This is a genomic window from Rhodopseudomonas sp. RCAM05734, assembly GCF_052658035.1.
On record NZ_CP199742.1, the window covers coordinates 2,777,077 to 2,833,150 of the forward strand.

A 56,074-nucleotide genomic window follows, 5' to 3' on the forward strand; every position below is an offset into this window, starting at 1 on the left:
GGTGCCGAACCCGGACGTCGTCGGCCGCGAACAGATCCTCAAGGTCCATGTCCGCAAGGTGCCGCTGGCGCCGGATATCAACCTCAAGACCATCGCACGCGGCACCCCGGGTTTCTCCGGCGCCGACCTGATGAACCTGGTCAACGAAGCCGCTCTCACCGCCGCGCGCCGCAACAAGCGCATGGTGACCCAGAGCGAGTTCGAAGAGGCCAAGGACAAGGTGATGATGGGCGCCGAGCGCAAGTCGCTGGTCATGACCGAGGAAGAGAAGATGCTGACGGCCTATCACGAGGGCGGTCACGCCATCGTCGGCCTCAACGTCATCGCCACCGACCCGATCCACAAGGCGACCATCATTCCGCGCGGCCGTGCGCTGGGCATGGTGATGCAGTTGCCGGAACGCGACAAGCTGTCGATGTCGCTGGAGCAGATGACCTCGCGCCTCGCCATTATGATGGGCGGCCGGGTTGCCGAAGAGCTGATCTTCGGTCGCAACAAGGTGACGTCCGGTGCGTCGTCCGACATCGAGCAGGCCACGCGCCTCGCCCGCATGATGGTGACGCGCTGGGGCCTGTCGGAAGAACTCGGCACTGTGTCGTACGGCGAGAACCAGGACGAAGTGTTCCTCGGCATGTCGGTGTCGCGCACCCAGAATGCTTCCGAGGCCACCGTGCAGAAGATCGACAGCGAGATCCGCCGTCTGGTCGAGGAGGGCTACAACGAGGCCACCAAGATCCTGACCGAGAAGCGTGCCGATCTCGAAGCCCTCGCCAAGGGCCTGCTCGAGTTCGAGACGCTGTCGGGCGACGAGATTACGGATCTGCTGAATGGCAAGAAGCCGAACCGCGAGTCGGTGCTCGAGCCGACCGGCCCGCGCACCTCGGCAGTGCCGCCCGCCGGCAAGCCGCGCCCGCGTCCGGATACCGGTCTCGAGCCGCAGCCGCAGGCCTGAGCCTGCTGCATCGAGGATTGCAAAACGCGGCCGCGAGGCCGCGTTTTTTGTGGTTGGATCTCGTGCCCCGGATGCGATGCGATGCCAGGCGAAGCGACAGCATCGCCGCCAGTATCGCTTCGCTGATCCGGGGCCATTCCAATCGACGGTGTTCGTGACGGTCCCGGATCTGCGCAGCAGCATGCGATGCTGCGCATCCGCGCGAAGCTTTGCTTCGCTAGGCTGCAGCGCGTCCGGGACACGCATCTTGGCGCTTTCGCGCTGATCATATTCGAATGTCAAACAGCCAAGTGCTCTCGTTCTCGCGGCGCCCACCCAAGGCGTCCGAGGTGTGAGCAGATCTCCCCTCCAGACATGAGGGGAGCGGCGCGCCTGCGGGCGCGCCACCGCGGGGTTTATGGCTGAGGGACCGTTCTTCCGGGGCAGCTTCCGGCGGGCTTTCCCCGCCTTGTCACTGTCCACGTCCAGCCGGCAAAGAGCGGCAGAGCCCCGTAGTGGGCCCGGACGGTGACCTCAAGCCTCCCGGGGCGTGCTTGCGAGGCACACGCGCGGGACACCGCATCCGGCTCCACTCTCAAGACGCCTCATGACAGCGCCCCTCGTTGAGCAGGATGGGGAGACTATAGGTGACAATAGGACTATAGTCAATAGTGAGGTTGAGGAAATCTTGTCACGCTGGGCCGCGCAGCGGACTCTGCACACCCGGCTGCTTGCGCGATATCAATACCACCGCGCCGATGACCACCTAGGGTCACGACGACCAACTTCGGAGCGCGCCATGGATCGCAGGACTCTTCTCATCGGCGGCGGCGTGGCGGGCGGCGTGGTCGCGGCTGGCGTCGGCGGTCTGATACTTGAGACACGGCAGGATATCGGCGAATGGCGTGCTGCCGCCGCGGCCTTGCGCCGGCCGCTCGACGGCAGGCTGCGCGGTCGCAACGCGCTGACCGAGTTGGTGCGCGCCGCGACGCTCGCCGCCAACAGCCACAACACCCAGGCCTGGCGCTTCGCGATCGGCGAGGCGACGATCGCCGTGCTGCCGGACTTTGCGCGGCGCACGCCGGTGGTCGATCCCGACGACCATCATCTCTATGCCAGCCTCGGCGCGGCGGTGGAGAACATCGTGCAGGCGGCGCCGGTGTTCGGACTCGTGGCGACGCCGCGATTCGATTCACAGGGCGACGAGCGCGTGGTCATCGACCTCAGCGACGGCGACACCGTCACCACGCCGATGGCCGCGGCGATCATGACGCGGCAATGCAGCCGCGCCTTGTATGACGGCCGTGCGGTTGCCGCGGATGCGCTGCGGGCGCTGGCCGCGGCCGGCAACGGCGAGGGCGTGAAGCTGCTGCTGTTGACCGAGCGGCCGGCCATCGATGCCGTGGCGGGCCTGATCATCGATGGCAATAGCCGGCAGTTGAACGACCCGGTATTCATGGCCGAGCTGAAACACTGGCTACGCTTTAGCTATGCCGAGGCGCTGCGCACGGCAGACGGGCTGTTCGTGGCGGCGTCCGGCAATCCGGCACTGCCGACGCCGGTCGGCCGAATGCTGTTCGACGTGGTGATGTCCGCCGACTCCGAGAACAAAAAATGTCGCGACCAGATCGCCAGTTCGGCGGGCCTCGCCATCTTCGTCTCGGCGCGGGACGACGGGGCGCATTGGCTGGCGAGCGGGCGCGCCTATCAGCGCTTCGCCCTGCAGGCCACCGCGCTCGGCATCAGCCACGCGTTCCTCAACCAGGCGGTCGAGGTCGCGTCGGTGCGGCAGCGGCTTGCGGGGCTGCTGGCGTCCGGCGCGCGGCCCGACCTGATCGTCCGCTTCGGCTATGGGCCGCCGATGCCGCCGTCGTTGCGCCGGCCGGTCACGGAGATGCTGGCCTGACTGGTATCAATTCTGGCGCGGGTCTTGCTTTTCAAAAGTATCAGGTCGATCCTCCGGCAGCGCAGGAGATTCCGATGTCAGCCCATTCGAACCCGTCGCCCGTCATTGTCATCCCAGGCGCCGATCCCCGGCTCTACAATCACGATCTGGCGCCGGTGGCGCCCGCCGGGCGGACCTGGGGCGTGTTCAGCATCTTCGCCATGTGGATGTCCGATGTGCATTCGGTCGGCGGCTACACCTTTGCGGCCAGCCTGTTCTTCCTCGGCCTTACCGGCTGGGAAGTGCTAGTCGCCATGGTGGTTGGTATCACCGCGGTTTATTTCCTGATGAACCTGATCGGGCGGCCGTCGCTCAAATACGGCACGCCGTTTCCGGTGGTGGCACGGATGTCGTTCGGCGTCATGGGCGCCAACATCGCTGCCGGCCTGCGCGGCATTGTCGGCATCGTCTGGTACGGCGTGCAGACCTATTTCGCTTCCAAGGCGGTGCAGGCTCTGGTGCTGGCGTTCTATCCCGCTGCCGAGATCTGGACCCATGGCAGTTTTGTCGGCCTGTCGCCGCTGGGCTGGGGCAGCTTCCTGTTCATGTGGCTGTTCCAGCTGCTGATCTTTCTCAACGGCATGGAGACGATCAGGAAGTTCATCGATTTCTGCGGACCCGTCGTCTACATCGTGATGTTCGCGCTGGCGATCTGGATTCTGGCACAGACCGGCACGTCCAGCCTGTCGCTGCAGCTCAGCCCGCGCGTCGAGGGGTCGGCCATCGGCCACATGGCCAATGCCGCGATGCTGATCGTGGCGTATTTCGCGGCGCTGCTGCTGAACTTCGGCGACTTCTCGCGCTTCGCCCGCGACGAAAGGTCGATGAAGGTCGGCAACTTCCTCGGGCTGCCGGTGAACTTCATCGTGTTCGCGATCATCACGGTGATCGTCACCGCCGGCACGGTCAACGTGTTCGGCGAGGCGATCATGGATCCCGTGGCCATCGTCGAGCGGATCGGTAATCCCTGGGTGGTGGCGCTCGGCTCGGTCACCTTCATCGTGGCGACCATGGGCATCAACATCGTCGCCAATTTCGTGTCGCCGGCCTACGACATTTCCAACCTCTATCCGGAGAAGATCGACTTCAAGCTCGGCGGCCTGATCACCTCGATCCTGTCGGTGCTGGTGTGCCCATGGATCTTCGTCTCCAGCCCGCAGGCCATCACCATCTTCGTCAGCATTTTCGGCGCGGCGCTGGGGCCGATGTTCGGCATCATGATCGCCGACTATTATCTGGTGAAGAAGCAGCAGGTGGTGCTGGCCGACCTCTATACGATGTCGCCGAACGGCTCGCTGTATTTCGCGAGCGGCTGGAACGTCCGGGCACTGCAGGCGCTGGCCGGCTCCGCGGTGGTGTCGATCGGCCTGGCGCTGCTCGGCGCCTACAAGGTGGTGCCGAATATCGGCGACTGGGGCTGGCTGATCGGCGCGACGCTGGCGGCGGCGCTGTATATGGCGCTGATGCGGGGCCGGGCAGTGGTGCCAGCGCCCGGGCTGGCCCGGCCTTAAGTTTTCCGCAACGCCGCGATGGCATTCTGCCGGCGCGCATGAGGCGCGCTGGGGAGTGCGCATGGCCGCGCCGCTGACGATGTCGACGCCGAGGGACCGCCCCGCGATCCCCGCGGTGCTGCTCAATGTCTGCTTCGTGCTGGCGGTGCTCAACGTCGTGTTCTTCCCGGCCTTCTACGGCCGCGGCTGGATCTTCGACGACCAGGGCCTCGGTATGCCCACCGATTTCGTCAATGTCTGGTCGGCCGGCAGGCTGGCATTGGACGGCCATCCGGCGCTGGCCTGGGACTGGGGCGTTCAGAAGCAGTTGCAGGTGGCGGTGCTCGGCCAGAGCTATGAGGGCAACTTCGCCTGGCACTATCCGCCGCCGTTCCTGTTCGTCGCCGAACTGCTGGCGCTGCTGCCCTATGGCCTCGCTTTTGTCAGTTGGCCGCTTGTCAGTCTCATTCCCTATCTCGCGGCGATGCGCGCCATTGTCGGGCGGCCGTTCGGTCTCTTGCTGGCGCTGGCGTTCCCGGTGGTGATGACCAACACGCTGGTCGGGCAGAACGGTTTCCTCACGGCATCGCTGATCGGCGGCATGCTGGTGCTGCTGCCGACACGGCCGATTCTCGCCGGCATCTGCCTCGGGCTGCTCAGCTACAAACCGCAATACGGCCTGCTGTTCCCGCTGGTGCTGATCGCCACCGCGCAATGGCGCACCTTCGTCAGCGCCGGCGTCACCGTGGTCGCGCTGGTTCTGGTGTCATGGCTCGCCTTCGGCAGCGACAGCCGGCAGGCCTTCTTCAAGTGGATGCCAATGTTCTCGCAGGCCTTCCTCACCGAGGGCCGGGCGCCTTGGGGCAAGATGCAGAGCATCTTTGCGCTGGTGCGCTATTTCGGCGGCAGCGAGCCGCTCGGCTGGACATTCCAGTGGGTCATGACCGCGACGGTGGCGGCAACGCTGGTAGTGCTGTGGCGCAGCCGCGTGCGCTATGAACTCAAGGCCGCGGCGCTGGCCACCGGCACCCTGCTGGTGACGCCCTATCTGTTTCTCTACGACGTCATGGTGCTGGCCATCGCCGTGGCGTTCCTGATGCGCGTCGGCCTTGCCGAAGGTTTTGCCCGCCATGAGCTGCCGGTGCTGGGCCTCGCAGCGGTGCTGCTGATGATCTATCCGCTGCTCGGCGCGCCCACCGGCTTCGGCGCCACGCTGCTGGTGGCCGGCCTGATTGCGGCGCGCTGCGGGGCGTGGCGGAAGCGCGCCGCGCAACCGGCAGGGCAGCCCTCGGCACTGATCATGACGTCGGCGCATCCGCAATGAACACGGTGCGTCGGGTGCTGTCGTCATCGCCCCATGCGCGTTCGAGATCCGACAGCGGCACAGGGGTGGACCGGATCTGAAAGCCGGCCTGCACGGTGGCGCGAAGCAGCGCGTCGATGGCGTGAAGCATGCGATCGAGGGGGACGCTACCGATGCCGCTGCCCATCAGCGTGATGGCCGAGGAACGCAATACTGCAGCCGGCAGGGTGATGTCCGTGCCGCTGGCGGCGCCGACCTGGACGAAACGGATGGGCACGGCATCCCGTCCGGCCCTGGCGCCTGCGATCAGGAGGCGCTCGGCGCTGCGACCCCACAGATAGTCGATCACCACATCGACGCCTGCGGCGAACTGCTCCTTGATGACGTTTTCCGTATTCGCTTCGTCGTCCCCGAGCGGAATGATCACATCGGCTCCAAGCGCCGGCAGCGCTTCCAGGGCTTCGGAATTGCGGCCGGTGGCGATGACCTGCCGGGCGCCGAGATGTTTTGCGATCTGCACGGCGAGGCGACCCGCAGTGCCGGTCGCGCCGTTGACCAGCACGGTTTCGCCGGCCTGCAATGCTGCGCGCTCCGTATAGGCGACCACGACGACATGCCGGGATTGGCGATCGCCGCGGCGGTCACGTCGTCAAGATCGTCGGGCAGGGCGATGCATTGCGCCGACGACACCACGGTTCGCTCGGCCATGCTGCCGTTGGGGGCTTTCGGCAGAACGAAATAAACCCGGCGCCCATCGTCAGTCCGTCCGACGCCGTCGACGCCGACCACGAACGGAAATTCCCCGGAGGAGCTGTAGTGCCGGCCGGAGGCCCAGCTCTTGACCAACTGACTGATGGCGGCGGCGCTCACCGCGATGCGGCTCTCGCCTGCAGCCGGCTGCGGCTCGCTGAAGTCACCATAGACCGGCCGTTCGCCATGCCTGGAGACGATCACTGCTTTCATGTGGTTTCCCTTCCAGTCTCAGTAAATGCGTGTATTATGCACATATTAGGAGGAGTGCGATGGCGTCAAGAAAAAATGTGCAAAATACACATATAAGTGAGCGGCTTCGGCAGATTCACAGCGCGGTGCTGGATATCGTCAGCGTGATGAACCGGCCGCAACGCGACGAGGCGCTGATCCGGGAGGCGGGCATCCCGCTCGATCGTGCGCTGTTTCCGCTGCTGGTCCTGATCGAAAGGTTCGGACCGATTGGCGTGGTCGACCTGTCTGACCGGGTCGGGCGCGACTACACTACGGTCAGCCGCCAGGTGGCGAAGCTTGAAAGCCTCGATCTGGTGGAACGCCGCGAAAGCGTTGCGGACCGCCGGGTGCGCGAGGCGGTGGCGACCGCGAAGGGCAAGGCGATGACCGGCCTTGTCGACGCCGCACGCGAGCGGATCGGTCGCGGCATCTTCGCGACTTGGGAGACGCAGGAGCTGGACGAGCTGGTGCGCCTGATGCGAAAGTTTGCCGATGCGGTCTCGCAAGAGCCGTCCGCGGGATCCTAGGCCCCGCGTCTATGCCAGCCGGCAGTCGATGGCGAAGCGGACCAGTTCCGCGGAATTGCGCACGCCGAGCTTCTGACGCATCAGCGACGACGTATTGGCGATGGTCTTGTAGGACGCGTGCACCAGCCAGGCGATCTCGGTCAGGCTCTTGCCGGCGGCAAGCAGGCGCAGGATCTCGATCTCGCGTGCCGACAGCTTGCCGAGCGGCCCGCCGGCGAGGCCGGGTCCGGCGAAGGCGATGCTGCTGGCGGTGGCGCGGGTCAGGAACACGCCGCCTTGGCCGACCACGCGAATGGCCTCGATGAGATCGTCCGGCTCGCCGGATTTGGACACATAGCCCTTGGCGCCGGCTTCGATGGCGCGCGCGGCGAACACGGGATCGTCGTTCATGCTGAACATGATGATGCGCGCACCCGCGGCGCGCGCCAGAATGCGGCGCGCCAACTCGAATCCGGACACGCCCGGCAGGTTGATGTCGAGCACACAGATGTCCGGTTGCTCGGCGACGAAGGCGGCCTCGCCGCTCTCGGCGTCGTTGGCCTCAACCACCTCGATGTCGGGATCGCCAGCGAATAGCGCACGGCAGCCGGAGGCGACGATCGGGTGGTCATCGACAATCAGCACGCGCATCAACTGCTCCGGGTCGTATCTCGCCGGCAACTTATTGTAACATCAATTAAGGGTTGCCGGTTTTGCATGTCAACGTTCCCTGATTGTGCAGTGCGGCAACGAGGGAGCGGAACGATGTGGCAAAGGCTGTCATTGCGGGCGCGGCTGAACATGCTGCTGGCGCTGGTGTTGGTGCTCGGGCTGGCGGTCAACGTGGCGCGGCTGGTGCTCGACGCAGCGCCGCGGGTGCAGGCCGAGGACCAGAGCGTGGTGCGGCTGGCGCGCGAATTCATCCAGACGCTGGTGGCGGGCCTCAACGATACGCCGGATCCCGAAGCGAAGCTGGCGGACATCCTCGCCGACCTCAGCCGGCTGCGCCATGTCAGCATCACCCGCGAAGGCGGCGCGCTGATCGCCGCAGCATCAAGGGACCTGCCACCGCCGGCGGGCTCCGCCACGCAGGCCGCCGCGCCGCCGGCGTGGTTTGTGCAACTGGTGCATCCCGAGCAGAGCATGGTGCGTGTGCCGGTGACGGCCAACGGGCGTTCGCTGGGCACGCTGGTGGTGGCGTCGCATCCCACCGACGAGATCGCCGAGATCTGGGACGGCATCGTGACGCAGATCGAGGTCGGCTCGGCCATCGCCGCCATCCTGCTGCTGATCACCATGACGGTCGTCGGCCGCGCGCTTCAGCCGATCCAGGGGCTTGGAGCGGCGATGGCCGGCATCGAAGCGGGTCGCTACGACACGCGGGTGCTGCCGTTGGGCCCGCCGGAACTCGCCGATATCGGCGACCGGCTCAATCATCTGGCGGCGGCGCTCGGTGGGGCCGTGGAGGACAAACGGCGACTGGCAGCGCGGATCGTCTCGCTGCAGGACGTCGAGCGCAAGGAAATCGCCAGGGAACTGCACGACGAGTTCGGCCCCACTCTGTTTGCATTGCGTGCGCATGGCAGCGCGCTGACGCGGGTGGCCGATGCGCCGCAGCCGGACATCGCCGCGCTGCGCCGCCATGGCGGCGCCATGCTGGAACAGGTCAATGCGCTGCAGCAGTCCAACCGCCGGGTGCTGGCCCGGCTGCGGCCGGCGGGGCTGAGCGAATTGGGCCTAAGCGAGGCGCTGGCAGCGCTGGCACGGCTGTGGCGCGAGGCCCATCCCGGTGTCGCCGTCGAAATCGCACTGTCGCCGGCGCTCGATATCACCGACGAAGCGGTCGAGCTGACCGTCTATCGCGTGGTGCAGGAGGCACTGACCAATGTGTTCCGTCATGCCGGCGCGACCCGCGTTGTCGTTTCGATTGCACCGCTGCACGAGGCCGGCGGCACAGCGGCGCTGGTGCGGGTGGAAGACAACGGCGCCGGCTTGCCATCGGATCACCGGCTCGGCCTCGGCCTCACCGGGATGCGCGAGCGCGTGCTGGCGCTGGGCGGCAGCATGACGGTGAATTCGACGGAGCAGGGCGTGACGGTGGAGGCGATGGTGCCGACGGCATCTCTTCACCCTGCGGTGGCCGGGTGAAGACAGCGAAGCGATGGGTGGGGGCGCGAGCTGGGCAGTCGATCGCGCCCCCTCACCCACGGCTCTCCCTTGCCGGGGAGAGCGGGCACGCTGCCGTGGGAGCAGCAGCGTGCCGAGAGAATTCAGCGGGGCAGTTTTCCCATCGTCACAGCTTCACCCTGATGCCGCCGAACACCGCCAGCGGTGCACCCGGCACTTCGGTGCGCTGGTCGGTGAAGGTGATCGGCAGCCCCGCCTTGGCGGTGCCGGACGATTCGAAATAGGTGCCGAACAGCGCGTACTTGCTGTCGAACAGGTTGTTGACCACCGCGAACAGCGTCACGTTCTTCGTCACCTCGTAGGAGGTGTGGAGATTGACCACCGCATAGGATGGCAGCATCTGGTTCTGGTTGGCGTCGTCGCCGACGTAGTAGCGGCGACCCACGGCGACGATGTCGGCGCCGACCTTCCACTGCGGCGTCACCAGATATTCCGCGCCGACCTTGAACTGGTGCTGGGGAATGCCGGGGATGCGGTTGCCGGAGGTGACGAAGATATTGCCGTTTGCGTCCGCGGAGGGATTGTTGGGCGAGGCCAGCGTGCCGTTGAAGCGATAGGTGGCGTCGATGAAGCTGTAGCCGGCATAGACCAGCCACTGGCTCGACCTGTATTCGGCCGAGAGCTCGACGCCCTGGCGGCGGGTGCGCGGGACGTTCTGGTAGTAGCCGCGGCCCTGGATGGTGCTCGCCAGCGTGATGATGTCGTCGTCGCTGTCGGTACGGAACAGGCCGGCCTTCCACTCGAAGATGCCGCCCGCCAGTGCGCTGTTGCCGCGCAGTCCGAGCTCATAGGTGTGGCCGACCACCTGCTTGAGCGGCGGATCGGAGACCAGGAAGTTCTCCAGCAGGCATGGCTTGTCGGGATTGGAGCAACCGAGCTCGAGCGGCGTCGGCGCGCGGTTGGATTCCGAGTACCCGCCATAGGCGGTCATCCACGGCGCAATCTTGTAGGTGAGGCCGACCACGGGATTGAGGCGCGAGAACCGCGCATCGGTGTTGAGGTCGGGACTGGTGCCGAGCATGTCGCGCAACGAAATGTCGGCGATGTTGTAGCGGGCGCCTGCGGTGGCCGCGAGCGCATCGGTGATGTCGAAGGTGTCGGTGGCGTAGATGCCGTAATAGGTATTGCGGGTGTTGATGCTCACCGGCGTGTAGCCGACATTGCCGAGCGTGTGGATCACCGAGCCGTTGCCGGGGATCGTCGGATTGAGCCCGACCGTGAGGTCCGGATAGATGTAGCCAAGCGTCGAGGTGGCGTCGAACGCCGTCTTGCCGCGATCGATGCTGCCGCCGACCACAAAATGATTTCCGTGGCCGAACAGCTTGTCATCGTTGGTGGCCTGCAGCGAGCCGCCAAAAGTATCGGAGCTGGTCTTGGTCCGATCGATGCTGCCATAGGGCACTGGCGCGCAGGTATTGCCTGAGCCGGGCGGACAGGGAATCGGCTGGTTGTTCTGGTCGAGGATCACAAACTGGTTGCGGAAGGCGAGGGCGGCGGCGCCGGTGAACGGTACAGGCCGCGGGAAGCCGTCGTCTTGCAGGCACAAACGACCGGCATAGGATGACGAATTGCTGCAGCGCTCGACATTGCCGTCGTTGCCGTCGACATGGTCCTGGCGGAAGAAGCGGCCGTAGAGGTTGCCCTGCACGGTCCACGAGTCGGTGACCGCGACTTTGCCGTTCATGCCGATCATGGCCATCTTGTTGTCGGTGGTCTGCGGCGTGGTGTAGATCGAGCTCCAGTTGCGGGCGAGCATTTCCACCGGGGTCGCTGCGGCAACACCGAATGAACTGGTGGAGACGCCGCCGAACAGATGGAACTCGGCGCGATCGTCACGCCAGCCGACGTCGCCATAGAAGCGGCCGAGCTTCGCTGGTGACTTCTGCCGCCAGCCGTCGTCGGTCAGGCCCTGCGCGGCAAAGTAGCTGCTCCAGTTGCCGTTCTGCGCGCCATACTGCACGCCGCCCTGGCCGCGACCGTAGGAGCCACCCTGGCCCTCGGCCTCGAAGCCCTGATAGGTGAAGCCGTTCTTCATCTGCAGGCTGACGGCGCCGCCCAGCGCATTGAGGCCGAACACCGGGTTGTTGGTGAAGACGTCGGCGCGCGAGATCGCATTGGTGGGGATCAGGTCCCAGTTCACCGTGTCGCCGAAGGATCTCGTTGATGCGCATGCCGTTCATGTAAACGGCGAGGCCCTGCGGCGTGCCCTGCAGCGGCGAGGCCGAGAAGCCGCGATAGCTGACGGCCTGCTGGGCGCTGTTGCCGTTGGGATCCGACAGAGTGACGCCGGGAATGCGCTGGAACAGGGTGTCGGTGATGTTCTGCGAATAGCTGCGCTGGAAATCCTCTGATGTGACCGACGACGTCAGCGACGGGATCTTGTCCTTGTCGATGCCGGTTCCCTGAAGCGGGGTATTGGAGATCACGTCGATGGTCGGCAGCGTCTGCTGCGCCTGTGACGATGCGGGCCATAGCAGGCCGATTGACGCAATGGTGGCCCCCGCCAGCCGTGTGAGAGTCGGATTCGCCCCGTTATGCGTGCGACACGCAGAAAAATAACGTCCCATCCCCGCCCTGCCTTTTTGCTTGGTCAGTTGGACAAAGACTGCGAGAGAGCCGCCGTTTTCGCAAACAAAAATACCGCTGCCGATGCGGGAAACTTTTCCGGCGCGATCGGGAAAATGTCCCGACCGGCTCTCGCATATTGTGGTGCGATGTCGGATGACGTCACCAAACTGTCGTCCCGCGGAGATCGGAAAGCTGCGGCGGCTGTCAGCAAGTGTTTGATGTGGATCAAGAACGGCCAGAGCCGATGATCTATGATGGCAATCAGGCGCCGACCCTGATGCCGGCAAATCCCCCCATCATCGAATGAGCCCCTCATGTCCGCCAATGGCAGCGACACGGGACACGTGCGCCGTCGGCGCATGGAAGTCTTCGCATTTCTATTTCTCACCGTGGTGCTGATGCCGGCGCTCGCGGTGGCGACAGTTGGCGGCTACGGGCTCTCGGTCTGGATTTTTCAGATGATCGTCGGGCCGCCCGGCCCGCCGGCCGCCCACTAGCAGTCGTTAACAGCAAGGAATATGTCCGTGCAAAAGCAGCAAACTGTTATCGATCGCCGCTCCCTGATGAGGGGGCGCCTTCTTAACCCGGACCGCGTCATCGCCCCGCCCGGCGGCGAGATTGCCAGCATTCTGGTGCAGGCGCGACCGGAGCATCTTGCAACCGTCGAGGCCGCCATCCTCGCTCTGGCCGGCTGCGAAATTCACGGCCGCGATCCCAAGGGCAAGCTGGTGGTGGTGATCGATGTCCCCGACGCGGGCGCGATCGGGTCGACCCTCAACACCATCGCGCTGCTGCCGGACGTCTACTCGGCCTCGCTCGTGTTTCACGCCATCGATGCCGCCTAGGCGTTGGAGAGAATTGTCATGACCGCACCGAAACTCGACCGTCGCCAGGTTCTCAAGCTCGAGGCCGCCGCCATGGCGGCGATGGCCGGCGGCATGGCAGCGCCGGCGCTGGCCGCCAACCTCACCACCGAGCGGTCGCAAAGCGAATTGAAATGGGACAAGGCGCCGTGCCGCTTCTGCGGCACCGGCTGCAGCGTCATGGTGGCCACCAAGGAAAACCGCGTGGTCGCCACCCATGGCGACATCAAGTCCGAGGTCAACCGCGGCCTCAACTGCGTCAAGGGCTACTTCCTGTCCAAGATCATGTACGGCCATGACCGGCTGACCCAGCCGATGCTGCGCAAGACTAATGGCAAGTACGACAAGAACGGCGAGTTCACGCCGGTGTCGTGGGACGAAGCCTTCGACGTGATGGCGGAGAAGTTCAAGGCGGCGCTGAAGAAGCGCGGCCCCAGCGGTGTTGGCATGTTCGGCTCCGGCCAGTGGACGATCTGGGAAGGCTACGCCGCGTTGAAGCTGATGAAGGCCGGCTTCCGCTCCAACAATCTCGATCCCAATGCGCGCCACTGCATGGCCTCCGCCGCGGTCGGCTTCATGCGCACCTTCGGCATCGACGAGCCGATGGGCTGCTACGACGATATCGAGGCCGCCGACGCCTTCGTGCTGTGGGGCTCCAACATGGCGGAGATGCATCCGATCCTGTGGACCCGGGTGGCCGACCGCCGTCTCAGCGCGCCGCATGTCAAGGTCGCTGTGCTGTCGACATTCGAGCATCGCTCGTTCGATCTCGCCGACATCGGCATGGTGTTCAAGCCGCACACCGATCTCTATCTGCTCAACGCCATCGCCAACCACATCGTCAAGACCGGCCGCGTCAACAAGGATTTCGTCGACAAACACACGCTGTTCAAGCGCGGCCAGACCGATATCGGCTACGGCCTGCGGCCCGAACATCCGCTCGAGAAGAAGGCCACCGGCCGCACCAAGGCCAATGACTCCACCGACATGAGCTATGACGATTACGTCAAGTTCGTTTCGGACTTCACGCTGGAGAAGGCCGCCGAAATGTCCGGCGTGCCGCTGAACCGGCTGCAGGCGATGGCCGAGCTCTACGCCGACCCCAAGGTCAAGGTGGTCAGCTTCTGGACCATGGGCTTCAACCAGCACACCCGCGGCGTCTGGTGCAACAACCTGATCTACAACATCCACCTCTTGACCGGAAAGATCTCCGAGCCCGGCAACAGCCCGTTCTCGCTGACCGGCCAGCCCTCGGCGTGCGGTACCGCGCGCGAGGTCGGCACCTTCTCGCACCGTCTGCCCGCCGACATGGTGGTGACCAACAAGGCGCATCGCGACAAGACCGAGCAGATCTGGAAGCTGCCGGAAGGCACCATCCCCGACAAACCCGGCTATCACGCCGTGCTGCAGAACCGCATGCTCAAGGACGGGCTGCTCAACGCCTACTGGGTGCAGGTCAACAACAACCTGCAGGCCGGCGCCAACTCCAACGAAGAGACGTATCAGGGTTATCGCAATCCGGAGAACTTCATCGTCGTGTCCGACGCCTATCCGTCGGTCACGGCCATGGCCGCCGACCTGATCCTGCCCACCGCCATGTGGGTGGAGAAAGAGGGCGCCTACGGCAATGCCGAGCGGCGCACCCACTTCTGGCACCAGCCGGTGTCGGCACCGGGCGAGTCGAAATCCGATCTGTGGCAGCCGATGGAGTTTTCCAAGCGCTTCAAGATCGAGGAAGTCTGGCCGGAGGAGTTGATCGCCAAGAAGCCGGAAGTTCGCGGCAAGACCATGTACGACGTGCTGTACAAGAACGGCCAGGTCGATGCATTCCCGGTTACCGACATCGAGGCCGGCTACCTCAACGACGAATCCAAGGCGTTCGGCTTCTACGTCCACAAGGGCCTGTTCGAGGAATATGCCAGCTTCGGTCGCGGTCATGGCCACGACCTGGCGCCGTTCGACACCTATCATCAGGTGCGGGGGCTGCGCTGGCCGGTGGTCAACGGCCAGGAAACGCGGTGGCGGTTCCGCGAGGGGCTCGACCCCTACGTCAAGCAAGGCAAGGACATCGAGTTCTACGGTTTCCCCGATGGCCGCGCGCGGATCTTCGCGCTGCCCTATGAGCCGCCGGCGGAATCCCCCGATGCCGACTATCCGTTCTGGCTGTCGACCGGCCGCGTGCTCGAGCACTGGCATTCCGGCACCATGACGCGGCGCGTGCCCGAACTCTACAAGGCGTTCCCGGAGGCTGTCTGCTTCATGCATCCAGACGACGCGCTGGAAGCCAAGCTACGGCGCGGCGACGAGATCAAGCTGTCGTCGCGGCGCGGCTTCATCCGCACCCGGGTCGAGACCCGCGGTCGCAACAAGCCGCCGCGCGGAGTGGTGTTCGTGCCGTGGTTCGACGAAGCGCAGCCGATCAACAAGGTGACGCTGGACGCCACCGATCCGATCTCGCTGCAGACCGACTACAAGAAATGCGCGGTGCGCATCGAGCGGGTGCAAAGCACATGATCGGAAAACCTGTATTCCTGGCGCTGGCGATCATCCTCGCCGCCGCCTCGACGTCGCTGGTCGCGCAGACCGTCAGTTCCGGGCTGCGCGGGTCCACGCCGCTCAACGAGGAGGGGGCAGCGCCGCCGCTGCTGCCGCTGCGCAACTCGGCGGACAAGGAAGTGCGCAACTATCCCGAACAGCCGCCGGTGATCCCGCACACCACCGAGGGTTACCAGATCGACCTCAACGGCAACAAGTGCCTGTCGTGCCACGCCCGCGCGCGAATCGGCGAGTCGCAGGCGCCGATGGTCAGCATCACCCACTTCATGGATCGCGATGGCCAGTTCCTGGCCTCGGTGTCGCCGCGCCGCTTCTTCTGCACCGAATGCCACGTGCCACAGAGCACGGCAAAGCCGCCGATCGTCAATGATTTCGTCGATATCGATTCGCTGCTGCTGCAGAAGAGCGCCGCGCCCGGGGGCAAGCGATGACCGATATCACCCCGCCGCGCCGCGCATGGCCGGCACGGACCTGGGGGTTCGTGATCGATCTGTGGAACGTGCTGCGACGGCCGAGTTCGGTGTTCGGGCTCGGCGTGCTGGTGCTCGCCGGCTTCGTTGCCGGCGTGATCTTCTGGGGCGGCTTCAACACCGCGCTGGAAATCACCAACACCGAAAAATTCTGCACCGGCTGCCACGAGATGCGCGACAACGTGTTCTCCGAATTGAAGTCGACCATCCACTTCTCCAACCGCTCCGGCGTGCGCGCCAGGCTGCCCGGACTGCCACGTGCCGCACAACTGGACCGACAAGATCGCGCGCAAGATGCAGGCTTCCAAGGAAGTCTGGGGCCATCTGTTCGGCTCGATCGATACGCCCGACAAGTTCCGCGAACACCGGCTGGAACTGGCGCTGCACGAGTGGGCCCGCTTCAAGGCCAACGATTCCCTGGAATGCCGCAACTGCCACAGCGCGGCCTCGATGGACATCACCAAGCAGTCGCCGCGCGCCTCGGTGGCGCACCAGCGCTTCCTGTTCACCGGCGAGAAGACCTGCATCGACTGCCACAAGGGCATCGCGCATCATCTGCCCGACATGAAGGGCGTTCCGGGCTGGCAGTGAGGGGGAACGAGAAGCGCGGGTAAACTTCGCCCGCGCATAACGCGCATGAGCGGCGACGGCTTGACGGCGCCGCGCTCTGCCCGCAGTCATGGCATCCCACGCGGATCATGCCATGCACCACACCGGAATTCCCAAGACGCCAGCCTACTGGTCCACCGCGGCGATCATGCCGGGCATTGTCGCCATCGTGCCGATGCTGCCGGGCACGCTGGCGTTCGGCATGGCGTTCGGCGCGCTATGTGCGCAGAAGCATTTCTCGCTGGCCGAGGTCGAGTTGATGATGGCCACGGTCTATGGCGGGCTGTCGCAGTTTGTTGCGGTGCAGTCCTGGCCCGACCGCCTGACGCCGTCCTCGATCGCCACGCTGGCGCTGCTGACCCTGACGGTGAACATCCGCTTCATGCTGATGAGCGCGACCTTGCGGCCGTGGTTCGGCACGCTGCCGGCGTGGCAGGCCTATCCGTCGATGCTGCTGGTCACCGATGGCGGCTGGCTGGCGGCGATGCGCTACCGCGAGCACGGCGGCGCCGACGCCTGGTTCTATGTCGGCGGCGGCATCGTGCTGTATCTGGTCTGGCTGCTGTCTTCGATCCCCGGTTTCCTGCTCGCCGAACAGCTCACCGATCCCCGCAAATACGGCGTCGACCTGGTGATGCCGGCCTTCTACGCCGCGATGCTGGTGCCGGCCTGGAAGGGGCCGCGCCGCGCCATCCCCTGGGTGGTGTCCGGCGTCGTCGCGCTGGTCGTGCACTGGCTGGCCGGCGGCTGGTGGTTCATCATCGCCGGCGCGCTGAGCGGCAGCATCAGCGCCGGGCTGATGGACGAGCCGGCGCCGGCCCACGGAGCCGCGTCATGAACGATTTTTTGCGCAGCGATGTCATGGTTGCGTTTGCCGTCATGACGGCGGTGACGGTGGCGTCGCGGCTCGGCGGCTACTGGCTGATGGGCTACGTCAACGTGACGCCGCGGGTGCGCCGCATGCTCGATGCGCTTCCCGGCTCGATCATCGTCGCCGCGGCGCTGCCGGTGGCGGTCAACGGCGGGCCGGTGGTGGTATTCGCCATCCTCGCCGCGATGGTCGTGACCATCATCCGGCGCAACGATTTCCTTGCCGTGATCACCGGCATGGCGGTCGCCGCAGCCGCCCGCGCGGCCGGCTTCGGAGGCTAATCCCGGATTTACAAAAGCTGCATACCGGACACAGCGGAAACCTCTTGTCAGGAGCTCTGAATTGTTGTTCAGTTCTTACCTGCGAGTGACCCTGGGATCTCGCCCAAAACGTTGAAGTCGTGCGTCTTCTCCGGATTGCCAGTCGGCCCGGAACCGCGTGCGAAGGGATGAAGCGCATGGTTTATCGCCGGACCCATCAGGTCGTGAAGCGCCTAGCGGCGCGGCGCAGTGCCATTCTGGCAGCTGCGCGTGACACCTGCGCCGCTGGCGGCATGGCGGCGGTGCAGATCGCCCCGGTCGCCATCCGCGCCAACGTCGCCGCCGGCACCGTCTACCGCTACTTTCCGTCCAAGGCCGACCTGATTTCCGAACTGATTGCCGACGTGTCGCGCGATGAACTGGCGGCGATCCGCCGCGCCGCCGACGCCGCACCCGGGCCGTCGTCGGCGCTCGCCGCCGCGGTGACCACCGTCGCCGTCCATGTGCTGTCGCACCGCAAGCTGGCCTGGGGCATTCTCGCCGAACCGGTGGAGGTTGATGTCACCGAATCGCGGCTGGCCAGCCGTCGCGAGATTGCCGGCGAGATCGAGCTGCGCATCTCGGCCGCTGTGCGCGCCGGCCATCTGCCGGCGCAGGACACCGCGCTCGCGGCCACCGCGCTGCTCGGGGCGCTGCATGAGGCGCTGGTCGGCCCGCTGGCGCCGGACAATCTGGAAGATCCCGCCAAGCTGCGCGATGCGGTGCAGACGGTGACGTTGCTGGCGCTGCGCGCGGTCGGCGTCATGGACGCCCGCGCCCGCGGACTGGTGGTGCAGGCTGTGTTGCCGGCCAAGATGCTGGTCGGGGCTTAGCTGACAATTTGATTGTAATCCGGGCGACGCCCGTAGTGCTCCCTCCCCCTTGTGGGGGAGGGGCGAGGAGAGGGGGAGCTGCAAGCGATGTCGCTTGCAGCTCCCCTCTCCCGGCGCTTCGCGCCACCCTCCCCCGCAAGGGGGAGGGGACAAAACATGGCTGCTGTCGTGCGTTGGAGAGCAGCGTTACTTCGTCTTGATCTTGCCGTCCTTGTCGAACTGCGAGACGTAGGCCCAGAGGTCGTTGACCTCGGTTTCCTTCTTGATGCCGGCGAAGGCCATCTTGGTGCCGGGGATCTTGGCCTTCGGGTCCTTGATGTATTCCTTGAACTGGGCCTCGTTCCAGGTGATGCCGGAGTTCTTGTTGGCATCGGTGTAGTTGTAGCCCTCGGCGGTTCCGGACTTGCGACCGTCGAGGCCGTTCAACTCGGGACCGACCTTGTTCTTCGCGCCTTCGCCGATGGCATGGCAGGCGAGGCACTTGGCAAATGACGTCTTGCCGGCGGCGACGTCCTGCGCCAGCGCGACGGATGCGGTGGTGGCGGACACGGCGATCAAGGCGAGGCTGCGCAGAACGAATTTTTTCATGGATGGCTCTTCTTGCTGTTGGCTTTCCGTCCGGATTTGTCGCACGCGGGAGGCGCTTTGCAAAGCACAACGATGGTGGAACAAAGACCGGCGGGCGATCTACCCAAACTTGCCCAGACGTGCTTGATTCCGCCGCACGAGCAGGCGCAAAAGCGCAGGCCGGCGCGGGAGACGACAACAAGATGACCATCATGATGCCCGCAGCGGATCAGGCGGTGCTGGCGCGCCGCGACACGATCATTGCTGCACTGCGAGCGATCGTGCCGGGCGAGGGCGTGATCTCCAGCGCCGCCGAGATGCTTCCTTACGAATCCGACGGGCTGATGGCCTATCGCCAGCCGCCGATGGTGGTGGTGCTGCCGGACACCACGGAGCAGGTTTCCCGCGTGCTGCGCTATTGCTTCGACAATAGCATCAAGGTGGTGCCGAGGGGATCGGGCACTTCGTTGTCGGGCGGCGCGCTGCCGCTGGCCGATGCGGTGCTGCTGGGGCTTGGAAAATTCAAACGCATCCGCGAGATCGATTTCGACAACCGCGCCGTGGTCACCGAGCCCGGCGTCACCAACCTCGCGCTCAGCCAGGCCGTCGCCCATGCCGGCTTCTACTACGCGCCGGACCCGTCGTCGCAGATCGCCTGCTCGATCGGCGGCAATGTGGCGGAGAATTCCGGCGGCGTGCACTGCCTGAAATACGGCATGACCACCAACAACCTGCTCGGCTGCGAGATCGTGCTGATGAACGGCGAGATCATCAAGGTCGGCGGCAAGTCGGCCGAAACCTCGGGCTACGACCTGATGGGCATCATCACCGGCTCCGAAGGCCTGCTCGGCGTCATCACCGAGGTCACCGTGCGCATCCTGCAGAGGCCGGAGACGGCGCGCGCGCTGATGATCGGTTTTGCCGAGGTCGAGGAGGCCGGCAAATGCGTGGCCGACATCATCACCGCCGGCATCATTCCCGGCGGCATGGAGATGATGGACAAGCCTGCGATCCACGCTGCCGAAGCCTTCGTGCATGCCGGCTATCCGCTGGATGTCGAGGCACTGCTGATCATCGAGCTCGATGGCCCCGGCGTCGAGGTCGACGAGTTGATCAAGCGCGTGGAGGCCATCGCCCTGGGCTGCGGCTCCACCACCTGCCAGATTTCGACCTCCGAAGACGAGCGGCTGCTGTTCTGGTCCGGCCGCAAGGCGGCCTTCCCGGCGGTCGGCCGCATCTCGCCGGACTATCTGTGCATGGACGGCACCATCCCGCGCGCCGCGCTGCCGCTGGTGCTGCGGCGGATGAAGGAGATGTCGGCGAAATACGGCCTCGGCGTCGCCAACGTGTTCCATGCCGGCGACGGCAACCTGCACCCGCTGATCCTGTACGACGCCAACAAGCCCGGCGAGCTGCAGCGCGCCGAGGACTTCGGCGCGGATATCCTGCGGCTCTGCGTCGAGGTCGGCGGCGTGCTCACCGGCGAGCACGGCGTCGGCATCGAGAAGCGCGATCTGATGCCGGAGATGTTCAGCGAGATCGACCTCAACCAGCAGCAGCGGCTGAAATGCGCCTTCGACGCGCAGGGACTGCTGAACCCCGGCAAGGTGTTTCCGACCTTGCACCGCTGCGCCGAACTCGGCCGCATGCACGTCCATGCCGGCCGGCTGGCATTTCCCGATCTGCCGCGGTTTTGAGGATGAAGCGAACAGTAGACAGCAGCAAGACGCCGGCCTGTCTTTTCCCTCCCCCGCCCTTGCGGTGGGGAGGGTGGCCGGCCGTCAGGCCGGTCGGGTGGGGGGCGGCCGCGGGCGATGGCGCTTGTGGTCTGCCCCCCACCCCGGCCTCCACTTCGCCGATGCTCCGCATCGTCTCGCTCGGCCGACCCTCCCCACCCCGCGCAGCTTTGCTGCACACGGGGGGAGGGATGCCACTTCCGCCTCGCTTTCAAATATCAAAAAGAAAAATCACCCGTGGATATACTGAAAATACGCGACGCGCAGGACGTCGAGCAGGCAGTGCGGGCGGCGATCGGCGACGGGCAGCCGCTGGAGATCGTCGGCCATGGCAGCAAGCGCAGCATCGGCCAGCCGGTTTCCACCAATGCGGTGCTCGACCTGTCGGCGCTCAATGCGGTGACCGCCTACGAGCCGAACGAGCTGATCATCACCGTGCAGGCCGGCGCGCCGCTGGCCGATGTGCTGTCGCTGATCGATTCGCGGAACCAGCAATTCGTCTTCGAGCCGGTGAACACCGCGCAGCCGCTGGGCACGCCGGATGTCGGCACCATCGGCGGCATGATCGCGGCCGGCCTTGCCGGGCCGCGGCGTATCAAGGCCGGCGGGGCGCGCGACCATCTGCTCGGGGCGCATGCGGTGTCCGGCTTCGGCGACAGTTTCAAGGCCGGCGGCCGCGTGGTGAAGAACGTCACCGGCTATGACCTGTGCAAGCTGCTGGCGGGCTCATGGGGCACGCTGGCCGTGATGACCGAGGTGACGCTGAAGGTGATGCCGCGGGCCGAGAGCGAGCGTACGCTGGTGCTGCGTGGGCTCGATGATCTTGCCGCCAACAAGGCGATGACCGCGGCGCTGGGATCGCCGTTCGATGTGTCTGGCGCGGCGCATCTGCCGGGCTCGGCGTTGCGCACCACGCAGGGCGCCCTCGGCGACATCGCCGCGCCGGACCAGTCGGTGACGTTGCTGCGGCTCGAGGGCATCACCGCATCGGTTGCGCATCGCGCGGTGTCGCTGGCCGCCGCGCTGGCCGCGTTCGGTCCGACGGATGTCGTCGAGGGCGCAGCCTCTTCGGCACTGTGGGCGGATATCCGCGACGTCACGCCGTTCGCTGCCCGCGGCCCGCGGGCGCTGTGGCCGGTGTGGCGGATCGTCTGTCCGCCGGCCTCCGGCGGCGCGCTGGGCCAGGCGCTGGCCAAGGGGTCGCAGGGCGAGGTGATCTACGACTGGGGCGGCGGGCTGATCTGGGCGGCGCTGCCGCCCTCGGCCGACGCGCAGGCTTTGCCGCTGCGCAAGCTCGTCGATGCCGCCGGTGGCCATGCCACGCTGATCCGCGCCGACGAAGCGGTGCGCCGGGCAGTGGATGTGTTCCATCCGCAGCCGGCCGGTCTTGCCGCGCTCGGCGAACGGGTGCGGCAAAGCTTCGATCCGAACAACATTCTCAACCGCGGCCGGATGGCGCGAGGGCCGGTGGCATGAAGACCGAATTTTCTCTGGCGCAACTCGCCGATCCCGATCTCGCGGTAGCCGATACGATCCTGCGCAAATGCGTCCATTGCGGGTTCTGCACCGCGACCTGTCCGACCTATGTGCTGCTCGGCGACGAACTCGATAGTCCGCGCGGCCGCATCTATCTGATCAAGGAGATGCTGGAGAAGGAGCAGAAGCCGACGCAGGATGTGGTCAAGCATATCGACCGCTGCCTGTCGTGCCTGGCCTGCATGACCACCTGTCCGTCGGGCGTGAACTACATGCACCTGGTCGATCAGGCTCGGGTCCGGATCGAGCGGGATTATGTCAGGCCGCCCACGGAACGGTTGCTGCGCGCGGTGCTAGCCTTCGTGCTTCCGCGTCCCGGCTGGTTCCGTGCCAGCATGCACCTGGCCCGGCTGGCGCGACCGTTGGGGGCGTTGCTGCCGTCCAGCGCGAAGCGGGCGAGTCCCAATCTGTTGAGCCGTCTCAAGGCGATGCTGGCGCTGGCGCCGGCAGCCATTCCCGCTGCCGGTCCGGCGGGCGGCAGCGTGTTCCCGGCGATCGGACCGCGGCGCGGCCGGGTGGCGCTGCTGCAGGGCTGCGCCCAGCAGGTGCTGGCGCCGCGCATCAACAAGGCGGCCATCAGCCTGCTGACCCGGCACGGCATCGAGGTGGTGCTGGTCAAAGACGAGCAATGCTGCGGCGCGCTGACCCACCACCTCGGCCGCGACGGCGATGCGCTGGCCCGCGCCCGCGGCAACATCGCGGCGTGGCTGGCCGAAGCCGACCGCGGCGGTCTCGATGCGATTCTTGTGACAACGTCGGGCTGCGGCACGGTCATCAAGGACTACGGCTTCATGCTGCGCGAGGACCGCGACTATGCTCAGCGGGCCGCAAAGGTCTCGGCGCTGGCGAAGGATATCACCGAGTATGTGAGCACGATGGAAATGCCTGCGCCGCAGGCCTCAAGCAATCTTGTCGTCGCTTATCACTCGGCCTGCTCGCTGCAGCACGGCCAGAAAATCACGCAAGCGCCGAAAGAATTGCTTTCCAAGAATGGATTCGTGGTGAAAGATATACCGGAGAGCCATTTGTGTTGCGGATCGGCGGGAACGTACAACATTCTCCAGCCTGATATTGCGAGCAGGCTGCGCGATCGCAAGGTCGCCAACATCGCGATGGTCAAGCCGGATTTGATTGCCGCGGGCAACATCGGATGCATGGTGCAGATCGCCGGTGGGACTGCGGTCCCCGTCGTCCACACTATTGAGCTTCTCGACTGGGCGACGGGCGGTCCACGGCCAGGATTGAGCTGACGTGCTGCCCCCCGCTGACGCGGACAACTTGAACGTCGATCCATCTCGATCGCCGCCAACAGGAGGACACGATGGCTAAAGACAAGAAGTCCAAAAAAGACAAGAAGGACAAGAAAGGCAAAAAGAAGCTTTTGACCGCGGCTAAGGTCGCGAAGAAGGCTTCCAAGAAGTCGCCGAAGAAGGCCGCCAAGAAGGCGGCAAAGAAGTCTGCCAAGAAGTCGGCGAAGAAGTCGGCGAAGAAATCGGTGAAGAAGACCGCGAAGAAGGCGGTCAAGAAATCCGCCAAGAAGGCGCCGAAGAAGGCCGCCAAGGCGCCGGCGAAAAAGGCGGCCCCCAAAAAAGCTGCAAAGAAAGCTGCCAAGAAGACTGTCAAGGCGCCCGTGAAAAAGGCCGCCAAGAAGGCGGTCGCGCCGCCGCCGGCTGCTGTCGTCGCAGCGCCGCCGCCGGTTGCCAAGAAGCCGCGTATTCGCAAGCCGAAGCCGGCAGCTCCTACCGTGACTGCACCGGTCGAGACCTCGACCTGGTCTGCACCCGAGCCGGAGACCTCCCCGATCGAGGGCCACTCCACCGGCGACAGCGCTCCGGTCGAGTCCTCCTCGGACCTGCCGCACGGCGAGCCCAACTAGCCTCCGGGTCGCGAGACCCGCAGCCGCCCCATGTGATTGAAGGCCGCGACGATCCCGTCGCGGTCTTTTGTATTTGGGGAGCCCGATACCTGATCTCGCGGCCTTCCGATTCGGGGAGGCGCTTAGCGATGGCGCTCCCTGCTACCCCCGACCCGCTATCGAATTGCCAGCGCTCGGGCGACGGACTCGGTGGGATTCGCCTTTAGGGTGGTATTTTGAGCCAATGGACCCGTCCAAATTGTTGTCGTTATGCAACACCTCTAAACAACATCTTCCCAAAAGCCGAGAATGCCTAAAAAGTCGGCGCTTGCTTGTTTTTTTCACTTCACGCTCGCGGCATCCCGCCGCAGATTGGGGCCACATTAAGGAATTCGCTGCGTCGGTTACCGCGATCTTGGAACTGCAGCACAGTTGGGCTTTTAAAGTGATGGGGACCACCATGAAGAAAACAATAGTGTCAGTCGCAGCCTTGCTCGCGATCGGTATGGGCTCGGCCTCGGCGGCTGATCTCGGGGCCAAAGTGTATAAGAAGGCCCCCCCGATCGTTGCTTTCGATCCTTGGGATATCGCTTTCGGCAGCTCCATCACCAACGACTACGTGTTCCGCGGCGTCACCCAGTCGAACCACAAGCCTTCGGTGACGGCCTACTTCGAGCCGCGCTACAATGTGACCAAGGATCTGCAGCTCTACGTCGGTACCTCGGCATCGAGCATTTCCTTCGCGAACCGCGCCGCGGCTGAGCTTGACGGCTACTTCGGTATCCGCCCGACCTGGGGCATCGCAGCCTTCGACTTCGGCTTCTGGTACTACGGATATCCGGGTGGCCAGTGCTACCAGTCGCAGGCTTTCTGCGGCAGCAACCAGTCCTTCGCGGATGCTCTGACCGGCGGTCTGCCGATCAACGGCAACTTCGCGAAGAAGGATGCGAGCTTCTACGAAGGCTACGCCAAGGTTAACTTCACCCTCAACGACCAGTTCGCTATCGGCTTCAACGAGTACTATTCGCCGAACTTCCTGAACCTGGGCGCCTGGGGCAACTACGCTTCGGTCACCGGCAAGTACACCGCGCCGAGCACCTACTTCGGCTCCACCGGCATCGGCATGTACATCTCGGGTGAGTACGGCCGCCAGTGGCTGGGCACTTCGGATGCCTTCTACGGCACCGGTGCAGGCACCCGTTACGCGGGTGGCATTCCTGAGCCAAGCTACAACACCTGGAACGTCGGCGTCGGCTTCACCTACAAGGTGTTCACCCTCGACCTGCGTTACTCCGACACCGACCTCTCGAAGGGCGCCTGCAACGCTTTCACCAGCGACAACACCGCCACCACGACGCGTGTTTCCAGCCAGTCCGCCATCAATCCGGGCGGGTTTGAGTCCAACTGGTGCGGCGCCACCGGCATCGTCAAGCTGTCGGCTGACCTGACCGCGATGTCGAACCTGAAGTAAGCACCTCTCTTCGGATCGAAGGGGCGGCAGAGCAATCTGCCGCCCCTTTTTCGTTGTCGAGATGGCGTGAAGCGCCCGCGGGCTGCGATTGCGGCGCGGCACGAGACCTGCAGAAGCATGCCATCATGCAGACACGTCGCTACCTGACCCATCTCAGCATTCGCTCCCGACTCGCCCGCAAACGTTGGACCCGGCACGTCCTGTTCGTCATCGGCGGCCTTTGCGTCGGCCTTGCCGCCATCACCATGGCCTATCTGGCAGATCAGGCGCAGGCGGCGTTCGGCATGGTGCTCGGCCACTCCCGCTACTGGGCCGTGCTGGTGACGCCGCTCGGCTTCGCCGTCTGCATGTGGCTGGCGATCGTCGTTTTCCCGAATGCGCAAGGGTCGGGCGTGCCGCAGGTGATTGCCGCGCTGCGGCTGCCGCACGAGCAGCGTGGCCCCCTGGTTTCGCTCCGGGTCGCCTTCGGCAAGGTCATCGTCATGACGCTGGGGCTGTTGTGCGGTGCCTCGACCGGACGCGAAGGCCCGACCATCCAGGTGGGCGGCGCCATCATGGCGGCGCTTGGCCGGTTCGCGCCTTACCGGCAGCCCGGCTTTCTCCTCGCCGGCTCTGCAGCCGGCGTCGCGGCGGCGTTCAACACGCCGCTTGCAGGAATCGTCTTCGCCATCGAGGAACTCAGTCGCGCGTTCGAAATGCGGACAGCGGGACTGATCATCGGGGCGATCATTGCCGCGGGCCTCACCTCACTGGCGATTGTCGGGGACTATCAATATTTCGGCACCACGTCGGCGACGCTGCCGCTGGGCATGGCGTGGATCGCGGTGCCGGTTTGTGCCGTGCTGTGCGGCATGCTGGGCGGGCTGTTCAGCAGGGTTTTGATCCGCTTTGCGCTTGGCATTCCCGGCCGGGCGGGCGGCTGGATCAAGCGGCATCCGGTCGCGTTCGCGGCCATATGCGGGCTCGGCGTGGCGCTGTGCGGGCTCATGAGCCACGAGCATGTTTTCGGCACCGGCTATGAGCAGGCGCGCGCTATCATTCACGATGGCTCGGGGGCAATCGACTACAGCTTCGGCGGATGGAAGTTCGCCGCCACGCTGCTGTCGGCCATATCAGGCATTCCCGGCGGAATCTTCGCGCCGTCGCTGGCCATCGGGGCCGGCATCGCGTCGGATCTGTCGCTGCTGTTTCCCCAGGCGCCGCTCGGCGCGCTGGTGCTGATCGGGATGGTCTCCTATCTGACCGGCGTCGTGCGCGCGCCGATCACATCCTTCGTCATCACGTCCGAGATGACCAATGACCACGCCATGGTGATCCCGCTGATGGCGGCGGCGCTGATCGCCAACGCCGCCTCGCAACTCGTGACCAAAGAGGGCCTCTATCACGCGCTTGCCAAGATCACGCTGGCGCGCTTCGAGGCCGGTGCTTCCGGCGAGGCGGAGCCTCAATCGGCGGGCCGCTGAGGCGCCTCCTGCAACGCGAAGCCGTGGCCCGACCGGGCCATGGTGATGTTGCGCCGGTGGAAGGCCTCGAGCGTGCTGCGATGCCCGATCGAGACGATGGTGGTGTTCGGCAGACGATCCTCGATCAGGCTGTACAGCGCCGCCTCGGCGGGTTCGTCGAGCGAGGCGGTGGCCTCGTCTAGGAACAGGTATTGCGGCTGGTGCAGCAGCGCGCGGGCAACGCCGAGGCGCTGCTGTTCGCCGAGCGACAGCATCCGGTTCCAGTGCGCATCCTCGTCAAGCCGCGTCGCCAGCGCCGGCAGGCCGACCGCGATCACGGCATCGGCGATGCGCTGCGCGCCAAACTGGCTGGTTTCGGCGGGATAGGCGATCGCGTCCTGCAGCAGGCCGACCGGGAAATACGGCCGCTGCGGCAGCATCATCAAGGTGGCATGGGCGGGGATCGCGATGCGTCCGCTGCCGAACGGCCAGATGCCGGCGATGGCGCGGAACAGGGTCGACTTGCCGGAGCCGGAGGGTCCAGTGAACAGCGTACGCTCGCCGCGGCGGAAGCTGAAGCGCCCGGCGCTGACCATCGGCGTGCCGTCGGGCAGGCCGACCTTCACGTCATCGAGGTCGATGGCGCCGTTGTCGGCGGGAGCCACATGGATGATGTCGGCCTTGGTGGTCAGCGCCTCGGCGCCGGCGATCGCGGCTTCGAAGCCGTCGAGACGCGCGACGCCCGCCTGCCATTCGGCCAGCGTGCGATAGGCGGTGATGAAGAACGACAGTGCGTCCTGCACGCTGCCGAAGGCCGATGCCGTCTGCATCATGCCGCCGAGCTGGATCTTCTCGGCGAAGTAGGCTGGCGCGATCAGCACATACGGAAAGATCACCGAGATCTGCGAATAGCTGGCGGTAAAGGCGGTCAGCTTCTTGGTGCGGCTCATGATGCCGAGCCAGTTCTCCACCACGCGCGCGAAACGCGTCGACAGGCGGATGCGCTCCACCGGCTCGCCATGCAGCAAGGCAATCTGCTCGGCATTCTCGCGGGCGCGCACCAGGTTGAAGCGGAAGTCCGCCTCATATTGCTGCTGCTGGAAATTCAGCCCGACCAGCGGCGAGCCGATCAGGTGGGTGAGGGCGGTGCCGATCGCCGCATAGACCAGCGCGGCCCAGACCAGATAGCCGGGAATCGGAATTTCGCGGCCGAACAGGTGCAACGGCGCGGCATCCGACAGCCCCCAGAGGATCACCACGAACGACGCCAGCGTGACCACTGAACTGAGCAGGCCGACGCCGAGCGCCAGCGTGCGGTCGACGAATAGCTGGGTGTCCTCGGCGATGCGCTGGTCGGGGTTGTCGGCGGCGTCGCCCTGCAGCTGCATGCGGTAGTGGTTGCCGTGCGACAGCCAGCCGCCGAGATAGCGCTCGGTCATCCAGCGCCGCCAGCGGATCTGCAGCCACTGGTTCAGATAGAGCTGGTACACCTTGAGCGCGATGAAGATCGCCGCCAGGACCGAGAAGTAGCCGAGCTGGTAGGTGAAGACGTCGAGATTGCGTTCCTGCAGCGCGTTGTAGAACACGTTGTTCCAGCGGTTGAACAGCACGTTCAATCCGACCACGGCCAGTTCGATGACGATGACGGCGGCGAGCAGGCCGCGCGCCATCCACTTGTCCTCGGAGCGAAAGTAAGGGATGGCGATCCGCCAAACGGTCGCCAGTGTCGCGCGAATGTTCTTCACAAATAGGTCTCCGGATCGGGACGCGAACTGCCCCGGGATAGGAAAGAATTCGACTGTCTATACTAAAGTTGCAGTTTTGATGGCCTGCGTCGTCTTGTTACCAAAAGGTAATTGACCCTAGCATGGCAGTAACGGCGAGGGGCGGGGGCCTTTCCCATTGGATGTGACCTGAGCGACCGGGGCGAGTGGTCGTCATATCACGCAATGCGATCTTCCCGCGATCACGCCAGGCTGTCCTGACCCACCACGCAGATCGGGATCGGCAATTGGGCGTGGGGGAGAGCCGCGATGTGGAATCAGGTCTACAATCCGTTGAACAGTCAGGTGCTATCGACCATCGCCGCGGCGATCCCGGTGGTGACGTTGCTGGTGCTGATCGCCAGCGGCAAGGTCAAGGCGCATCTCGCCGCGATCATCGCCGTGATAGTGGCCAATCTCATCGCGATCTTCATCTTCACCATGCCGGCGGGCATGTCGATCCGCGCGTCGCTGCTCGGCGTGGTGGCCGGCTTCTTCCCGATCGGCTGGATCGTGCTGAACGTCATCTTCCTCTACCAGATCACGGTGGCCACCGGCCGCTTTGACCTGCTCAAGCGCGCCATCGGCGGCGTCACCGAGGACCGCCGGCTGCAGTTGCTGCTGATTGCCTTCGCCTTCGGTGCGTTCTTCGAGGGCGCGTCGGGCTTCGGCACCCCGGTGGCCATCACCGGCTCGGTGCTGATCGGTCTCGGCTTCTCGCCGCTGGCGGCGTCCGGCCTGTCGCTGATCGCCAATACCGCGCCGGTTGCCTACGGCGCGCTGGGCACGCCGATCCAGGGCCTGGCTTCCGTCACCGGCCTCGATCCCTACATTCTCGGTGCCATGGTCGGCCGGCAATTGCCGGTGTTCTCGCTGCTGGTGCCGTTCTGGGTGGTGTGGGCATTCGCCGGCTGGAAGGGCATGAAGGATGTCTGGCCGGCCATTCTGGTCACCGGCCTGTCCTTCGCGATCCCGCAATTCGTGATCTCGAACTATATCAACCCATGGATCGTCGACATCGGTGCGTCGCTGATCTCCATGGGCTGCCTGATCCTGTTCCTGAAAGTCTGGCAGCCGAAGGTGCTGTGGCTGTCGCCGGCACTGCGCGGCAAGGACGAATCCGCGGCCACCATGACGGCGCCGAAGCCGATGGACAAGACGCCGCTGACCTCCGCCGAGCTGTGGAGCGCGCTGATGCCTTGGATCATCGTGTGCATCGTGATGCTGATCTGGGGCAATGGCGGCTTCAAGACCTGGGCGAATTCGATCTTCACCTGGAACTATCCGGTGCCGGAACTGCACAACATGATCAACAAGGTGCCGCCGGTCGCTCCCAAGCCGACGCCCGAGGGCGCGGTGTTCGGCTTCACCTATTTGTCGTTCACCGGCACGGGCATGCTGATCGCCGCCATCATCTCCGGGTTCCTGATGGGCTATTCGCCCGCCAAGATGATCGTCTCCTACGGCCGCACCATCAGGCTGTGCGCGATCTCGCTGATCACCATCTCGGCGATGCTGGCGATCGGCACGCTGACCCGGCTGTCGGGCGTCGACGCCACGCTCGGCCTCGCTTTTGCTGCGACCGGCGTGATGTATCCGTTCTTCGGAACGCTGCTGGGCTGGCTCGGTGTCGCGCTGACTGGCTCGGATACCGCATCGAACGTGCTGTTCGGCAACCTGCAGAAGATCACCTCGGAGCAACTCGGCCTGTCGCCCATCCTGATGGCGGCGGCGAACTCGTCGGGCGGCGTGATGGGCAAGATGATCGACGCGCAATCGATCGTCGTGGCATCGACGGCGACCAACTGGTACGGCCACGAGGGCACCATCCTGCGCTACGTATTCTGGCACTCCATCGTGCTGGCCTGTCTGGTCGGCTGCGTGGTGATGCTGCAGGCCTATGTCTATCCGTTCACGGCGATGGTCCTGAAGTAGACCACTCCGGCAACCAGCATATTGCTTCACCTCTCCCGTTGGGGGAGGTGAAGCAGCGCGCTTCCTCTTTTCGCCCGATTTGTGCGCGAACCGATCTGGCCAATGTTGCGGGCGTCACGTAAGAACCCGCCGGGTTGGATCGGTCAGTCAAATCGGGATTCAGATGATGTCAGCCATGACATGTTGGCGCGCGGCAGTCGCCGTCTCGGTGCTGTTGGTCGGCCTGCCGGCGCAGGCCGCCGAGGAGTTTCCGTTCGGCCTGCAGATGAGTCTCGACGCGGCCCCGCAGCCCGGGTCGAAGCGGGTGCCGAATCTCGACATCGGCGATGCCGGCGAAACCCTCGTTGAACTGTGGTGCAAGGGTGGCAAGGGGCAGTTCTCGGTGGCCGGCGACACCGTTGTCTTCGTCGCCGGCGCCATGGACGCACGCAACTGTCCACCGGCGCGTGCGCAACTCGATGACGAATTGCTGGCGGCGCTGGGTGAGGCCACCAACTGGAAGCGGCAGGGCGATGCGATCACCTTCATCGGACCGAAGCCGCTGCGGTTCCGGCTCAATACCAACTGAGAAGTACGCGTCCGCTACCGATCTGCCAGAATCATGTCCGCACACGCCACTGCGCTCTGGATCACGCCGGTGTAGCCGCCGAAACCGGCATAGGCTGACGCCAGATAGATCCCCGGCAATGGCGTCCGCGGCGAGCGCACCGGCGCGCCCGGGGTCGGCGCGAAGCCATAGACCGCGCCGTGCGGCGCGTTGAGATATTGCCGCACCGACAGCGCGGTATTGAAGGAGGTCGCGGTGACGGCGTCCGCCAGACCCGGATAATGCGAGATCGAGATAGGCGATGATGGCGGCTTGCCATCGCCCGCGCTTGGCGCGGTAACGTTCCATGTCGGACGGATCCCAGTTCGACAGCAGGTCCGGCCCGAAGATCGACAGCACAAACGGCGGCGCCGGCACGCCGGCGTCGATGGCCGCATAATCGACGATGGCCAGCGGCGGCATGTGCTCGCTGGGCTCGGCGGCCATCAGCGTCGTTCCCTTGGCATAGTCCGACAGCCGCGTCAGCCACGGCGGCAGCAGCTGGGTCGAGTAGCCGTGCAGGCCGAACTCGCCTGGCGGCCGCGACAGGCCGAGCGTTAGCGCGAACAGCGATATCGACGGTGTCTCCGCCTCGTAGTGCGCGCGCAAGGTCTGCGCGGCAGCCGGCGGCAGCAGTGCGGCGAGGGTTTCCGGTGCGGCGTTGCTGATGATGCATGGCGTCGTGACGGTCTGCGGATCGCTGCCGTCTTTGGCGCTGTGCGTCACCATTTGCATGCCGTCCGGGCCGGGCGCGATGGCAGTCACGGTCCGGCGCAGCCGCGCATCGCTGCCGGCGGTCTTGATGGCGCGCGCCAGCGCGCTCGACAGCCGCTGCGAGCCGCCTTTCACGTAGCAGGCGCCGTTGCGCAACAGGCTGCCCTGGGCGGCTGCGAACCATTGCCAGGACAAGGTGGCGGGGTCGTCATGGTAGTAGGCGAGATTGGCGGCCAGGGCACATTTGACGGCCTCGTTGTCGCCGAACACGGCATCGAGCTTCTGCTGCAGCGACAGTGAGGCGTCGGAGGCGGGCGGTGCTGCGCCGGCGACGATCTGCGCGATGTCGTCCAGGATCTTCGCAATGCCGTCGCGGGCCTCGGGAAAACGCCGCGTCAGCGCGGCGCAGGCGTCGTCGAAATTTGCCGGCACCGACAATGGCGCGTCGAGCGGTCCGCCGCGTGCCTCGTAGAGATCGCCGCCGGGTGTCCAGGTGATGGCGTCGAGCACACCGGCCCGGGTCAGCGGTCCGTGCTTGGGATCGCCGATCTCGCGCGGGTCGCTGGTCTCGTGCAGCGAGCCTTCGACGAACAGGTCGCCGACCTTGTAGCTCGATGCCGCGCCACCCACCGAATTGCTGCGCTCGATGACCAGCACCTTGCGGCCATTGCGGGCCAGAATCGCCCCCGCGGCCAGGCCGCCGAGGCCTGCGCCGATCACCACCACATCATAGCGCGCCATCAGCGGTTCGTTCCTGCGATGGCGGCTACTTCCAGTTCGAATTGTCGGCGTTCCAGCGCTGAGCCTTGAACTCCGCGGCGAGGGCTGCGATCGCGCCGTTGTCGTCGCGCGGGTCGCTTTCCTCCTCGCCGCCGGTGGCGTCGGCGAGGTTAAGTTTGGCACCCGCGGCCTCATCCGCGGTGGATACCGCTGGAGCCCCGACCCACAGCATCAACCGGTCGGACGCGCCCGGCCGGTCGGCGGCGGCGAGGGCGTTGATCTCCAGCGTCTCGGTCAGCTCAAGCCCCGGCATCAGTTGGCTCGGCCGCTTGAAGGTCAGCTTCAATTTTCCTGTCTCGTCGCTCCATTTCGACGCCGTCAGTTTGGCCGACAGGGACTTGGCCAGCACGTTGGCGATCGTCGTCGCAATCTTGTCACGGTTCAGTCTGTCGCCGTCGCGCCACTCGGCGGCGGCGAAGCGGATAGTGCGTTCCAGATCGACCGCGCCGGTGGTCCAGCCGGCGTTGACCACGCCGGGATAGGTCTTTGCCTTGGCCACGAAGGCCGCCGCGCGCTCCGGATCGATATTGAGCGTGATTACCTGCTCGCCGGCGCGCAAGGCGTCGCAGGCGACGCTGAGGCTGCCGAGCGACACCTCGACATTCTGCCCCTTCAGCGTGCGGACGAAATCCAGCGCCGCCTCCAGCTTGATCTTGACCGCAACCGCTTCGGGAGAGACTTCGGTGAAATCCTTCGGCGACGCGGTGATGTTGTCGTCGACGGCCTGGTTGTCCTGGAATTCCTTTTCGCTCTGGTCGGAATTGTCGGATGAGACCACGTTGTTGGTGGTCTGGCCCACGGAGATCTGGCCCTTGAATTCGAAATTCTCGCCGGTGGGCTTGCGCGTCAGCTTGACGGAGACCGGCAGCTTGTCGACCTGGGTCTGGGCGGTGCCGGTCAGGGTCTGGCCGCTCACGGCGAGGTTGGCGACGAAGCGGTCCTTGCGCTCGGAACCCTTTTCGGCGGGATAGCAGACGTCGAGCGTCGCCGATGTGACGGTCTTGCCCTGGCGGATTTCCTTGAGGATGACGTCGGCATTGCCGTCCATCAAACCGTCAATCGAGGTGAAGTAGCGGGCCTCGTTGGCCGGCGCGGCGCTCTTGGGCGCAAGCTTCATCTGGGCGGAGGCAGGTCCCAGCGCCAGCACGGTTGAGGCCGCAGCAAGACCGGTCAGGCAAAAACGAAGCGCGCGCATTTCAAATTCCTCGAACAGGGCAATGATTCCACCCTAGAGCTTTTTGTCGCCGGATTGAATCAGAACCGGGGCGACAACAAAAGAGCTTCGACAACCTTGCGTTCCCCGCAAAAAGAAGGCCGCCCGGAGGGGCGGCCTTCGATATTGAACGCTCGGGTTGAACGGTCGGGCTCAGAAGCCCATGCCACCCATTCCGCCCATGCCACCCATACCGCCGCCACCGCCCGGCATTGCCGGCGCGGCTTCCTTCGGAATGTCGGCGACCATGGCTTCGGTGGTCACCAGCAGGCCGGCGACGGAGGCCGCGTCCTGCAGTGCGGTACGAACCACCTTGGCGGGGTCGATGATGCCCTTGGCGACCATGTCGACATATTCCTCGGTCTGAGCGTCGAAACCGAAGGTCTCGGACTTGTTCTCGAGGATCTTGCCGACCACGATCGAGCCTTCCACGCCGGCATTCTCGGCGATCTGGCGGATCGGGGCTTCCAGCGCCTTCAGCACGATATTGATGCCGGCCTGGACGTCGGGATTGTCGTTCTGGATGCGGCCGACGGCCTTCTTGGCGCGCAGCAGCGCGGTGCCGCCGCCCGGCACGATGCCTTCCTGAACGGCCGCGCGGGTCGCGTTGAGCGCGTCGTCAACGCGGTCCTTCTTTTCCTTCACTTCGACTTCGGTGGCGCCGCCGACGCGAATGATCGCGACGCCGCCGGCCAGCTTCGCCAGACGCTCCTGAAGCTTCTCGCGGTCGTAGTCCGAGGTGGTTTCCTCGATCTGCGCCTTGATCTGGTTGACGCGCGCCTCGATGGCGGGCTTCTTGCCGGCGCCGTTGACGACGGTGGTGTTCTCCTTGTCGATCACCACCTTCTTGGCGCGGCCGAGCATGGCGAGCGTGACGCTCTCCAGTTTCATGCCGAGGTCTTCCGAGATCAGCTGACCGCCGGTCAGGATCGCGATGTCTTCCAGCATTGCCTTGCGGCGATCACCGAAGCCCGGCGCCTTGACGGCGGCAACCTTGAGGCCGCCACGCAGACGGTTGACGACGAGGGTGGCGAGCGCTTCGCCTTCAACGTCCTCGGCGATGATCAAGAGCGGCTTGCCGCTCTGCACAACGGCTTCGAGCACCGGCAGCATGGCCTGCAGGCCGGACACCTTCTTCTCGTAAAGCAGGATGTAGGCATCCTCGAGTTCGGCGGTCATCTTCTCGGCATTGGTGACGAAGTAGGGTGACAGATAGCCGCGATCGAACTTCATGCCCTCGACGATATCGACTTCGGTTTCGAGCGACTTGTTCTCTTCGACGGTGATGACGCCTTCGTTGCCGACCTTCTGCATCGCCTGGGCGATCATCTTGCCGATGGTGGCGTCGCCGTTGGCGGAGATGGTGCCGACCTGGGCAACCTCGGCCGAGGAGGCGACCGGCTTGGCACGCTTGGTGATGTCCTTGATGACGGCGGCGACGGCGATGTCGATGCCGCGCTTGAGGTCCATCGGGTTCATGCCGGCGGCAACCGACTTGGCGCCTTCACGGACGATGGCCTGGGCCAGCACGGTGGCGGTGGTGGTGCCGTCGCCGGCGGTGTCGTTGGTCTTGGAGGCGACCTCGCGCAGCATCTGCGCGCCCATGTTCTCGAACTTGTCCTCGAGCTCGATCTCCTTGGCGACGGTGACGCCGTCCTTGGTGATGCGCGGAGCGCCGAAGCTCTTCTCGATCACCACGTTGCGGCCCTTGGGACCGAGGGTGACCTTCACTGCGTTGGCGAGGATGTCGACGCCGCGCAGCATGCGATCGCGCGCGTCTCCGGAAAACTTGACGTCTTTGGCAGCCATGTTGGGTGCTCCTGAAAGAGAAACTTGGAAAAACGAATTCCGGTTGTCGTCGCCCGGCCGTGCGCGCAATTGCGCGCTAGGAACGGGCGATCCAGTACATGCCGGCCTGGCGATTCAATCACCGGCGACCGCGTCTACTGGGCCACCCGCTTTCGCGGGTGGTGACAGTCCTAGTGGTATGCGACGCCAGTGCTTACGCCAGCACTCCCATGATGTCGGATTCCTTCATGATCAGCAGCTCTTCGCCGTCGAGCTTGATCTCGGTGCCGGACCACTTGCCGAACAGCACCTTGTCGCCGGTCTTGATGTCGATCGGCAGCAGCTTGCCGGCCTCGTCACGGCCACCGGGGCCGACCGCAACCACCTCGCCCTCCTGGGGCTTTTCCTTGGCGCTATCCGGGATGATGATGCCGCCCTTGGTCTTTTCCTCGGCGAGAATGCGCTTGACCACGACGCGGTCGTGCAGCGGACGGAATTTGATCTTCGACATGGATGTTCCTTTGGCTAGGCTGACGGGTGAATCGCTGTCATATGGGCCAGGGCCGGACGATTTGGCCGCGTTTGGGTCGATCGGTCCGCGCCCTTAGCAATCGCGCTTCAAGAGTGCTAAAGAAGTGCTCCGGAAATATGGCGAGATGCCGATCCTGTCAAGCAAGGGCTTAAGGCCTTGGTGAGGCCAATATAGGATGATTTGGAAACCATATCGGTGCAAAGGCGTAGTTGATAGCGTCATTGCTCCGCCGGTGTTCGTGCTGGGCTGCGGACGGGCGCAGTCAGCAACAATCGATATTTTTACGGGGATGCTATGATCAGGTCACGCAACGCGCGCGCAATTGCCAATTTGGGGGTCGCCTCGATGCTGGCCATGTCTTTGGGCGCGTGCAGCTCTTTCGGTGGACTCGGCGGCTTCGGCACGTCGCAGCCCGAGGTTGCCCAGGAGCCGCCGCCGGCGCCCGAGATGCCGGCCTCGATCCGCGCCGACGAGCTGGTCGGCCGCTGGGGTCTGGCGTCCTACATGAACCCGGCGGATCGCACCCGCACCGAGAATGCCGCGCGCGGCCAGTGCAAGCAGCCCTATATCATCGGCGCCGGCACCTCCGGCGGGGTGATCATGCATCTCGCCGACGAGGCGACGCCCCAGGAATTGCGCCTGAAAGGCAGCCCGAGCGGCAAGAACTATATCGGCCCGGCCGGCCCGGCGGGCGGCGAAAAGGACCGCGAGATCGTCTCTTTTGACGGTCGGATTCTGGTGACGCGCTTCATCGACAAGGATGCCGCGGTTCGCTACGGAAACATGGTGTACGTCCGCTGCGCACCGCGGGCCTAAAGAGCTACGTCCGGTCTGATACGAAAACGGCGCCTCCCGTGGGAGGCGCCGTTTTTTGTGGTCATTCGGGAACGTGAGCGCTGAAGCTGCGAGCTATCCCGGAATGAGGGGGTGGGCCTAGCCGAACAGCGCGTCGATATCGTCCTGCGAGGCGTGGCCGACGTCGCCGTTGAGCTTCGGGCCATTGAGCAGGCGGTCGTCACCCTCGCGCTCGTCAACAATCGGCGGCGCATGGGCGCGGATGGCGTCGACGCCGCCCCAGATGTCCATCATGGTCGTGATGTGGTTCTCGATGAACTTCATCGTGGTCATCACCTTGCTGATGCGCTGGCCGGTGAGATCCTGGAAGTTGCAGGCCTCGAAAATCGAGACAACGCGTTCCTGGATTTCCTCGGTGAGCTGCTTCTGCTGGTCGGGTGAGGTGATCTTGCTGAGGGCCGTGGAGGCGTTGTCGATCGCTTCCGCCGCTTCCAGGATCTGCTGGGTGGCTTCCTCGGTGCCGCCGACCACCGCGCCGAGCTCGCCGTTGACCTTGGCCATTTCCTCGCCGTCGAAGCTCTTGCCGTGCAGAACGGCAATCTCCTGCTTGGTGCGGGTAATGGCATCGTGGATCAGGTCGAGCTCGATCTTGAGCTTTTCGCACTGTTCGATCTGGGCGCGATAGGTCTCGAGGAGGGCGTGGGCCTCGGCGACCTGGGCGTCGGTGGACGCGCCGATCTGGTTGGTAACTGCATTCTCGCCTTGATGAGGTCGACCCATCTGGTCGCGGATCGCGCGCAGCTCCGTCATGATCTCCCGGTGCATGGGCATAGTATCGCCAGCGATTTCGGCGGGCATCGGCGTACCACCGAGAATGACTTCTTCGATACGAAAGCGCTTGCGACGAACAGACATCAGGTCCCCCAACGTTCAATCAATGCCTTGTCGTACACGGATCAGTTTAACGGCGGGTTCACGCGGATTGTCGTGTTGCAAACACCGCTCATCACGCGCTCATCAACGGTTAACCATGCACAATCCGTGTTCATCGAAAATAAACGCTACTATCCAGAACAGGCTCAACTTGCGACGTGGTGAATCGAAATACCGTTTCCGTTTACCAAACCGATGCGGTTTTGATTCTAACTCGTGGCGTGCAAGGCGCTCCTCGGTCGAGGGCGCGTCCACGACGAAACAGTGCAGAGTACGTCGATGTTCAGAAAACTATCCGTCGCATTTCTCGCCAGTGCGTCATGTCTCGGCGCCGGACTCCATCAGGCTGCCGCGCTCGACGCTGCAGCGCCGTTTGCCGAGCCCGCCGTGCTTTATGCGGATCGGTCGCAGCCCGCGCCGCAGCGGGTCGCTTACGCCGAGCGCCCGCGCATGGGCGGCGGCTTCATCGAATTCCTGTTCAGCGACGCGCCGCCGCAAAGCGCGCGTTACCAGCAACAGCCGTCCGCCGAACAGCAGCCCTATCCGCGCGCCTATGAACCGCAGCGCGCGCTACTACCGCAGCAGCAGGGCATGTTGCAGCAGGATGAATCCATCGATCCGGCGCGTCCGGCGATGGATCCGAAATACGAGCCGCAACTGGTGGCTTATTCCGGCAAGGAGAGCCCCGGCACCATCGTCGTCGATACGCCCAACAAATTCCTGTTCCTGGTGCAGGGCGACGGCCGCGCGATGCGCTATGGCATCGGCGTCGGCAAGCCCGGCTTTACCTGGTCGGGCGTGAAGACCATTACCGCCAAGAAGGAATGGCCGGCCTGGACGCCGCCGCCGGAAATGCTGCTGCGTCGTCCCGATCTGCCGCGGCACATGGAAGGCGGTCCCGCCAATCCGCTCGGCGCGCGGGCCATGTATCTGGGGTCGACGCTGTACCGCATTCATGGCTCCAACGAGCCGTGGACCATCGGCACCAATGTCTCGTCCGGCTGCATCCGCATGCGCAACGAGGACGTGATCGACCTCTACGGCCGGGTCAACGTCGGCGCGCGGGTCATCGTGATCTGAATTCATTCACCATGATAGCAAAACGGCCGCTCCCTGGAGCGGCCGTTTTCATTTTGGTTCGCGTCCGGGTCAGGCGAAATTGCTGTCGTCGTCGCCGCCGAAATCGTCGGAATCCATGTCCATATCGTCGTGATCGTCCTGGTCCTGGTCCTGGTCCTGGTCGGCATCGGCCTGCGCCTGATCGAAGGCGCCGGCGCGCTGGCCGGATGAGCCGATGTCATTGACGCCGGCATCGCGTGCCAGATTGCCGCCGGACGAATCCGAACTCCACGGGCTCCGGCTCTCGCTGGCATTGGCGCTGTCGCCAAAGCCCTGATGGCCGCCGGCACCGCCCATCATGGAGCGGATGCTGCCGAGCAGCAGCGAGCCGCCGACCATGCCGGCCGCAGCGGCTGCGGCAGTGCCCAGGAACGATCCACCGCCTCCGGCGGCGGCGGGCGCCTGCGGCTGGGCGTAGCCGGGGGCCTGACCGTAGCCTGGCGCCTGGCCGTACTGACCCTGACCATAGCCGCCCTGCGCGGGCGGCTGGCCGAGCACCTGCCCGGTATTCCAGGCCGGGCGGCTGCTCGGGGGCGGGACGTTGGGGACCGAGCCGCGCGGGGCGGGCTGGTTCTGGCCAAACAGCGCGTCGCGCATGGTATCGAGGAAGCCGCCGGGCGGCGCCTGTTCGGGCGCGCCGCCGCCTTCCAGTTCGGTGATGCGGTCATGGGCGCGCTTCAGCGCCTCGTCCTGCAGCAACACGGTCTGCACCAGCGCATAAAGGGCATTGGGCGCGCGGCGTTGTCCTGCGGCGATAGCGTCGAGCGCATCGCGGTCGCGCGGCGCGGCTTCGACCTTGCTGAGCCGGTCGAACAGATCGTCAACCGGCTGGCGTTCCTGCGGTGTCATGGCGTTCTCCGGCTTGCACTAAGCGCGCTTCGGCAGCGCCTGGGAGATGTAGTGACGCTTTGTGTCGCGAATAGTGCCGCCCGGATTAAATTTCGGTATGCGACAAATCGCCGGCGGCCGACCCGAAGCGTCAGCTCAATGTAACTTTGTTCGCGTCGAGCAGGCGCGAAAAGTCGTCGCTGGCGAGAAACGCATACTCCCGCTCGCGCTGGTCGGTCAGCGGATCGAGGCTGACCAGGACCTCGTCGACAAAGCCAGGGTGGCACATGATGAGTCCGCCGTCCGGCAGCCCGTGGAGAAAGCCGCCCATCAGCCTGCCGAAATCGGCCTCTCGGACAAAGTCGTAGGCGCCAGCAAAGCCGGGATTGAAGGCGACGCCATGGCGCGCGGCGCGCTTGCGAAACGCGGCGCTGAGCGTATCGAGCAGCATCGCCTTGGGCATGTTCAGCCGCTCCCGCAACGGCCCGGTGCGACCGCACTGGCGCACCCAGGCTTCGGGCGCCTGCGTCCTGGCCGCGGCCAGAAACGCATCGCGCACCTGCGGGAAAATGTGCACGTGCTGATGGCCGTCAATGTAGTCCGGCGGACGTCCGAACAGGTTCACGAATGCGGCGATCTGCGCCGTCAGCTCGCCGCGAATCATTTGCGGATCGAGCCGCCGCAACATGCTGCTGCGCAGCTTGCTGGCGAGCGGCAGGAACAGGCCACCCTGCAGCGGCCGGAAGTTGATCGTCAGCGGATAGAACGGCGCGGTCAGCGTGGCGTGCAGGCCGATGGCGCAGCGGGGACTGCTGGCGACAGCTTCGTTGAGGGCACTGACTTCGTCGCGACCGATCGCCGGGCCTACCACCATCACCGACGTGGCGTTGAGCCGGCCGCGTTCGATCAGCTCGCGGATGCCGCGATTAACGCCGGAGCTGAGACCGTAATCGTCGGCGCACAGCCAGATCCGGCGCGGCGTGTCGTCGGTCATTCGGCTGCGGTCCGGTCGCCGACGCTGACGGCGGCGTCGGTCGTGCTACGCTTCACGCTGTGCTCGGCCACGAAGTAGATTGGCCTTGCTTTCAGCTCCGAGAGGATCTTGCCGATATACTCGCCCATGATTCCGATCATCAGCAGTTGTACGCCGCCGATGGTCATCAGGCCGACCATCAGCGAGGGATAGCCGGGCACCGACTTGCCCTCCATCCAGGTCTCCCACAGGATGTTGAGGCCGAACAGGAAGGCACCAAGCGCCAGCAGCAATCCGAACATGCTGGCAAAGCGCAACGGTGCCACCGAGAACGAGGTCAGCCCCTCGATCGACAGGCCGATCAGCTGTCGCGGGTTGAACGAGGTGACGCCATGGGCGCGCGCCGCCGGTTCGTAGTCGACGCGCAACTGGCGAAAGCCGATCCAGGTGGCGAGGCCCTTGAAGAAGCGGTTGCGCTCCGGCAGCAGCCGCAGTGCCGCGGCAGCGCGCGGTGACAGCAGCCGGAAGTCGCCGGCGTCTTCGGGAATCTTCTGGCGGGCGCCCCAGTTGATCAGCGCGTAGAAGCCGCGCACCGCCTGGCGGCGCAGAAACGACTCGTTGTCGCGATGCGCCTTCGCCGTATAGACGACGTCATAGCCTTCGACGATCCAGTGCCGCACCGGCTGCTCGACCAGTTCGGGCGGATGCTGACCGTCGCCGTCCATGAACATCACGGCGCCGCGGGAGGCGTGGTCGAGCCCGGCCATCAGGGCGGCTTCCTTGCCGAAATTGCGCGACAGCGACACCACCTGCACGTCGAGCGAGGAGGTGGCCGGCAACGCGCGGGCGATTGCCAGCGTGCCGTCGGCGCTGCCGTCATCGACATAGACAACTTCGCAGGCGAGGCCGTGGCGCTGCTTCAGGGTCTGCGCCAGCACGCCCAGCCGCTCATGGAAGTGGGTCAGGCCGGCGGCTTCGTTGTAGACCGGCACGACGATCGACAACCCCTGCGCCGCAGCGGTCGCGGGGTCGGTCGCCAAGCCAGAAACGTCACTGCCGAGCATCATCGATCAGGTCCCAGAATCCACAACATGCAGCAACATATGGTTACGGCGAGGCGTCGTCGCCAGCAAGGCCGGCGGTTCGCGCTCTACGGCCGCAGGAATGTCTCGAGCTTGGCGAACAGCGGATTGGCGCGGTCGAGCACGTAATCGAGCGATGCCACGGAGACCGTATCGGCGCCGTGGTCGCGCAGGAAGCTGCCCAATGCATAGATCTGCGCCGGCGGGCAGTGCAGCGTGATCATGCCCGACGAGGTCGGTCCGCCGAATGGCGACACCACGCCGAAACGCTTGTGCGCTTCGGCCAGCAGGGCGGCGTCGCAGCCGGCGAAGCGGGTGCGGACTTCCTTGTACTTGCTGGCGCGGGCGCGCGCGGCGATATGGTCGAGAATGATGCGTGCGGTCTCGCGCGCGTGGTCGCTCCAGTCGGCGTCGCGCGAGGCGACGAGATTGGCCTGGCTGCGCAGGATCACACCATCATCGAGCACCTTGAGGCCGTTGGCCGCGAGGGTGGCGCCGGTGGTGGTGATGTCGACGATCATCTCGGCGGTGCCGGTGGCGGGGGCGCCCTCGGTGGCACCGGCACTCTCGACGATGCGGTAGTCGACCACGCCATGTGCGGCGAAGAAGTTGCGCGTCAGGTTGATGTACTTGGTGGCGACGCGCATGCGGCGGTTGTGCTGGGCGCGGAAGCCGGTGGTGACGTCGTCGAGATCGGCCATGGTGCGGACGTCGATCCACGACTGCGGCACGGCGACGACCACGTTGGCGCTGCCGAAGCCGAGGCCCTCGATCAGCGCAACGCGCCTGTCGGCATCGACGATGCTCTCGCGCAGCAGGTCCTCGCCGGTGACGCCGAGATGCACCGCGCCGCGCGCCAGGCTGCGAGGCGATCTCGCTGGCCGAGAGATAGGCGATCTCGACGTTGTCGAGGCCGGGAATGGTGCCGCGATAGTCGCGGGCGCCGCCCGGCTTGGCCAGCGCAAGCCCGGCGCGCGCGAAGAACGCCTCGGCGTTTTCCTGGAGGCGGCCCTTGGAGGGAACGGCGAGAACGAACGGCGCGGTCATGGTGTGCTCCCCGCCAATTCGCTTGCGGAAGCGTTGCGGCGAACCTGTGTCAGAGTTGTGATCCAGATCGAGAAGCCGACGGCGGGAATCGGCGTGGTGGAACCCAGCTGGCTGAGCAGGCCATCATAGCGCCCGCCGGCCACCAACGGCTCGACGCCGTTGCCCTTGCGGTGCAGTTCGAACTCGAAGCCGGTGTAGTAGTCGAGGCCGCGGCCGAACGAGGTGGCGAAGCGGATCTTCGAAACGTCGACGCCACGGGCGGCCATGAAGCCGGTGCGGCTTTCGAAGGTGTCGATGGCCGCGGTGAGGTCGAGCTGCGCCTCGGCGGCCAGCGCGCGCAGTTGCGCCAGCGCGTCGTCGGGACTGCCGGAGATGGCGAGGAAGCGCTTGATCAGCGCCAGTGCTTCGCGGGGCAGGGCGCCGCCCTTGAGCGTCGACTGCTCGAGGAAACGGTCGGCGATCTCGGCCACCGAACGGCCGCCGACATTGCTGGCACCGGCGATGGACATCAGGTCGGTGACCAGTGCCAGCGCCGCCTTGCGGTCGGAGCCGGCCAATGCGGCGAGCACGCCTTCATATTCGTTGCGGGCCGGCGCTTCCGCCAGCGTCAGGCGGCCGAGATCCATCTCGAGATCGCCCTTGCGGTTGAAATCCTTGATCAGCCGGCGCTTCCACACCGGATAGAGGTCAAGCGCGTCGATCAGCGCGGTGAACAGCGCCACGTCGCCGGTGCGGATGTCCACGTCGGTCACGCCAAAGGTGGCGGTGGCCTCGAGGCCGAGCGCCAGCATTTCGGCGTCGGCGGCGGCACTGTCCTGGCGGCCGAAGGATTCGATCCCGGCCTGCAGGAATTCGCTCGGGCAGCCCTGGCGATAACGGAACACCGGGCCGAGATAGCAGAAGCCGGCCGGCTGTCCGGCCTGGGCGGAGGCGAGGTAATCCCGGGCCACGGGAATGGTGAGGTCCGGACGCAGGCACAGCTCGTCGCCGGAGGCGTCGGTGGTCAGGTACAGGCTTTTGCGGATGTCCTCGCCGGACAGGTCGAGAAACGGTTCGGCCGGCTGTAGGATCGCCGGCTCGGCCTGGTGGTAGCCGGCCTGGGCGAACGACAGCAGCAGCGCATCCGCCCATGCGGCGGATCCGGTCGCGCGAGGGGCGGCGGTTTCGGTCATCTCAGCGTCCAGCAGTTCCAAAGTGTCAGTCGGCGCAGCCCCTTAACATGGCCGGCGGGGAGTTTCGACCCACCATCGGCCAAGTGGCTTAATGCGGGGTCAGGATTTCCACCCGTCTTCCTACTTGGTTACCGCAAAATCACCGAGCGCGGCCTGCACCAGGGTCAGGGCGGCTACGGCGGCGGTATCGGCGCGCAGGATTCGCGGTCCCAGCGCCAGCCGCAGGATATTCGGCTGCTTCAGCAGAACGTCGCGCTCCGGCCCGGCGAAGCCGCCCTCCGGGCCGATCAGCACGTCGATGCCGTGGCCGGCCCGGTCGCAGGCGCCGGCCAGCGCCGCCATGGGATCGGCCACGGGGGCCTCCTCGTCGCAGAACACCAGCAGCCGGGCGCCGTCGCGCTGGCCGAGATATTTGTCCAGGGTCTGCGGTTCGCCGACTCCGGCGATGCTGAGGATGCCGCATTGCTCGGCGGCTTCCACCACATTGGCCCGCATCCGCTCGGTATTGACCCGGGACACCTGGGTAAATCGGGTGGTCACCGGCTGCAGCGCCGAAACCCCCATTTCCACGGCCTTTTGCACCATATAGTCGAGGCGGGCGTGTTTCAGCGGCGCAAACAGGTAGGTGATGTCCTGCAACCGGTCCTGCGGCCGGCTCTGCGCCAGCAGGGTCAGCTGATCGGCGCGCTTGCCGCCGGAGATCGCCGAGCGCCATTCGCCGTCGCGGCCGTTGAACACCAGCACCTGGTCGCCGGCGCCCAGCCGCAGCACATTGCCGAGGTAGTTGCTCTGGCTGCGGTCCAGCGCGAGGCTGCCGTCAGGCGCGAATGGCGCATCGACGAACAGGCGGGGGCTGCGAAAATCGGCTTGCGGCATCGGTCGGTTTCCATCGGGGAGGCGAGCATTAGCCCAACTGCGGCGAATTATCACCGCCCGACATGGCATTGCGCCGTGCTGTTGCCAAATTCCGCGGGTTGTTAAGGACTGGCAGGAATCGTAAAAGGCCCCGAACCAACATTCCCTTTCAAAAGGGCTCGGGGACGCGTGGACCTTGCCGGAGGAAGATCTTTGCTCATCCGTTATCTGATCGTGCCGCTGACCATGGCGGTCCTGGCCGTCCAGGCCGCCGAGCTTCGCGCCCAGGGTGCATTCCCCGCGCCGTTGCCGGGCGGCGCCGCTGCGCCGGCTAGCGCCTCGCCGTTCCCGCCGGTCAACGGCGCCCCCGCCGCCTCGCCATTTCCACCCGTCAACGGTGCGCCGGCGGCTGCCGTGGGTGCGCCCAGCCCGTTTCCGTCGGCCGGCGCACCGCCGGTTGGCGCATTTTCCCAGCCGGGTCCGCAGGCGGGTCCCCCCGGCGGCGAGGACTGCATGAAGCAGTTCATGCCGCTGCGTCAGGAAGCGGAAAAGCGCGGCCAGGCGATCAAGGCCGCCAGCTCGCGCCACGCGCCGCCGCAGGAGGCCTGCAAGCTGATCGGCAACTTCTCGCAGAGCGAGGTCAAGATGATCAAGTACATCGAGGCCAACGCGCAGAAATGCGGCATTCCGCCGAATGTCAGCGAGCAGATGAAGTCCGGTCACAAGAACACCGAGAAGATGCTAGCGCAGGTCTGCAACGCGGCCCAGCAGGTGCAGCAGCGCGGGCCGGCGGCTCCGAGCCTTGCCGACGTGCTCGGCTCCTCGGCGGCGATGCCGGAAGCCACCGCCGCCAAGCGCGGCGGCAGCACCTTCGACACGCTGAACGGCAACGTGTTGACCCGATGATCGCCCTCCGATGAGCGATGCGGCCGCCCGCGTTGCCGATGCGACCGGCAACTGGGTCGATCACATCGCGCCGCTGTGGTCGCGGCCCTATCTGCGATTGGCGCGCTTCGACCGGCCGATCGGATCGTGGCTGCTGCTGATGCCGTGCTGGTGGTCGGCGGCGCTGGCCGCCGGCGTTGCCCACGACGTCAGCCAGCTTCCCACGATCATCGTGCTGTTCTTCGTCGGCGCCTTCGTGATGCGCGGCGCCGGCTGCACCTGGAACGATATCACCGACCGCGATCTCGATGCGAAAGTGGAGCGGACGCGATCGCGGCCGATTCCGGCCGGGCAGGTCAGCGTCACCAAGGCCGCCGCGTTCCTGGTCCTCCAGGCGCTGATCGGACTTGCGATCCTGCTGCAGTTCAACAGCTTCGCGATTGCCACCGGCATCGCCTCGCTGGTCATCGTCGCCGCCTATCCGTTCATGAAGCGGGTCACCTACTGGCCGCAGGTGGTGCTCGGGCTGGCGTTCTCCTGGGGCGCGCTGATGGGCTTTGCGGTGCAGTTCGGCCGCATCGATGCCACTGCGCTCTTGCTCTATGCCGGCTCGATCTCATGGGTGATCGGCTACGACACCATCTACGCCCACCAGGACGCCGAGGACGATGCGCTGATCGGCATCAAGTCCACGGCGCTGCTGTTCGGCGCGCGCACCCGACTGGCGCTCGGGGCATTCTACGCGCTGGCGGTGGCGCTGATCGGCGCGGCGCTGGCGCTGGCCGGTGCGCACTGGCCGGCCTGGCTGGGGCTTGCGGTCTTCACTGCGCATCTGATCTGGCAGATCGTCCGGCTCGACATCCGCGATCCCGCTTTGTGCCTGCGCGTATTCAAATCCAACCGCGACGCCGGGCTGCTGCTACTGGCGGGATTGCTGGTCGATGCCGTGCTGCGGGCCTGAGGAGTAGGCGCGTCGGAGACGCTCGACAGGCATCCGCACGAGGTCGCGGCGCTGCTCGATCGCTACGGCAAATCGCTGGATCAGACATCCTGACAGGCCGGCCGCCGCGGCCCTACCGCCGGCGTCATGCATGGTTTATATCTGCGACGCAGCAGGCGATTTATGCTACCGGGTACGACAACATTCCGTCGGGCCGCAGGCCGCCGCGACGACGAGGAGACACACTGTGCTGAACAAATTCGGACCGTCGGGCAACGGCGAGGCGAAGCTGCAATATCTCGATGGCGATTTCCGCGTGGTGTCGCCGGGTACCTATGTGAAATGCGCGATCACCCAGGAGCGGATTCCGCTCGATGAGCTGAAATACTGGAGCGTCGATCTGCAGGAAGCCTATGCGCTCCCGTCCTCTGTGCTGCAGCGACACTACCCGGCTGCGCTGAAGGCGAGCTGAGGTTTAGACAGTAGGGTGGGCAAAGGCGCGCCTGCGCCATGCCCACCACGACACCCGCTGTGCGTCTGATGGTGGGCACGTCATCTCCGCGCTTCCGCGCGGTCGATGCCTTTGCCCACCCTACATCTCATCGGGGCTTCGTCGTCCAGTTCCTGCTGCGCGCTTTGTTGAGCTCCGTCCGGACGAAGGTTTCAAGCGCCCCGGCCTCGTCGAACGCCAGGTTGATGGCGAAGGGGACGATGTCCTGTGCGCCGGGCAGCGCCCGCAATTTCACCAGATCCTTTTCAGTCGTCACCAATGTCAGACCGTCGCGCCTGGCCTGTGCGAGCAGGGCATCGAGATCGGCTGCCGTGTAGGGATGATGATCGGCAAACGCCTTCTCGACGACGACATCGACATTGCCCGTCCGCAGCGTGTTGAAGAACCGGCGGGGATCGCCGATGCCGCAAAAGGCCAGCACCCGCTTTCCCTGCAGCCGCGCGACCGTGGCCGCGTCCGGCGTGATCTGCGCGCGCCACACCGGACAGCCTTGTGCGGCGATCGCATCCGCCACGGCGTCCGCAGCGTGACCGCGGCCGACGATCACCAGCGCGTCGGTTCGCGGGAGCTGCGCGTCGAGCGGTGCGCGCAGCGGTCCTGCCGGTAGCACGCGGCCATTGCCGAGGCCGCGATCGCTGTCGATGACGATGAAGCTTGTATCCTTGGTGAGGGCCGGGTTCTGGAAGCCGTCGTCCATCACCATGACGCTGGCGCCGGTGGAGCGGGCCAACGCCGCGCCGCCGACACGGTCACGGGCGATCACCACCGGCACGTGGCGCGCCATCATCAGCGGCTCGTCGCCGACCTCCGCCGCGCCGTGCCGCCCGGGATCGACCCTGACCGGGCCGCGCAGGCTGCCGCCATAGCCGCGGCTCAGCACCACGGGCGTCTCGCCGAGATCGCGCAACAGCGCCACCAGCGCCAGCGTGGTGGGCGTCTTGCCGGCGCCGCCGACATGATAGTTGCCGACGCACAACACGGGAATGCCGACATCGATGCCCTTGCGTGACATGCGGGTGGCGGCGATCTCGCCGTAGACGGCGGCGAGCGGCATCAGCAGGCGCGCCAGCCACGATGACGGCGCGTGCCAGAACGCCGGCTCATGCATCGCGCGATCCCATCTCCAGCCGCAATTGCAGCAGATAGGGCTCCAGCGCGCCCAGCGTCCGCTCCAGAGCGCCGCCGAGCCGTTCGACCACGCCGACGCCGGCCGCGATCGAACTCTTGCGCGCGTCCGGATGGCCCAGCAGATGACCGAGCTGCCGGACCAGCGCATCGCTGTCGTCGGCCTGCTTCGCGCCGCCGGCACCGTCGAGCGCTTGATAGACATCGGTGAAATTGAACACGTGCGGGCCATGCACGATGGCGGCGTCGAGCTTGATCGCCTCGATCGGGTTCTGGCCGCCATGCGGCACCAGCGAGCCACCCATGAACACCACCGGCGCGAGCCGGTAGAACAGGCCGAGTTCGCCCATGGTGTCGGCGACATAGATGTCGGTGGTGGAGGTCGGCAATTCCTCGCGCGAGCGCAGCGCCACCTGGGCGCCCGTGGCCGCGATCATCTGCGCGACGGCCTCGCCGCGGTGGGAATGACGGGGCACGATGATGGTCAGCAGCGATGGAAAGAAACCGGCGAGGTTCTTGTGTGCGGCGGTGAGCAGTTCCTCTTCGCCGGGATGGGTCGACGAGGCCACGATCACCGGACGGCCGCGGGTCACGGCCATCAGCTTTTCCAGCTTGGCGTCGTCGGCGGGGGGCGCCTGCACGTCGAGCTTGAGATTGCCGGTGGTGATGACGTTGCGGCTGCCGAGCGCGCTGAAGCGTTCGGCGTCGGTGTCGGATTGCGCGAGGCAGATGTCGAAGCGGCCGAGCAGGGCGCCGATGGTGGCCGAGAACTTCTGCCAGCGCGGGAACGAGCGTTGCGACATCCGGCCGTTGATCAGCACCATCGGCAGACGCCTGGCATGGGCCGACAGGATCAGGTTCGGCCACAGGTCGGATTCGATGAACAGCGCCAGTGACGGCCGCCAGTGATCGAGAAACCGCGAAACGAAGCGCGGCGCATCGTAGGGGATGAACTGGTGGATGATGTCGGCCGGAAAACGCTTGGCAACGATCGCCGCCGAGGTCACCGTGCCCGATGTCAGAAGAATGCGCATGCCGGCCGCGCGCAGCCGCTCGATCAGCGCCGCCGCCGCCAGCACCTCGCCGACGCTCGCGCCGTGGATCCACACCAGCGGCCCCGCGGGGCGGTCGATGGCGCTGATGCCGCGGCGCTCGCCGCAGCGCGCCGGGTCTTCCTTGCTGTGCTTCAGCCGCTGACGGATCAGCAACGGCGCCAGCGGCCCCAGCGCCGCCGAGAGCCGGCGATAGGCGCGCAGCGTCACCGGCAGCGAATCCGTCGTCGCCAAGGCTTTAGCCCTGATGCGGGGCATGGGTTGCCTCTTCCGGGCGGCCGACCGCTTCGTAAGCGCGCCGGGTGGCGTCGTTCAGCGTGGTCTCAAGGCGCAGCCGCAGCATTTCCATGGTCGCGGAATCGGCGTCCGCGGGCACGCTGATGGGCTCGCCGCCGATCAGGACGCCGCGTCCGAATGGCAGGTTGATGGTGGTGCGGTCCCAGTTCTGGAGCTGGATGAAGCGGCTCGTGGCCATAGCGAACGGCATGATCGGACGGCCCGATTCGCGCGCCAGCATGATGATGCCGAGGCCGGCCACGCGCGAACGCTTCGGCACGTCGGCGGTCAGCGCCATGTTGATGCCCTGTTCGAGCACGCGCACCATCTCCTTGAAGGCGCCGACGCCGCCCTTGCGGTGGAAGGCGCCGCCATGATCGCCGGAGCCGCGCACCGTGCCGATGCCCAGCCTTTCGGCAGCGAGCGCATTGAACTCGCCATCGCGATGGCGCGAGATCAGCACCTTGCCCTGATAGTTCTTGCGGCGGATGAACGGCGTCATGAAATGCTGGCCGTGCCAGAAGGCGAGGATGACCGGCATCTCAGGCTCGACGATGTCATAGACGTTCGGCGGATCGTAGGCGAAAGTGTTGGTCTTCCACACCAGCCGCAGGAATTCGGCCGCGACGAAGCCCGCCGCGCGCTGGACCCAGCTGCTGCGCAGCGTGTTGCGAAGCAGTCGTTTCAACTGCGGGGCTTCGCGTCTTGGCTGGGATCGAGCAGGCGGTGCAGATGGACGATGAAATAGCGCATGTGCGCGTTGTCCACCGTCATCTGGGCCTTCGACTTCCAGACCGCGAAGGCGGAGGCATAGTTCGGATACAGGCCGACGACCTCGACCTGGTCGAGATCCTTGAAGGTGGTGCCGGTAAGATCGGTCAGTTCGCCACCGACGACCAGATGAAGCAGTTGCGGCTGCGCATTGTCCGACATGAATGTGTTTCCTGCAGCGTCCCGGCTGCGGTCAGATGAATTGGAGTTGGCCGTGAGACCGTTCAGACCCGCGGGCGGTTGCGGAATTGTTCGACAAGGTGGGCATGACGATCCGCCCCTGCCGCCACCAGCAACCCATGGGTCACCTCCCGGCGATTATAGAGGATCGGATCGCCGGAAAGCTCGGTCATCCTACCATTCGCTTCGTGCACGATCAAATCGGCCGCCGCGAGGTCCCAGTCCCGGCTCTGCCCGCCGGCGAAGGCCGCATCCAGCCGGCCGTTGGCCACCCAGCACAGGCGCAGCGCCAGCGAGCCGATTCGCGGATACAGCGTGATGTCCTCGGCGGGGGCGGCAAGGCGCTGCACCAGCGGCTTCGGCCCGGCGATGCGGGGAAAGTGCGTGTCGATGCCCGGCGTGGCGCGAGATCGGCCGATCGTTGCAACGGGCGCCCTGGCCGCGCACGGCGAAGAAGAACTCGTCGGTGGCCGGCGCAAAGACCGCGGCCAGCAGCGGCGTGGCATCCTCCACCAGCGCCACGCTGACGCACCAGTCCTCGCGGCCGGCGAGATAGCCGCGGGTGCCGTCGATGGGATCGATGATCCAGGTCAGCTTGCGGCCAAGCCGCGACTCGTTGTCGGCGCTCTCTTCCGACAGCCAGCCGTAATCCGGCGTCGCCGCCTTGAGCCGGCTCTCGATCAGGTCGTTGACCGCGATGTCGGCTTCCGAGACCGGCGAGGATTCGCCCTTGGTCCACATCTTCAATTCGGTGCGGAACATGGCCAGCCCGAGCGCGCCGGCCTGGCGCACCGTGTCGGCGAGCAGTGCGGCGTCGCTCGCCAGCGTGGTGTCGCGCCCAAGCGTGGCGCTAGCGTCCGGCAATCGTCAGTCCCTCGATGCGCACCGTGGGCGCGTTGACGCCGTAGCGGAAGGTGAGGTCGTTGGCGGGAGTGAGCGACTTGAACATTTCCAAGAGATGGCCGGCGATGGTGATCTCGCTCACCGCAAAGGTGATCTCGCCGTTCTCGATCCAGAACCCGGCGGCGCCGCGGCTGTAGTCGCCGGTGACGCCGTTGACGCCGGAGCCGATCAGGTCGGTGACGTAGAAGCCGTCCTTGATGTCGGCGATCAGTTCGGCCGGCGTCGCGCTGCCGGCTTCCAGATGCAGGTTGTAGGGGCCGGGGGAGGGCGACGACGACACGCCGCGATGGGCGTGGCCGGTGGTGATCATGCCCAATTCGCGCGCGGTGGCGCAGTCGAGCAGCCAGGTGGTCAGCACGCCCGCATCGATGATCGCGGTTTTCTTCACCGCCACGCCTTCGGCATCGAATGATTGCGAGCGCAGGCCGCGCACGCGCAAGGGATCGTCGATAATGCGGATGTCGTTCTTGAACAGCTGCTTGCCGAGGCTGTCCTTGAGGAAGCTGGTTTTTCGCGCGATGGAGGCGCCATTCACCGCGCCGACCACGTGGCCGACCAGCGAGTTGGAGACGCGCGGATCGAACACCACCGGCACCTTGCAGGTGGCAACCTTGCGCGGATTGGCGCGCGCCACCGCGCGCTCGCCGGCCAATCTGCCGACCTTGTCCGGCGATTCCAGATCCGAGGCATGCATCGCCGACGTGTAGTCGTAGTCGCGCTCCATTTTGGTGCCGTCGCCGACGATGGCGGTCATCGAGATGCCCTGGCTGGAGCGCAGGTACGATCCGTGAAAGCCGGTGGACGTCACCAGCACCATGCCGCCGATGCCGGTGGACGCCGAGGCGCCGCCGGACTTGGTCACGCCCTTGACGGCCATCGCGGCTTCTTCCGCCGCGACCGCGCGACGCTCCAGCTCGCCGACCGACGGCGTCACGGGATCGAGCAGATCGAGATCGGGAAAATCGCGCGCCAGCAAAGCGGGATCGGCGAGGCCGACATAGGCATCGTCGGGCGCGACGCGGGCCATCGCCACCGCGCGCTCGGCAAGTTGCATCACATTGTCGCCGGACACATCGTTGGTGGAGATCACCGCCTGGCGGCGGCCGACCAGCACGCGCAGGCCGACATCGTCGCCTTCGGAACGCTCGGACGCTTCGACCTTGCCGTCGCGAATCTCGACGCCGTGCGACACGCCGCGCACCGCGACCGCATCGGCCGCATCGGCGCCGGCGCGCTTCGCGGCCTCGACCAGACGCTGCGCCAGCGCGGAGAGCGCGGACTGGTCGAACAGGTCGGATGAGTCGGATTTCAGTGCAGACGGATGTGGTGAAGACTTCACGAACAAATTCCCAACACTTGAAGGAAGGCCGGACGGCGGGGATGAACCCATCAGATGTGCCTATTTTACGCGGACTTCAAGCATGCCGGGCCGATAAAGCGAAGAATTGTCGGGCGCGCAGCAAGGTCTCGTCAATCATCTCCGCCAAGCTTCTGTCAAGCATGCGCGGCGGTGGTAGATGATTAACCAGCCTTTTTAAGCGATTCCGGAAGCCGCTCTGGCAAGCTCCTCCCATCGACCGGGACAATAATTCCGGCGGGGAGATAAAAATTGGGACGTCAAACAGCAACAGCCGGGAGCGATCCCGCAGGGTCGAGCCGAGCGATACGGCTCGACCCTCACTCGCTACCTGTCAGCTTCGAGGCGCACGACCAGCGCGCCGACGGCAGCATCAGGCATATTGAACTTCATCGCGAACGCGTCATCCTGCGTCGTGCCATCAGAGGCATGCGCATGGCGGTCAACGTTCGCGTCAGCGACTTCCTCGGCGTGGCCGTGCGCGGCCTCGACGATGCCAAGATGCTGGTGCTCGCGCATCGCGATCCGGCGCTGTCGATTCCGTTGTGCGTCAGTTCCGACCGCGTCGAGATCGACACCGCCTGGCAGATGTGGAGCGCGATCTTCGCGTTGCCGCGGCTGCCGGAAGAGGTGGTGCGCGAACCCGCGCAGCGTCGCCGACGCCACAATGCGATCCGCGCGCGTCGCCCGAAATTCCTGGTGCGACGTCGCGCCGGCGGACTGCTTGGCGAAGCCGGCACATACCGCGGCGAACGCGAGATCATCGCGAGGGATTGAGAAGTGTCGTTGTAGGATGGGTAGAGGACCGGCGCGCGTAGCGCGGCGGTGCGAAACCCATCGCCCTGTCCCACACGCTCTACGTCATCCCCGCCGAAACGCGATTGCGTTTCGGCGGGGATGACGGTTGCGTTTGTGGGGCGATGGGTCTCGCAGAGAGATCAACCCATCTGATGAACACCTAAAAAAGCGACCCCTGATCGATCTTCGGTGCCGTGCGCTTCGGCGTCGGCTTGGCCACCGCCGAGCGGTCGCCATCGGCCGTCGCGCCGACACGTCCGTCAGCGAATTCGATATTGAGGCGCGCGCCGGGGCCGATATTGGCGGCGGCATGCACGGCCGCACCGTGCTCATCCCGCACCAGCGCAAAGCCGCGCGCCAGCACGCCGCGATAGGACAGCGCGCCGAGCAATTGGCCGGAGGCCAGCACGCGGGCCGGCTGGCGCTGGATCAGGGTGGTCAGCGCGCGATGCGCGCGCTCCGACAGGCGCAAGGTGCGTTCGCGCTCCCGGGCGATGGCGTTGCGCTGCGCCTGGGCATTGGCGGATTTCGAGGCCTGCAGCCGGATCGACAGGCCGGCAAAACGCTCGCGGCGCTGACGCAAGGCGGCGCGGGCCGACAGCGTCAATCGCTCGCCGGATACCGTGAAGCGATGCGTCGCCTGGGCGATCTGTGCGCGCAGCACGCGCAATGTCAGGCCGGCCGAGGCCTGCGCGAAGCGGCGGTGATGCGAACTGGTATTGGCCTTTAACGCGCGCGGCAGGCCGCTTGTCGCGCCGTCGAGCCGCTGCCGCGGGATCGCCAGCAGGCCGCTCAGCGTCGGCAATGCGCGCGCCGCGGCGCGCAGCTCGTTGCGGCGGGACTCCTGGGCGCGCTGCCAGCACAGCATCATGCGGCGCGCATAGGCCTGTACCTCGACGAACAGCTCGGCGCGCACCGGCACCGCCATTTCAGCGGCGGCGGTCGGCGTCGGCGCGCGCTTGTCACTGGCGAAATCGATCAGCGTGATGTCGGTCTCGTGGCCGACCGCCGAGATCAGCGGGATCATGCTCTCGGCGGTGGCGCGCACCACGATCTCCTCGTTGAACGACCACAGGTCCTCCAGCGAGCCGCCGCCGCGCGCGACGATCAGCAGATCCGGTCGCGGGATTTTGCCGCCTTCGGGCAGCGCGTTGAAGCCACGGATCGCGGCAGCAACCTGTTCGGCCGAGCCTTCGCCCTGCACCTTGACCGGCCATACCAGGACGCGTCGCGGGAAGCGGTCGGCGAGCCGGTGCAGAATGTCGCGAATGACCGCGCCGGTCGGTGAGGTCACCACGCCGATCACCTCGGGCAGCCACGGCAGCAACTGCTTGCGGCTCTCGTCGAACAGGCCCTCGGCGCCAAGCTTGCGCTTGCGCTCTTCCATCAGCGCCATCAGCGCGCCGACCCCGGCGGGCTCGATGGCGTCGATGACGATCTGGTACTTCGACGAGCCGGGATAGGTGGTCAGCTTGCCGGTGGCGATGACCTCGAGGCCCTCCTGCGGCTTGAACCGCATGCGGCCGTGGACGCCCTTCCAGATCACCGCCTCGATCTTGGCGCCCTCGTCCTTGAGGGCGAAATAGCAGTGGCCGGAGGAATGCGGGCCGCGAAAGCCGGAGATCTCGCCGCGCACCCGGACATTGCCATAGGCGTCCTCCACCGTCCGCTTGAGCGCCGAGGACAGCTCGGTGACGGTGAATTCGCTGGAATTTGAAAGACTTGCGGCGACGGGCGGCTTTGGCATCGATTCTCGGCTCTCGGCTGTATCCGCAAGGTAGGGAGTTTGCAGCGGGAACGCCAATCGGAACTTGCATATCAGATTACTCTGTAATACAGAGTTATCTGTTGACTTAACCCTTCTGGGAGACGTGCCATGGTCAGGACGATTTTTTCCTTTGTTTTCCGCGTCTTCCGGTCGGCGATGGTCGTCACGGGCCTCGCCACACTGGTTCTGGCGGGCCTGATCGCCACGCCGTTGCAGCAGCCGCCCGAGCTGAAGTCGATTTCCGGCGCCCGTAAGCTGGTGGATTATTCCGGCCTGCCGGCGCTGGAACGCTTCGAGGGCGCTGACGGCACCTCGCTGGCCTACCGGCATTATCGTCCGGCGCAGGCGACTACCGATCGCATCGCCATCCT

The 56,074-nt window shown here is 65.6% G+C and carries 49 protein-coding genes and 5 pseudogenes (2 of these 54 running past the window's edge); 29 read left to right on the top strand and 25 right to left on the bottom strand.

Annotated elements, in window-relative coordinates; all coding sequences use genetic code 11:
- The 4 genes from ftsH to ACUXVA_RS13175 form a co-directional block, all read left to right on the top strand.
- Positions 1-952 carry the 3' end of an ATP-dependent zinc metalloprotease FtsH gene (gene ftsH / locus ACUXVA_RS13160; RefSeq protein ID WP_265079894.1) on the top strand. The gene continues 965 nt to the left of window position 1, outside the view, so 952 of the gene's 1,917 nt are visible here — the last part of the coding sequence; its start codon lies off the left edge, out of view; it ends in the stop codon at positions 950-952.
- A gap of 778 nt (positions 953-1,730) precedes the next feature.
- Positions 1,731-2,837: an Acg family FMN-binding oxidoreductase gene (locus ACUXVA_RS13165; RefSeq protein WP_265079893.1), complete on the top strand. Its 1,107-nt coding sequence runs from the start codon at positions 1,731-1,733 to the stop codon at positions 2,835-2,837.
- A gap of 74 nt (positions 2,838-2,911) precedes the next feature.
- The gene (locus tag ACUXVA_RS13170; RefSeq protein WP_265079892.1) at positions 2,912-4,387 is read left to right on the top strand and encodes an NCS1 family nucleobase:cation symporter-1; all 1,476 of its coding nucleotides are present in this window, start codon (positions 2,912-2,914) and stop codon (positions 4,385-4,387) included.
- A 61-nt stretch (positions 4,388-4,448) separates the two neighbouring features.
- The gene (locus ACUXVA_RS13175) at positions 4,449-5,690 is read left to right on the top strand and encodes a glycosyltransferase family 87 protein (RefSeq protein WP_445492554.1); all 1,242 of its coding nucleotides are present in this window, start codon (positions 4,449-4,451) and stop codon (positions 5,688-5,690) included.
- Here the strand turns inward: ACUXVA_RS13175 and ACUXVA_RS13180 are convergent.
- Both ACUXVA_RS13180 and ACUXVA_RS13185 read right to left on the bottom strand, forming a co-directional pair.
- Positions 5,665-6,189: a zinc-binding dehydrogenase gene (locus ACUXVA_RS13180; RefSeq protein WP_320109759.1), complete on the bottom strand. Its 525-nt coding sequence runs from the start codon at positions 6,187-6,189 to the stop codon at positions 5,665-5,667. The genes ACUXVA_RS13175 and ACUXVA_RS13180 overlap by 26 nt on opposite strands.
- A complete protein-coding gene (locus ACUXVA_RS13185) occupies positions 6,093-6,632 on the bottom strand; it encodes a hypothetical protein (RefSeq protein ID WP_445492556.1) in 540 nt (179 codons plus the stop codon). Before ACUXVA_RS13185 ends, ACUXVA_RS13180 begins: the two co-directional genes overlap by 97 nt.
- 59 nt (positions 6,633-6,691) lie before the next feature.
- Between ACUXVA_RS13185 and ACUXVA_RS13190 the strand changes: the two genes are divergently transcribed.
- On the top strand, positions 6,692-7,180 hold the full coding sequence (locus ACUXVA_RS13190) for a MarR family winged helix-turn-helix transcriptional regulator (protein ID WP_445492558.1): 489 nt from the start codon (positions 6,692-6,694) through the stop codon (positions 7,178-7,180).
- Positions 7,181-7,189: 9 nt separating this feature from the next.
- Here the strand turns inward: ACUXVA_RS13190 and ACUXVA_RS13195 are convergent, their stop codons facing one another.
- Positions 7,190-7,810, bottom strand: a complete 621-nt coding sequence (locus ACUXVA_RS13195) for a response regulator (RefSeq protein ID WP_445492560.1) — start codon at positions 7,808-7,810, stop codon at positions 7,190-7,192.
- A gap of 114 nt (positions 7,811-7,924) precedes the next feature.
- Here ACUXVA_RS13195 and ACUXVA_RS13200 point away from each other — a divergent pair, with 114 nt between their 5' ends.
- Positions 7,925-9,307 (top strand): histidine kinase, encoded by a 1,383-nt coding sequence (locus ACUXVA_RS13200; RefSeq protein ID WP_265079888.1) that lies wholly within the window; start codon positions 7,925-7,927, stop codon positions 9,305-9,307.
- 145 nt (positions 9,308-9,452) lie between these two features.
- Here the strand turns inward: ACUXVA_RS13200 and ACUXVA_RS13205 are convergent, their stop codons facing one another.
- Positions 9,453-11,486, bottom strand: a complete 2,034-nt coding sequence (locus ACUXVA_RS13205; protein WP_445492563.1) for a TonB-dependent receptor — start codon at positions 11,484-11,486, stop codon at positions 9,453-9,455.
- A gap of 73 nt (positions 11,487-11,559) precedes the next feature.
- A pseudogene (locus ACUXVA_RS13210) lies at positions 11,560-11,913 on the bottom strand (TonB-dependent receptor plug domain-containing protein); the annotation flags it as partial.
- Between the two features lie 315 nt (positions 11,914-12,228).
- On the opposite strand from ACUXVA_RS13210, the gene napE reads away from it, so the two are divergent.
- The 8 genes and pseudogenes from napE to ACUXVA_RS13250 all read left to right on the top strand — a co-directional run bounded on the left by napE (position 12,229) and on the right by ACUXVA_RS13250 (position 18,415).
- Complete coding sequence (gene napE, locus ACUXVA_RS13215) at positions 12,229-12,411, top strand: periplasmic nitrate reductase, NapE protein (RefSeq protein ID WP_265083810.1); 183 nt, start codon at positions 12,229-12,231, stop codon at positions 12,409-12,411.
- Positions 12,412-12,477: 66 nt separating this feature from the next.
- Complete coding sequence (locus tag ACUXVA_RS13220; RefSeq protein WP_265083809.1) at positions 12,478-12,759, top strand: chaperone NapD; 282 nt, start codon at positions 12,478-12,480, stop codon at positions 12,757-12,759.
- Between the two features lie 18 nt (positions 12,760-12,777).
- Positions 12,778-15,291 carry a nitrate reductase catalytic subunit NapA gene (gene napA / locus ACUXVA_RS13225; protein ID WP_445492565.1) on the top strand — a complete coding sequence of 838 codons (2,514 nt, stop codon included), beginning with the start codon at positions 12,778-12,780 and terminating at the stop codon, positions 15,289-15,291.
- On the top strand, positions 15,255-15,764 hold the full coding sequence (locus ACUXVA_RS13230) for a nitrate reductase cytochrome c-type subunit (protein WP_445492567.1): 510 nt from the start codon (positions 15,255-15,257) through the stop codon (positions 15,762-15,764). The genes napA and ACUXVA_RS13230 overlap by 37 nt, the downstream gene beginning before the upstream one ends.
- Positions 15,761-16,394 (top strand): annotated as a pseudogene (locus ACUXVA_RS13235) (NapC/NirT family cytochrome c). The gene ACUXVA_RS13230 and the pseudogene ACUXVA_RS13235 overlap by 4 nt, the downstream one beginning before the upstream one ends.
- Positions 16,395-16,506: 112 nt before the next feature.
- A complete protein-coding gene (locus ACUXVA_RS13240) occupies positions 16,507-17,250 on the top strand; it encodes an AzlC family ABC transporter permease (RefSeq protein ID WP_265079884.1) in 744 nt (247 codons plus the stop codon).
- Complete coding sequence (locus tag ACUXVA_RS13245) at positions 17,247-17,564, top strand: AzlD family protein (protein ID WP_445492570.1); 318 nt, start codon at positions 17,247-17,249, stop codon at positions 17,562-17,564. The genes ACUXVA_RS13240 and ACUXVA_RS13245 overlap by 4 nt, the downstream gene beginning before the upstream one ends.
- Positions 17,565-17,740: 176 nt before the next feature.
- Entirely contained in the window at positions 17,741-18,415 is a 675-nt protein-coding gene (locus ACUXVA_RS13250) for a TetR/AcrR family transcriptional regulator (RefSeq protein ID WP_265079882.1), read from the top strand.
- Positions 18,416-18,601: 186 nt separating this feature from the next.
- Here ACUXVA_RS13250 and cycA read toward each other — a convergent pair whose 3' ends face one another.
- The gene (gene cycA / locus ACUXVA_RS13255; RefSeq protein WP_265079881.1) at positions 18,602-19,003 is read right to left on the bottom strand and encodes a cytochrome c-550 CycA; all 402 of its coding nucleotides are present in this window, start codon (positions 19,001-19,003) and stop codon (positions 18,602-18,604) included.
- A 182-nt stretch (positions 19,004-19,185) separates the two neighbouring features.
- Between cycA and ACUXVA_RS13260 the strand changes: the two genes are divergently transcribed.
- The 6 genes from ACUXVA_RS13260 to ACUXVA_RS13285 all read left to right on the top strand — a co-directional run bounded on the left by ACUXVA_RS13260 (position 19,186) and on the right by ACUXVA_RS13285 (position 27,043).
- Entirely contained in the window at positions 19,186-20,679 is a 1,494-nt protein-coding gene (locus ACUXVA_RS13260) for an FAD-linked oxidase C-terminal domain-containing protein (RefSeq protein WP_445492573.1), read from the top strand.
- Positions 20,680-20,955: 276 nt separating this feature from the next.
- Entirely contained in the window at positions 20,956-22,194 is a 1,239-nt protein-coding gene (locus ACUXVA_RS13265; protein WP_445492575.1) for an FAD-binding protein, read from the top strand.
- Positions 22,191-23,504, top strand: coding sequence for a glycolate oxidase subunit GlcF (gene glcF / locus ACUXVA_RS13270; protein WP_265079878.1), 1,314 nt, complete (start codon positions 22,191-22,193; stop codon positions 23,502-23,504). The genes ACUXVA_RS13265 and glcF overlap by 4 nt, the downstream gene beginning before the upstream one ends.
- A gap of 71 nt (positions 23,505-23,575) precedes the next feature.
- Positions 23,576-24,130, top strand: a complete 555-nt coding sequence (locus tag ACUXVA_RS13275) for a hypothetical protein (RefSeq protein ID WP_445492577.1) — start codon at positions 23,576-23,578, stop codon at positions 24,128-24,130.
- Between the two features lie 439 nt (positions 24,131-24,569).
- On the top strand, positions 24,570-25,580 hold the full coding sequence (locus ACUXVA_RS13280; RefSeq protein ID WP_445492579.1) for a TorF family putative porin: 1,011 nt from the start codon (positions 24,570-24,572) through the stop codon (positions 25,578-25,580).
- A 125-nt stretch (positions 25,581-25,705) separates the two neighbouring features.
- On the top strand, positions 25,706-27,043 hold the full coding sequence (locus ACUXVA_RS13285) for a chloride channel protein (RefSeq protein ID WP_445492581.1): 1,338 nt from the start codon (positions 25,706-25,708) through the stop codon (positions 27,041-27,043).
- On the opposite strand, the gene ACUXVA_RS13290 is transcribed toward ACUXVA_RS13285, so the two are convergent.
- Complete coding sequence (locus ACUXVA_RS13290) at positions 27,025-28,767, bottom strand: ABC transporter ATP-binding protein/permease (protein WP_265079873.1); 1,743 nt, start codon at positions 28,765-28,767, stop codon at positions 27,025-27,027. The two genes, ACUXVA_RS13285 and ACUXVA_RS13290, sit on opposite strands and share 19 nt — an antisense overlap.
- Before the next feature lie 288 nt (positions 28,768-29,055).
- On the opposite strand from ACUXVA_RS13290, the gene ACUXVA_RS13295 reads away from it, so the two are divergent.
- Together ACUXVA_RS13295 and ACUXVA_RS13300 are read left to right on the top strand one after the other, a co-directional pair.
- On the top strand, positions 29,056-30,720 hold the full coding sequence (locus tag ACUXVA_RS13295) for an L-lactate permease (RefSeq protein WP_445492583.1): 1,665 nt from the start codon (positions 29,056-29,058) through the stop codon (positions 30,718-30,720).
- Between the two features lie 175 nt (positions 30,721-30,895).
- A complete protein-coding gene (locus tag ACUXVA_RS13300) occupies positions 30,896-31,288 on the top strand; it encodes an META domain-containing protein (protein WP_265079872.1) in 393 nt (130 codons plus the stop codon).
- Between the two features lie 14 nt (positions 31,289-31,302).
- Here the strand turns inward: ACUXVA_RS13300 and ACUXVA_RS13305 are convergent.
- The 4 genes and pseudogenes from ACUXVA_RS13305 to ACUXVA_RS13320 all read right to left on the bottom strand — a co-directional run bounded on the left by ACUXVA_RS13305 (position 31,303) and on the right by ACUXVA_RS13320 (position 36,312).
- Positions 31,303-32,761 (bottom strand): annotated as a pseudogene (locus tag ACUXVA_RS13305) (phytoene desaturase family protein).
- A 25-nt stretch (positions 32,762-32,786) separates the two neighbouring features.
- Positions 32,787-33,995: a hypothetical protein gene (locus ACUXVA_RS13310; RefSeq protein WP_265079871.1), complete on the bottom strand. Its 1,209-nt coding sequence runs from the start codon at positions 33,993-33,995 to the stop codon at positions 32,787-32,789.
- 171 nt (positions 33,996-34,166) lie between these two features.
- Entirely contained in the window at positions 34,167-35,822 is a 1,656-nt protein-coding gene (groL, locus tag ACUXVA_RS13315) for a chaperonin GroEL (RefSeq protein ID WP_265079870.1), read from the bottom strand.
- Between the two features lie 193 nt (positions 35,823-36,015).
- Positions 36,016-36,312: a co-chaperone GroES gene (locus ACUXVA_RS13320; RefSeq protein ID WP_265079869.1), complete on the bottom strand. Its 297-nt coding sequence runs from the start codon at positions 36,310-36,312 to the stop codon at positions 36,016-36,018.
- Positions 36,313-36,627: 315 nt separating this feature from the next.
- On the opposite strand from ACUXVA_RS13320, the gene ACUXVA_RS13325 reads away from it, so the two are divergent.
- Positions 36,628-37,149, top strand: a complete 522-nt coding sequence (locus ACUXVA_RS13325) for a hypothetical protein (RefSeq protein ID WP_445492587.1) — start codon at positions 36,628-36,630, stop codon at positions 37,147-37,149.
- 117 nt (positions 37,150-37,266) lie between these two features.
- On the opposite strand, the gene ACUXVA_RS13330 is transcribed toward ACUXVA_RS13325, so the two are convergent.
- The gene (locus ACUXVA_RS13330) at positions 37,267-38,043 is read right to left on the bottom strand and encodes a protein phosphatase CheZ (RefSeq protein WP_265079867.1); all 777 of its coding nucleotides are present in this window, start codon (positions 38,041-38,043) and stop codon (positions 37,267-37,269) included.
- 297 nt (positions 38,044-38,340) lie between these two features.
- On the opposite strand from ACUXVA_RS13330, the gene ACUXVA_RS13335 reads away from it, so the two are divergent.
- The gene (locus tag ACUXVA_RS13335) at positions 38,341-39,141 is read left to right on the top strand and encodes a L,D-transpeptidase (RefSeq protein WP_445492589.1); all 801 of its coding nucleotides are present in this window, start codon (positions 38,341-38,343) and stop codon (positions 39,139-39,141) included.
- Between the two features lie 69 nt (positions 39,142-39,210).
- On the opposite strand, the gene ACUXVA_RS13340 is transcribed toward ACUXVA_RS13335, so the two are convergent.
- From ACUXVA_RS13340 to ACUXVA_RS13365, 6 genes and pseudogenes are all read right to left on the bottom strand, one after another.
- The gene (locus ACUXVA_RS13340) at positions 39,211-40,029 is read right to left on the bottom strand and encodes a DUF2076 domain-containing protein (protein ID WP_445492591.1); all 819 of its coding nucleotides are present in this window, start codon (positions 40,027-40,029) and stop codon (positions 39,211-39,213) included.
- A 130-nt stretch (positions 40,030-40,159) separates the two neighbouring features.
- Positions 40,160-41,002: a ChbG/HpnK family deacetylase gene (locus ACUXVA_RS13345; protein WP_265079864.1), complete on the bottom strand. Its 843-nt coding sequence runs from the start codon at positions 41,000-41,002 to the stop codon at positions 40,160-40,162.
- Positions 40,999-42,048 (bottom strand): glycosyltransferase family 2 protein, encoded by a 1,050-nt coding sequence (locus ACUXVA_RS13350; protein WP_445492593.1) that lies wholly within the window; start codon positions 42,046-42,048, stop codon positions 40,999-41,001. The genes ACUXVA_RS13345 and ACUXVA_RS13350 overlap by 4 nt, the downstream gene beginning before the upstream one ends.
- Positions 42,049-42,131: 83 nt before the next feature.
- Positions 42,132-43,110: pseudogene (hisG, locus tag ACUXVA_RS13355) on the bottom strand (ATP phosphoribosyltransferase).
- Entirely contained in the window at positions 43,107-44,282 is a 1,176-nt protein-coding gene (locus ACUXVA_RS13360) for an ATP phosphoribosyltransferase regulatory subunit (RefSeq protein ID WP_265079861.1), read from the bottom strand. Before ACUXVA_RS13360 ends, hisG begins: the two are co-directional and overlap by 4 nt.
- Positions 44,283-44,402: 120 nt before the next feature.
- Positions 44,403-45,158, bottom strand: coding sequence for a 16S rRNA (uracil(1498)-N(3))-methyltransferase (locus tag ACUXVA_RS13365; RefSeq protein WP_445492596.1), 756 nt, complete (start codon positions 45,156-45,158; stop codon positions 44,403-44,405).
- 225 nt (positions 45,159-45,383) lie between these two features.
- Here ACUXVA_RS13365 and ACUXVA_RS13370 point away from each other — a divergent pair, with 225 nt between their 5' ends.
- From ACUXVA_RS13370 to ACUXVA_RS13380, 3 genes are all read left to right on the top strand, one after another.
- Positions 45,384-46,043: a hypothetical protein gene (locus ACUXVA_RS13370; RefSeq protein ID WP_265083807.1), complete on the top strand. Its 660-nt coding sequence runs from the start codon at positions 45,384-45,386 to the stop codon at positions 46,041-46,043.
- A 10-nt stretch (positions 46,044-46,053) separates the two neighbouring features.
- Positions 46,054-46,983 carry a 4-hydroxybenzoate octaprenyltransferase gene (ubiA, locus tag ACUXVA_RS13375; protein WP_445492598.1) on the top strand — a complete coding sequence of 310 codons (930 nt, stop codon included), beginning with the start codon at positions 46,054-46,056 and terminating at the stop codon, positions 46,981-46,983.
- Between the two features lie 226 nt (positions 46,984-47,209).
- The gene (locus ACUXVA_RS13380; RefSeq protein ID WP_265079858.1) at positions 47,210-47,434 is read left to right on the top strand and encodes a DUF2093 domain-containing protein; all 225 of its coding nucleotides are present in this window, start codon (positions 47,210-47,212) and stop codon (positions 47,432-47,434) included.
- Positions 47,435-47,561: 127 nt separating this feature from the next.
- Here the strand turns inward: ACUXVA_RS13380 and lpxK are convergent, their stop codons facing one another.
- From lpxK to ACUXVA_RS13410, 6 genes and pseudogenes are all read right to left on the bottom strand, one after another.
- Complete coding sequence (gene lpxK, locus ACUXVA_RS13385) at positions 47,562-48,581, bottom strand: tetraacyldisaccharide 4'-kinase (protein ID WP_445492600.1); 1,020 nt, start codon at positions 48,579-48,581, stop codon at positions 47,562-47,564.
- Positions 48,574-49,908, bottom strand: coding sequence for a 3-deoxy-D-manno-octulosonic acid transferase (locus tag ACUXVA_RS13390; RefSeq protein WP_445492602.1), 1,335 nt, complete (start codon positions 49,906-49,908; stop codon positions 48,574-48,576). Before ACUXVA_RS13390 ends, lpxK begins: the two co-directional genes overlap by 8 nt.
- Complete coding sequence (locus tag ACUXVA_RS13395) at positions 49,889-50,614, bottom strand: lysophospholipid acyltransferase family protein (protein ID WP_265079857.1); 726 nt, start codon at positions 50,612-50,614, stop codon at positions 49,889-49,891. Before ACUXVA_RS13395 ends, ACUXVA_RS13390 begins: the two co-directional genes overlap by 20 nt.
- The gene (locus tag ACUXVA_RS13400; protein WP_265079856.1) at positions 50,611-50,859 is read right to left on the bottom strand and encodes a DUF4170 domain-containing protein; all 249 of its coding nucleotides are present in this window, start codon (positions 50,857-50,859) and stop codon (positions 50,611-50,613) included. The genes ACUXVA_RS13395 and ACUXVA_RS13400 overlap by 4 nt, the downstream gene beginning before the upstream one ends.
- Before the next feature lie 62 nt (positions 50,860-50,921).
- Positions 50,922-51,741: pseudogene (locus tag ACUXVA_RS13405) on the bottom strand (3'(2'),5'-bisphosphate nucleotidase CysQ).
- Complete coding sequence (locus tag ACUXVA_RS13410) at positions 51,728-53,119, bottom strand: TldD/PmbA family protein (RefSeq protein ID WP_445492605.1); 1,392 nt, start codon at positions 53,117-53,119, stop codon at positions 51,728-51,730. Before ACUXVA_RS13410 ends, ACUXVA_RS13405 begins: the two are co-directional and overlap by 14 nt.
- Before the next feature lie 270 nt (positions 53,120-53,389).
- Between ACUXVA_RS13410 and ACUXVA_RS13415 the strand changes: the two genes are divergently transcribed.
- The gene (locus ACUXVA_RS13415) at positions 53,390-53,914 is read left to right on the top strand and encodes a DUF6101 family protein (protein WP_445492607.1); all 525 of its coding nucleotides are present in this window, start codon (positions 53,390-53,392) and stop codon (positions 53,912-53,914) included.
- Between the two features lie 181 nt (positions 53,915-54,095).
- Here ACUXVA_RS13415 and xseA read toward each other — a convergent pair whose 3' ends face one another.
- Positions 54,096-55,682, bottom strand: coding sequence for an exodeoxyribonuclease VII large subunit (gene xseA, locus ACUXVA_RS13420; protein ID WP_445492609.1), 1,587 nt, complete (start codon positions 55,680-55,682; stop codon positions 54,096-54,098).
- A 129-nt stretch (positions 55,683-55,811) separates the two neighbouring features.
- Here xseA and ACUXVA_RS13425 point away from each other — a divergent pair, with 129 nt between their 5' ends.
- On the top strand, positions 55,812-56,074 hold the start of the coding sequence (locus ACUXVA_RS13425; RefSeq protein ID WP_265079852.1) for an alpha/beta hydrolase. 745 nt of this gene lie beyond the right edge of the window; only the first 263 of its 1,008 coding nucleotides appear in the window; the start codon lies at positions 55,812-55,814; the stop codon falls past the right edge of the window.

Excerpts from the sequence above, each read along its gene's own strand:
- ACUXVA_RS13240 (WP_265079884.1), top strand. The coding sequence starts at position 16,507 with ATGCACCACACCGGAATTCCCAAGACGCCAGCCTACTGGTCCACCGCG.
- lpxK (WP_445492600.1), bottom strand. The coding sequence starts at position 48,581 with ATGCATGAGCCGGCGTTCTGGCACGCGCCGTCATCGTGGCTGGCGCGC.
- ACUXVA_RS13220 (WP_265083809.1), top strand. The coding sequence starts at position 12,478 with ATGAGGGGGCGCCTTCTTAACCCGGACCGCGTCATCGCCCCGCCCGGC.
- ACUXVA_RS13300 (WP_265079872.1), top strand. The coding sequence starts at position 30,896 with ATGACATGTTGGCGCGCGGCAGTCGCCGTCTCGGTGCTGTTGGTCGGC.
- ACUXVA_RS13275 (WP_445492577.1), top strand. The coding sequence starts at position 23,576 with ATGGCTAAAGACAAGAAGTCCAAAAAAGACAAGAAGGACAAGAAAGGC.
- ACUXVA_RS13295 (WP_445492583.1), top strand. The coding sequence starts at position 29,056 with ATGTGGAATCAGGTCTACAATCCGTTGAACAGTCAGGTGCTATCGACC.
- ACUXVA_RS13330 (WP_265079867.1), bottom strand. The coding sequence starts at position 38,043 with ATGTCTGTTCGTCGCAAGCGCTTTCGTATCGAAGAAGTCATTCTCGGT.
- ACUXVA_RS13175 (WP_445492554.1), top strand. The coding sequence starts at position 4,449 with ATGGCCGCGCCGCTGACGATGTCGACGCCGAGGGACCGCCCCGCGATC.
- ACUXVA_RS13260 (WP_445492573.1), top strand. The coding sequence starts at position 19,186 with ATGACCATCATGATGCCCGCAGCGGATCAGGCGGTGCTGGCGCGCCGC.
- xseA (WP_445492609.1), bottom strand. The coding sequence starts at position 55,682 with ATGCCAAAGCCGCCCGTCGCCGCAAGTCTTTCAAATTCCAGCGAATTC.
- ACUXVA_RS13370 (WP_265083807.1), top strand. The coding sequence starts at position 45,384 with ATGGCGGTCCTGGCCGTCCAGGCCGCCGAGCTTCGCGCCCAGGGTGCA.
- ubiA (WP_445492598.1), top strand. The coding sequence starts at position 46,054 with ATGAGCGATGCGGCCGCCCGCGTTGCCGATGCGACCGGCAACTGGGTC.
- ACUXVA_RS13310 (WP_265079871.1), bottom strand. The coding sequence starts at position 33,995 with ATGCGCGCGCTTCGTTTTTGCCTGACCGGTCTTGCTGCGGCCTCAACC.
- ACUXVA_RS13340 (WP_445492591.1), bottom strand. The coding sequence starts at position 40,029 with ATGACACCGCAGGAACGCCAGCCGGTTGACGATCTGTTCGACCGGCTC.
- ACUXVA_RS13280 (WP_445492579.1), top strand. The coding sequence starts at position 24,570 with ATGAAGAAAACAATAGTGTCAGTCGCAGCCTTGCTCGCGATCGGTATG.
- ACUXVA_RS13335 (WP_445492589.1), top strand. The coding sequence starts at position 38,341 with ATGTTCAGAAAACTATCCGTCGCATTTCTCGCCAGTGCGTCATGTCTC.
- ACUXVA_RS13195 (WP_445492560.1), bottom strand. The coding sequence starts at position 7,810 with ATGCGCGTGCTGATTGTCGATGACCACCCGATCGTCGCCTCCGGCTGC.
- groL (WP_265079870.1), bottom strand. The coding sequence starts at position 35,822 with ATGGCTGCCAAAGACGTCAAGTTTTCCGGAGACGCGCGCGATCGCATG.
- ACUXVA_RS13170 (WP_265079892.1), top strand. The coding sequence starts at position 2,912 with ATGTCAGCCCATTCGAACCCGTCGCCCGTCATTGTCATCCCAGGCGCC.
- napA (WP_445492565.1), top strand. The coding sequence starts at position 12,778 with ATGACCGCACCGAAACTCGACCGTCGCCAGGTTCTCAAGCTCGAGGCC.
- ACUXVA_RS13230 (WP_445492567.1), top strand. The coding sequence starts at position 15,255 with ATGCGCGGTGCGCATCGAGCGGGTGCAAAGCACATGATCGGAAAACCT.
- ACUXVA_RS13365 (WP_445492596.1), bottom strand. The coding sequence starts at position 45,158 with ATGCCGCAAGCCGATTTTCGCAGCCCCCGCCTGTTCGTCGATGCGCCA.
- ACUXVA_RS13190 (WP_445492558.1), top strand. The coding sequence starts at position 6,692 with ATGGCGTCAAGAAAAAATGTGCAAAATACACATATAAGTGAGCGGCTT.
- ACUXVA_RS13250 (WP_265079882.1), top strand. The coding sequence starts at position 17,741 with ATGGTTTATCGCCGGACCCATCAGGTCGTGAAGCGCCTAGCGGCGCGG.
- napE (WP_265083810.1), top strand. The coding sequence starts at position 12,229 with ATGTCCGCCAATGGCAGCGACACGGGACACGTGCGCCGTCGGCGCATG.
- ACUXVA_RS13345 (WP_265079864.1), bottom strand. The coding sequence starts at position 41,002 with ATGACCGACGACACGCCGCGCCGGATCTGGCTGTGCGCCGACGATTAC.
- ACUXVA_RS13350 (WP_445492593.1), bottom strand. The coding sequence starts at position 42,048 with ATGATGCTCGGCAGTGACGTTTCTGGCTTGGCGACCGACCCCGCGACC.
- ACUXVA_RS13245 (WP_445492570.1), top strand. The coding sequence starts at position 17,247 with ATGAACGATTTTTTGCGCAGCGATGTCATGGTTGCGTTTGCCGTCATG.
- ACUXVA_RS13325 (WP_445492587.1), top strand. The coding sequence starts at position 36,628 with ATGATCAGGTCACGCAACGCGCGCGCAATTGCCAATTTGGGGGTCGCC.
- ACUXVA_RS13390 (WP_445492602.1), bottom strand. The coding sequence starts at position 49,908 with ATGCCCCGCATCAGGGCTAAAGCCTTGGCGACGACGGATTCGCTGCCG.
- cycA (WP_265079881.1), bottom strand. The coding sequence starts at position 19,003 with ATGAAAAAATTCGTTCTGCGCAGCCTCGCCTTGATCGCCGTGTCCGCC.
- ACUXVA_RS13185 (WP_445492556.1), bottom strand. The coding sequence starts at position 6,632 with ATGAAAGCAGTGATCGTCTCCAGGCATGGCGAACGGCCGGTCTATGGT.
- ACUXVA_RS13320 (WP_265079869.1), bottom strand. The coding sequence starts at position 36,312 with ATGTCGAAGATCAAATTCCGTCCGCTGCACGACCGCGTCGTGGTCAAG.
- ACUXVA_RS13165 (WP_265079893.1), top strand. The coding sequence starts at position 1,731 with ATGGATCGCAGGACTCTTCTCATCGGCGGCGGCGTGGCGGGCGGCGTG.
- glcF (WP_265079878.1), top strand. The coding sequence starts at position 22,191 with ATGAAGACCGAATTTTCTCTGGCGCAACTCGCCGATCCCGATCTCGCG.
- ACUXVA_RS13400 (WP_265079856.1), bottom strand. The coding sequence starts at position 50,859 with ATGTCGGACAATGCGCAGCCGCAACTGCTTCATCTGGTCGTCGGTGGC.
- ACUXVA_RS13360 (WP_265079861.1), bottom strand. The coding sequence starts at position 44,282 with ATGACCGAAACCGCCGCCCCTCGCGCGACCGGATCCGCCGCATGGGCG.
- ACUXVA_RS13200 (WP_265079888.1), top strand. The coding sequence starts at position 7,925 with ATGTGGCAAAGGCTGTCATTGCGGGCGCGGCTGAACATGCTGCTGGCG.
- ACUXVA_RS13285 (WP_445492581.1), top strand. The coding sequence starts at position 25,706 with ATGCAGACACGTCGCTACCTGACCCATCTCAGCATTCGCTCCCGACTC.